Origin of the sequence: Komagataeibacter oboediens (assembly GCF_018491655.1) — a bacterium.
Lineage (GTDB): Bacteria > Pseudomonadota > Alphaproteobacteria > Acetobacterales > Acetobacteraceae > Komagataeibacter > Komagataeibacter oboediens.
Genome location: NZ_JABLUU010000011.1, coordinates 57,009 through 114,679 on the forward strand (window position 1 = coordinate 57,009; position 57,671 = coordinate 114,679).

General features: G+C 63.0%; 39 protein-coding genes (1 of these 39 only partly in view). 16 read left to right on the forward strand and 23 right to left on the reverse strand.

Annotated features, from left to right (window positions below; genetic code table 11):
* Together HNO79_RS10480 and HNO79_RS10485 are read right to left on the reverse strand one after the other, a co-directional pair.
* A protein-coding gene (locus tag HNO79_RS10480) for a hypothetical protein (protein ID WP_048856507.1) crosses the window boundary here: on the reverse strand, positions 1 to 176 show its 5' portion. Its footprint begins 94 nt before the window's first position; 176 of the gene's 270 nt are visible here — the first part of the coding sequence; its start codon is at positions 174 to 176; its stop codon lies beyond the left edge, outside the window.
* Between the two features lie 185 nt (positions 177 to 361).
* Complete coding sequence (locus HNO79_RS10485; protein WP_214164593.1) at positions 362 to 8,947, reverse strand: GH36-type glycosyl hydrolase domain-containing protein; 8,586 nt, start codon at positions 8,945 to 8,947, stop codon at positions 362 to 364.
* Between the two features lie 753 nt (positions 8,948 to 9,700).
* Here HNO79_RS10485 and HNO79_RS10490 point away from each other — a divergent pair.
* On the forward strand, positions 9,701 to 11,290 hold the full coding sequence (locus HNO79_RS10490; RefSeq protein ID WP_010514886.1) for a cation:proton antiporter: 1,590 nt from the start codon (positions 9,701 to 9,703) through the stop codon (positions 11,288 to 11,290).
* 7 nt (positions 11,291 to 11,297) lie between these two features.
* On the opposite strand, the gene HNO79_RS10495 is transcribed toward HNO79_RS10490, so the two are convergent.
* Positions 11,298 to 12,197 carry a LysR family transcriptional regulator gene (locus HNO79_RS10495; RefSeq protein WP_214164594.1) on the reverse strand — a complete coding sequence of 300 codons (900 nt, stop codon included), beginning with the start codon at positions 12,195 to 12,197 and terminating at the stop codon, positions 11,298 to 11,300.
* Positions 12,198 to 12,340: 143 nt separating this feature from the next.
* Between HNO79_RS10495 and HNO79_RS10500 the strand changes: the two genes are divergently transcribed.
* Entirely contained in the window at positions 12,341 to 13,114 is a 774-nt protein-coding gene (locus tag HNO79_RS10500) for an SDR family oxidoreductase (protein WP_214164595.1), read from the forward strand.
* Positions 13,115 to 13,328: 214 nt separating this feature from the next.
* Here the strand turns inward: HNO79_RS10500 and HNO79_RS10505 are convergent, their stop codons facing one another.
* The 3 genes from HNO79_RS10505 to trhO all read right to left on the reverse strand — a co-directional run bounded on the left by HNO79_RS10505 (position 13,329) and on the right by trhO (position 17,070).
* A complete protein-coding gene (locus tag HNO79_RS10505) occupies positions 13,329 to 15,209 on the reverse strand; it encodes an ABC transporter ATP-binding protein (protein ID WP_214164596.1) in 1,881 nt (626 codons plus the stop codon).
* 68 nt (positions 15,210 to 15,277) lie between these two features.
* A complete protein-coding gene (locus HNO79_RS10510; RefSeq protein WP_244987507.1) occupies positions 15,278 to 15,904 on the reverse strand; it encodes a PadR family transcriptional regulator in 627 nt (208 codons plus the stop codon).
* A 140-nt stretch (positions 15,905 to 16,044) separates the two neighbouring features.
* On the reverse strand, positions 16,045 to 17,070 hold the full coding sequence (trhO, locus tag HNO79_RS10515; RefSeq protein WP_214164597.1) for an oxygen-dependent tRNA uridine(34) hydroxylase TrhO: 1,026 nt from the start codon (positions 17,068 to 17,070) through the stop codon (positions 16,045 to 16,047).
* A gap of 202 nt (positions 17,071 to 17,272) precedes the next feature.
* Between trhO and arsC the strand changes: the two genes are divergently transcribed.
* Positions 17,273 to 17,638 (forward strand): arsenate reductase (glutaredoxin), encoded by a 366-nt coding sequence (arsC, locus tag HNO79_RS10520; protein ID WP_042658889.1) that lies wholly within the window; start codon positions 17,273 to 17,275, stop codon positions 17,636 to 17,638.
* 106 nt (positions 17,639 to 17,744) lie between these two features.
* On the opposite strand, the gene HNO79_RS10525 is transcribed toward arsC, so the two are convergent.
* A complete protein-coding gene (locus HNO79_RS10525; RefSeq protein WP_214164598.1) occupies positions 17,745 to 19,115 on the reverse strand; it encodes an amino acid permease in 1,371 nt (456 codons plus the stop codon).
* 356 nt (positions 19,116 to 19,471) lie between these two features.
* Here HNO79_RS10525 and HNO79_RS10530 point away from each other — a divergent pair, with 356 nt between their 5' ends.
* Positions 19,472 to 20,362: a diacylglycerol/lipid kinase family protein gene (locus HNO79_RS10530; protein WP_214164599.1), complete on the forward strand. Its 891-nt coding sequence runs from the start codon at positions 19,472 to 19,474 to the stop codon at positions 20,360 to 20,362.
* Between the two features lie 174 nt (positions 20,363 to 20,536).
* Here HNO79_RS10530 and HNO79_RS10535 read toward each other — a convergent pair whose 3' ends face one another.
* Together HNO79_RS10535 and HNO79_RS10540 are read right to left on the reverse strand one after the other, a co-directional pair.
* The gene (locus HNO79_RS10535) at positions 20,537 to 21,913 is read right to left on the reverse strand and encodes a sodium:solute symporter family protein (RefSeq protein WP_214164600.1); all 1,377 of its coding nucleotides are present in this window, start codon (positions 21,911 to 21,913) and stop codon (positions 20,537 to 20,539) included.
* A gap of 3 nt (positions 21,914 to 21,916) precedes the next feature.
* Positions 21,917 to 22,174, reverse strand: coding sequence for a hypothetical protein (locus tag HNO79_RS10540; protein ID WP_214164601.1), 258 nt, complete (start codon positions 22,172 to 22,174; stop codon positions 21,917 to 21,919).
* 284 nt (positions 22,175 to 22,458) lie between these two features.
* On the opposite strand from HNO79_RS10540, the gene HNO79_RS10545 reads away from it, so the two are divergent.
* From HNO79_RS10545 to HNO79_RS10565, 5 genes are all read left to right on the forward strand, one after another.
* Positions 22,459 to 23,349, forward strand: coding sequence for an NUDIX hydrolase (locus HNO79_RS10545; RefSeq protein WP_048856516.1), 891 nt, complete (start codon positions 22,459 to 22,461; stop codon positions 23,347 to 23,349).
* A 141-nt stretch (positions 23,350 to 23,490) separates the two neighbouring features.
* A complete protein-coding gene (gene nadA, locus HNO79_RS10550) occupies positions 23,491 to 24,471 on the forward strand; it encodes a quinolinate synthase NadA (protein WP_048856517.1) in 981 nt (326 codons plus the stop codon).
* Entirely contained in the window at positions 24,468 to 26,036 is a 1,569-nt protein-coding gene (locus tag HNO79_RS10555; protein ID WP_214164602.1) for an L-aspartate oxidase, read from the forward strand. Before nadA ends, HNO79_RS10555 begins: the two co-directional genes overlap by 4 nt.
* Positions 26,033 to 26,887, forward strand: a complete 855-nt coding sequence (nadC, locus tag HNO79_RS10560; protein ID WP_010514904.1) for a carboxylating nicotinate-nucleotide diphosphorylase — start codon at positions 26,033 to 26,035, stop codon at positions 26,885 to 26,887. The genes HNO79_RS10555 and nadC overlap by 4 nt, the downstream gene beginning before the upstream one ends.
* A 40-nt stretch (positions 26,888 to 26,927) precedes the next feature.
* Positions 26,928 to 27,365, forward strand: coding sequence for a hypothetical protein (locus tag HNO79_RS10565; RefSeq protein ID WP_214164603.1), 438 nt, complete (start codon positions 26,928 to 26,930; stop codon positions 27,363 to 27,365).
* 162 nt (positions 27,366 to 27,527) lie between these two features.
* Here HNO79_RS10565 and HNO79_RS10570 read toward each other — a convergent pair whose 3' ends face one another.
* The 3 genes from HNO79_RS10570 to HNO79_RS10580 form a co-directional block, all read right to left on the reverse strand.
* Complete coding sequence (locus tag HNO79_RS10570; protein ID WP_244987508.1) at positions 27,528 to 31,046, reverse strand: YhaN family protein; 3,519 nt, start codon at positions 31,044 to 31,046, stop codon at positions 27,528 to 27,530.
* Positions 31,027 to 32,286, reverse strand: coding sequence for a metallophosphoesterase family protein (locus HNO79_RS10575; RefSeq protein WP_244987509.1), 1,260 nt, complete (start codon positions 32,284 to 32,286; stop codon positions 31,027 to 31,029). The genes HNO79_RS10570 and HNO79_RS10575 overlap by 20 nt, the downstream gene beginning before the upstream one ends.
* Positions 32,287 to 32,354: 68 nt before the next feature.
* Positions 32,355 to 33,824, reverse strand: coding sequence for an NAD-dependent succinate-semialdehyde dehydrogenase (locus tag HNO79_RS10580; RefSeq protein WP_200409766.1), 1,470 nt, complete (start codon positions 33,822 to 33,824; stop codon positions 32,355 to 32,357).
* Positions 33,825 to 34,222: 398 nt separating this feature from the next.
* Between HNO79_RS10580 and HNO79_RS10585 the strand changes: the two genes are divergently transcribed.
* On the forward strand, positions 34,223 to 35,125 hold the full coding sequence (locus tag HNO79_RS10585) for a LysR family transcriptional regulator (RefSeq protein ID WP_010514910.1): 903 nt from the start codon (positions 34,223 to 34,225) through the stop codon (positions 35,123 to 35,125).
* 66 nt (positions 35,126 to 35,191) lie between these two features.
* Here HNO79_RS10585 and HNO79_RS10590 read toward each other — a convergent pair whose 3' ends face one another.
* From HNO79_RS10590 to HNO79_RS10610, 5 genes are all read right to left on the reverse strand, one after another.
* The gene (locus HNO79_RS10590) at positions 35,192 to 35,551 is read right to left on the reverse strand and encodes a hypothetical protein (RefSeq protein ID WP_244987510.1); all 360 of its coding nucleotides are present in this window, start codon (positions 35,549 to 35,551) and stop codon (positions 35,192 to 35,194) included.
* A gap of 64 nt (positions 35,552 to 35,615) precedes the next feature.
* Positions 35,616 to 35,822, reverse strand: coding sequence for a cold-shock protein (locus HNO79_RS10595; protein ID WP_007398099.1), 207 nt, complete (start codon positions 35,820 to 35,822; stop codon positions 35,616 to 35,618).
* Between the two features lie 226 nt (positions 35,823 to 36,048).
* Positions 36,049 to 36,738: a Fe2+-dependent dioxygenase gene (locus HNO79_RS10600; protein ID WP_010514912.1), complete on the reverse strand. Its 690-nt coding sequence runs from the start codon at positions 36,736 to 36,738 to the stop codon at positions 36,049 to 36,051.
* 31 nt (positions 36,739 to 36,769) lie between these two features.
* Positions 36,770 to 39,190 carry a TonB-dependent receptor gene (locus tag HNO79_RS10605; RefSeq protein WP_214164606.1) on the reverse strand — a complete coding sequence of 807 codons (2,421 nt, stop codon included), beginning with the start codon at positions 39,188 to 39,190 and terminating at the stop codon, positions 36,770 to 36,772.
* Between the two features lie 194 nt (positions 39,191 to 39,384).
* A complete protein-coding gene (locus HNO79_RS10610; protein WP_048856523.1) occupies positions 39,385 to 41,112 on the reverse strand; it encodes a carbohydrate porin in 1,728 nt (575 codons plus the stop codon).
* Positions 41,113 to 41,429: 317 nt separating this feature from the next.
* Between HNO79_RS10610 and HNO79_RS10615 the strand changes: the two genes are divergently transcribed.
* Both HNO79_RS10615 and HNO79_RS10620 read left to right on the forward strand, forming a co-directional pair.
* Complete coding sequence (locus tag HNO79_RS10615; RefSeq protein WP_214164607.1) at positions 41,430 to 42,650, forward strand: sensor histidine kinase; 1,221 nt, start codon at positions 41,430 to 41,432, stop codon at positions 42,648 to 42,650.
* Positions 42,651 to 42,884: 234 nt separating this feature from the next.
* The gene (locus tag HNO79_RS10620; RefSeq protein WP_010514917.1) at positions 42,885 to 43,898 is read left to right on the forward strand and encodes an isopenicillin N synthase family dioxygenase; all 1,014 of its coding nucleotides are present in this window, start codon (positions 42,885 to 42,887) and stop codon (positions 43,896 to 43,898) included.
* Positions 43,899 to 44,052: 154 nt separating this feature from the next.
* Here the strand turns inward: HNO79_RS10620 and HNO79_RS10625 are convergent, their stop codons facing one another.
* A complete protein-coding gene (locus tag HNO79_RS10625) occupies positions 44,053 to 44,958 on the reverse strand; it encodes a LysR family transcriptional regulator (RefSeq protein WP_010514918.1) in 906 nt (301 codons plus the stop codon).
* A 117-nt stretch (positions 44,959 to 45,075) separates the two neighbouring features.
* Here HNO79_RS10625 and HNO79_RS10630 point away from each other — a divergent pair, with 117 nt between their 5' ends.
* The gene (locus HNO79_RS10630; RefSeq protein ID WP_214164608.1) at positions 45,076 to 46,797 is read left to right on the forward strand and encodes an NAD-dependent malic enzyme; all 1,722 of its coding nucleotides are present in this window, start codon (positions 45,076 to 45,078) and stop codon (positions 46,795 to 46,797) included.
* An 84-nt stretch (positions 46,798 to 46,881) separates the two neighbouring features.
* Positions 46,882 to 48,966, forward strand: coding sequence for an FUSC family protein (locus tag HNO79_RS10635; protein ID WP_214164609.1), 2,085 nt, complete (start codon positions 46,882 to 46,884; stop codon positions 48,964 to 48,966).
* A gap of 112 nt (positions 48,967 to 49,078) precedes the next feature.
* On the opposite strand, the gene HNO79_RS10640 is transcribed toward HNO79_RS10635, so the two are convergent.
* The 3 genes from HNO79_RS10640 to HNO79_RS10650 are packed head-to-tail and all read right to left on the reverse strand — an operon-like array spanning position 49,079 to position 53,318.
* Positions 49,079 to 50,641: an efflux transporter outer membrane subunit gene (locus HNO79_RS10640; protein WP_214164610.1), complete on the reverse strand. Its 1,563-nt coding sequence runs from the start codon at positions 50,639 to 50,641 to the stop codon at positions 49,079 to 49,081.
* On the reverse strand, positions 50,628 to 51,704 hold the full coding sequence (locus tag HNO79_RS10645) for an HlyD family secretion protein (RefSeq protein WP_214164611.1): 1,077 nt from the start codon (positions 51,702 to 51,704) through the stop codon (positions 50,628 to 50,630). Before HNO79_RS10645 ends, HNO79_RS10640 begins: the two co-directional genes overlap by 14 nt.
* Before the next feature lie 18 nt (positions 51,705 to 51,722).
* Positions 51,723 to 53,318, reverse strand: coding sequence for an MFS transporter (locus tag HNO79_RS10650; RefSeq protein ID WP_048856560.1), 1,596 nt, complete (start codon positions 53,316 to 53,318; stop codon positions 51,723 to 51,725).
* Positions 53,319 to 53,490: 172 nt separating this feature from the next.
* On the opposite strand from HNO79_RS10650, the gene HNO79_RS10655 reads away from it, so the two are divergent.
* A complete protein-coding gene (locus HNO79_RS10655; protein WP_214164612.1) occupies positions 53,491 to 54,450 on the forward strand; it encodes a LysR family transcriptional regulator in 960 nt (319 codons plus the stop codon).
* A gap of 3 nt (positions 54,451 to 54,453) precedes the next feature.
* Here HNO79_RS10655 and HNO79_RS10660 read toward each other — a convergent pair whose 3' ends face one another.
* Positions 54,454 to 55,710, reverse strand: a complete 1,257-nt coding sequence (locus HNO79_RS10660; protein WP_214164613.1) for a D-amino acid dehydrogenase — start codon at positions 55,708 to 55,710, stop codon at positions 54,454 to 54,456.
* Between the two features lie 34 nt (positions 55,711 to 55,744).
* On the reverse strand, positions 55,745 to 56,890 hold the full coding sequence (gene alr, locus HNO79_RS10665; RefSeq protein ID WP_010514928.1) for an alanine racemase: 1,146 nt from the start codon (positions 56,888 to 56,890) through the stop codon (positions 55,745 to 55,747).
* A 140-nt stretch (positions 56,891 to 57,030) separates the two neighbouring features.
* On the opposite strand from alr, the gene HNO79_RS10670 reads away from it, so the two are divergent.
* Positions 57,031 to 57,474, forward strand: coding sequence for an Lrp/AsnC family transcriptional regulator (locus tag HNO79_RS10670; protein ID WP_010514929.1), 444 nt, complete (start codon positions 57,031 to 57,033; stop codon positions 57,472 to 57,474).
* The last annotated feature ends 197 nt before the right edge of the window (positions 57,475 to 57,671 follow it).

Sequence of the window (57,671 nt, forward strand, 5' to 3'; positions counted from 1 at the left end):
TTGTGGCTTGTAGCCTCGACACGTTCATCATTGTCGCGGGTGGATTCCGGCTCGTCCTCGCCCGCGCGGGGCTGGCCGGTTGCCTTGTCACCGTTGCCCGGCGGCGGTGTGGCATGCCCCTCGGGCGCGTGAAGGGCATATGGGGTCTGTACGGAAACATGCGGTTGGTCGGGCATGGTCTTCCTCCGTTATGGGAATGGGGACGGTTCGTACCTGCGGCCCCGCATATGCATGTGAAGCAGTGCGGGGCCACGTGGTTGCCTGCCATGTTCTGGTTAACGGGGCATGGGCGGAATGGTTCTTGGCTTTTTCCCAATCCTTTCATGCGCGAATATTTCATGAATATGCATGTCGCCATGCTTCAGCCCGGCGGGGCGGGTTGCGGTCCCAATGTAATCTCCACGCTATGGGCCTGCCCGTCATCCACCATCTCGACCGTGCCGGTGGGGGGCAGGGGATTACCGTCGCATGTGGCATGGCGTATGCCGTGACACACATGGTCGGGGTTGTGAACGACAACGTGATAGGTTGCCGTGCGCCAGCGCACCGTGGCCGTGAACCCCGGCCATGCATCGGGGATGCAGGGGGTTATCAGCAGCTGCCTGTCCTGTACGCGCAGGCCGAGAATCGTCTCTGTCCCCACGCGTTGCATCCATCCCGCCGACCCGGTGTACCATGACCATCCCCCCCGGCCCACATGGGGCGGGCATGAATAGATGTCGGCCGCGACCACATAGGGTTCCAGCCTGTAACGCGCCACGTCCTCGCGGCTGGATGCGTGATTGATCGGGTTGAGGGTATGGAACAGGGCATGGGCGCGGTTTCCATCCCCCAGTGTCGCCATGGCCATGGTGGTCCACAGGGCGGCATGGGTGTACTGGCCGCCGTTTTCGCGTATGCCGGGCGGGTAGCTGCGGATGTAGCCCGGGTCCGGGCCAACGGCGTCAAATGGCGGGGTCAGGACAAGGACCAGCCCTTCGTCCGGGCGGACAAGCCGCGCCATGGCCGATCGCATGGCATGCTGCGCCCGTTCGGGCACGGCGACACCCGACAGCACGGACCATGACTGTGAAATGGCATCGATCTGGCATTCCGCGCTGGTGTGTGAGCCAAGCGGTGTGCCGTCATCAAAATAGGCGCGCAGGTACCAGTCGCCATCCCATGTCGCCTCCAGTGCCGTGGCAAGCGCGGCAGCATGGTCCTGCCACGCCTGCACGCGTGCATCATCCCCACGGGCACGTGCCAGCGGGATAAAGGTGGTCAGCGCGTCATGCAGGAACCACCCCAGCCACACGCTTTCGCCCCGTCCCTGTTCCCCCACGCGGTTCATGCCGTCATTCCAGTCCCCCGTGCCCATAAGCGGCAGGCCATGGCTGCCTGTCGCAAGGCTGTGGTCCAGCGCGCGGGCACAGTGTTCGAACAATGTGCCGCTGTGTCCGGAAATTGCGGGGATCATGAAGCGGTCATGTTCGGTAATTGGCAGCGGCGGGGCCTCCAGAAAGGGAATGCACTCATCCAGTACGCCCGTATCGCCCGTGGTGGTGACATAATGCGCCACGGTATGGGCCAGCCAGGCGCAGTCATCGGAAATATGGGTCCGCACGCCCGCCCCGGTATTGGGCAGCCACCAGTGCTGCACGTCTCCTTCGATAAACTGCCGTGACGCGGCCCGTAGCAGGTGCGCGCGTACCCGGTCCGGGCATGAAAGCGCCAGCGCCATGCCATCCTGCAACTGGTCACGGAACCCATATGCCCCGCTGGCCTGGTAAAATCCGGCCCGTGCCTGTACCCGGCTGGCCAGCGACTGGTACAGCAGCCAGCCATTGAGCATGATGTCCATCGTGCGGTCGGGGGTCTGGACCTGTATTGCGCCGGTTACCGTATCCCAATGGCGGTGGACCGCTTCCAGCACATGGTCGGGGCTTGTGGTACGGTACTGACCGATCAGGGCGCGGGCATGGTCCGTGTCCGTGCCTTCACCCAGCAGGAACACGATTTCCGCCCGTCCCCCCGGTGGCAGGGTCACCATTGTCTGTACCACGCCACACGGGTCCAGCCCGGCGCCGGTCGCCCCCTGCACGCCATTGGCATGGGCAAAGGCAAGGGGATCCGCCATCGTGCCATAGGGGCCGATGAAGGTGGCACGATCACCCGAACAGGCCGTCATGTATCCGCCGATATCGGCAAAGGCCGTGCGGTCCGCATATTCCGCATTCCAGCGGTTGCGCGCGAACAGCGCGCCGGTTTCCCCATCGCGTTCGGTCATGATGAAGGGGGCCGCAGTGCTGCGCGCCGGCCCCAGCACCCATTCCACATACGCGGTGACGGACAGGGTACGCGACCGGTCCGACTGGTTATGCAGCTGTATGCGCGTGATCTTGACCGGGTCCGATACCGGCACGTATTGCAGCAGGGAACTGGCCACCCCGTGCGCCACGCGGTCCAGGCGGGTATAACCGCGTCCATGACGGGTGAGATAGGTCGCTCCGGCATCGCGCCGGGTGGCGGCGGTGGGGCACCACAGGGTGCCGGTGTCCTCGTCGCGGAAATAGAAGACCTCCCCCGTATGGTCAGTGACCGGATCGTTCGACCACGGCGTGATCTGGTGTTCGCGGCTGTTGCCCGACCATGTATAGCCGCTGCCTTCGCCCGAGACCTGGAAGCCGAATGCGTCATTGGCGATCACGTTGATCCATGGCGCGGGCGTGGTCTGTCCGGGGCCAAGCACGATAACGTATTCCCGCCCGTTTTCGGCAAAGCCGCCATGGCCGTTGAAGAATTCCAGCGCGGGCACCGGTGGCACGGCAAATGCCGAAGGTTGCGGCGGGACGGGGGGTGGCGCGGGTGGGAAGGGGCGTGCACGCGGCCTTTCCCCCTGGTCAAGCTGTTCGGACAGGGTGTGATCCGCATCCAGCACGACACGCGCCACGGATATGATCAGATGGCGCACGGCGGGCGTAATCAGGTCGGCGCGCAACACGCGCACGGACCCTGTGGCCCCTGCCGCGCGGGGGCTGGCGCGGACAAGCTGGTCAAGCGATACCTGCAGGTCCTGCAGATAGGACGACGGGTGTTCGTTCAGGATGACAAGATCCACCGCCAGTTGCTTGAGCCGGAAATATTCCTGCGCCAGCAGCAGGATGCGGACGATATCCGTGGCGGAATTTTCGCGTACGCGCAGCACGACAATCGGCAGGTCGCCCGAAATGCCCTGTTCCCACAGCAGGGGCTGCGCACCCGCCCCATGCGCGATGTCCACCGGGCTGGCGCGCAGGGCGCGGGTGGCGAACACGATATGCCCCGCCAGCCGCTGGAACAGGTCCGCCTGCGATGGGGACATGTCCAGATGGCGCAACTGCACCTGCGCCTGTGTCCATGCCAGCGTGCGTGCGCGTTCGAACGCGGCATGGTCCTGATGGGTGTCGATCAGGTCCAGCAGGGCCGCGCGGCTGGGGGCAACCATGGTCCAGAAGGCGACGCGCGCCACCGCGCCAGGACGGACGGACACCCGTGCCCGGATGGAAAAGACAGCGTCCAGCACCGTGCCGGTCGTGCCCGACAGGGGGGCGCGGGTGGCCATGGCGGCGGGCTGGTGTGCGTCATGCCTGCGACCGATGAAGCGGGCGCGATCCGTTTCAATCTCGATCGGGGCATCGCACAGCGCCAGATGGGCCACCCATATCTCCGGCTCGTCACCGGTGCGCCGGCGCCGTGTTGCAATCAGGGCGCGTGACTGGGGGATATGCTCCGTCTGTACGAACAGTTTCGTAAAGGCCGGGTGCGCCAGGTCGGCGTTCTGCGCCAGCAGCGCCAGTTCGGCATATGACGTGATGTCCAGGTCCAGCGTCTCGCTGCCTGCGTTAAAGACCGAGACCTGACGTACTTCCGCATCATTTTCCGCCGAAACCAGCACATCCAGCGTAGTGGTGACGGTTCCGTCGCGACGCGCGAATTCAGCACGGTCTTCATGAAAGACCACGGCGTATTCATCGGGCGGGCTGTCGGTCGGCTGTATCCCGGCGGACCACAAGCGGCCTGTCCTGCGGTTACGGATATAAAGGTACTGACCATATTCATCGCGCGTCGCATCCTCGCGCCAGCGCGTGATCGCCTGCCCCTGCCACCGGCTGTAGCCCGATCCCGCCGCCGTCAGCATGACCGTGTACCGCCCGTTGGACAGCAGGTGCGTGACCGGTCCCCCCATGTCGGCACGGTCCACGTAACGCCCTGCGGGTGTTGCTATGGCATGAACGGGGGTATGGGTATCGTCCTCGGACGGCAGGGGACGGGCGACGGCGCCGGTGCGGGGGGCACGTTCCTGCAGCAGCAGCTCGGCCGAGGCAATGACCGGGTCATCATGAAACCGTGCGCGCATGACGCCATTCATGATCGCATCGGCCACCGCAAGGATGGACATGCCCTGATGATGGGCCATGTAGGCGCGGATGATCGCGACGCGTTGGCTGTCGGGCACGCGGTCGGGCGTGTAATCCAGTGCTTCATACAGGCCATACCGGCCCAGCGCCCCGGTTCTTTCCAGCGTATGCAGGTTGGCCACCGCTTTCTGCGGGTCGATCATGGCGGCCAGCATGGTGGCGTAGGGGGCGACCACCGTGTCCATTCCCAGCCCGCGTTTCAGCCCCAGTCCGGGAATGCCGAAATTGGAGTACTGATAGGTGTAGTCAAGATCGCGCGCGTTATAGGCGGATTCCGATATGCCCCATGGGATGTCACGATCCTGCCCATAGGCGATCTGGCGCTGCACGATCAGCTTGTTGGTCTGTTCCAGCAGGCTGCCCATGGGCGCGCGCATGACCAGTGACGGCATGAGGTACTCGAACATGGACCCCGACCACGATACCAGTGCCGCCCCGCTGCCCACGGGCGTGATGGACCGGCCAAGGCGGAACCAGTCATGGGCGGGCATGTCGCCCTTGGCGATGGCGAAGAACACCGCCAGCCGCGCTTCGGACGCCAGCAGGTCGTAGCAGTTGGCGTCCTGCGTATCCTCGCCCACCAGATAGCCGATGGACAGCAGCTTGCGTGACGGGTTGCACAGAAAGGCAAAATCCATGTCCTGCGCCATGCGCCGCGCCGTCTGCGCCACGGTTTCCAGCCGTGAGCCGAGCGTGGCGTACAGGTCCGTATCCAGATCCCGCAGGTGGCTTTCCAGCGTGCGCAGGGGGGCTGATATCCAGAACGTACGCTCGTCCACCGTATCTTCATCATGGCCCGGTGGCAGGGGCGTCAGGGCCGCCACGTGGTCCATGACCGCTTCCGCCTGTTGACGCAGGGCCGACAGCTGTGTTGCCGAACGGTTGGCGTCTGCGGACAGGACGGCGTTCTTCAGTCCTGTCAGCAGGCGCAGCAGCTGGCGTTCCGCAGGCGTGTGGCTGATGCGCGTGCCATTACGGAATGTCAGGTCGGTAATCGCGATGTTCAGCGCATCCGTCACCCCCTCGCGCCATGTGGCGAATTCAGGACCGTTTTCCCGCCATCGCTGGCACGTGCTGGACAGCGTGACGAGGTGACCGGCAAGGTTGCCGCTGTCGACACTGGAAATATAGACCGGGTCAAGCGGGCGGAGGTCATCGGTGGCATACCAGTTGTAGAAATGCCCACGGTAGCGCGGCATGGTCTCCAGCGTGGCGAAGGTTGCCTCCAGCCGGGCCACGGCATCGGCCAGACCGATCCAGCCGAAATCCCGCGCACTGGCGCAGCACAGCAGGTACAGCCCGATATTGGTGGGCGATGTGCGCCGGGCCAGAACGGGGGCGGGATCTTCCTGAAAATTGTCCGGCGGCAGCATGTGGTCCGCAGGCGTGGTAAAGGTTTCGAAAAAGCGCCACGTGCGGCGCGCGACCATGCGCAGGATACGCGTATCGGTGCGCGAGGGCCGTGAACGCGCGGAAATGACCGGCGTGCGGCTGGCCCACATCGCCACGGCGGGCGACAGGCACCACAGCGTGGCAACCGGTACGGACGCGAACAGGTTCCACGGTGCCCATATGGCCGTGGCCATGACACATCCCCACCCCAGCAGCGGAGCCGTGAACATCCGCCCGTAATATCCCCCAAGGCCCGAGCGCATGAGCCCCGCGATCTGGGCTGCAGGCACCCATTGCAGCAGATGGCGGCGCGTGACCAGGACGCGGACCAGCGTGCGCGTTATCGCATCCGTCATGAGTACGGACTGATGGGCGAGGAAGGTGATGGTCAGAAAGGTCATGACCGCCGCCTCGGCGCTCTGCGTGCCGATGACGTTGAGGTAACTGCGCAGCGTGATCCATTCCCGCCGGGGCACGATATCGGGCAGGACCGGCAGGAACGCAGGCAGCGCCAGCGCCGCCAACATGAAGGTCGTCCAGATCAGGGCGGCATGGAACGGCAGGAACCACCCCGCCACAAGGCTTGCCAGCGCCAGTGGCATGCACATCGTGCGGCGCAGGTTATCGAGCATTTTCCACCGCGCGATGCCAGACAGCCGCGCCCGTGCCGGCACGCTGAGCGGCGGCAGGCTGGATACGATCCATGGCAGCAGCTGCCAGTCGCCACGTGTCCAGCGGTGCAGCCGCTGGGCCGCGACAAGGTAGTCGGTGGGGAATTCCTCGACCACCTCGATATCTGTCACCAGCCCGGCCCGGGCGAAAATTCCTTCGAACAGGTCATGGCTGAGCATGGTGGATTCAGGCACCCGCCGGGCGAGGGCGGCCTCGAACGCGTCGATGTCGTATATGCCCTTGCCTGCATAGGACCCTTCGCCAAACATGTCCTGATACAGGTCGGACACGGCGGCGGAATAGGCGTCGATGCCGCTGGCGCTGGCGAAAATGCGCTGGAACAGCGTGCTCTGGTGGCCTACGGGCAGCGATGGCGTCACCCGTGGCTGCAGGATGGCGTAGCCTTCATGCACCCGTCCGGATACGGGATCGAAACGTGGCGCATTGAGGGGATGGGCCATCTTGCCAATCAGGCGGCACACGGTTTCCAGCGGCAGGCGCGTATCGGCATCGAGGGTGATGACATAGCGTATGCCTGCAGGCAGGGCATGTCCGGGGGGCAGGAAGGTGGTATCGGTCGCCCCGCGCAGCAGGCGGTTAAGTTCATGCAGCTTGCCGCGCTTGCGTTCCCACCCCATCCAGACCCGTTCGCTTTCGCACCAGACCCGCCTGCGGTGCAGCAGGTAAAAACGCATGTCCTGCGCGCCTGCGCCATATTTCCGGTTCAGCCTGTCAATCCCCGCGCGTGCCAGTGCCAGCAGGTGCTGGTCATCGGGGGCGTCGGCGCTGTCATGGTCGGTCCAGTCGGTCAGGAGCGCGAAGTGAACCGTGTCGTCACGCACGCTCAGGTAATGGACCTCCAGCCGCGCGACCAGTTCGTCCACGGTCTTTTCCGTTGTCAGCAACGCGGGCACGACCAGCATGGTGCGCAGATGGGCAGGAATGCCGTGCAGGAATTCCAGGCCCGGCAGGGTGGTGGCGTGTACCGCCTCCAGCGCCAGGCGGTTGACGCAGGCGACCGCCGCCTCCGAAACCGGAATAAAGGCAAGTATTGGCAGGGCCCATGCGACCTCCATGCCGGCCCGATGGACCAGCCACACCGGGATGGCGATGAACAGCAGCGTAAGCAGCGTGACCACGATGCTGTAGGCCGTGATCCCGTAGGCGCAGAAGGACCGGACCAGACGGCGCGACAGTGTGGGCCGGAACCCGATGGCCGCCTCCAGCGTCGATCGTCCCGCCATGAGCAGATAATAGCCCGGATCGCAACGCCGGGGATCATCCGCGCCCCTGTCGCGTGCTGCATGCGCCATGGCCACGGCCTGCCTGGCTATATCCATTTCGCTGTGGCGGCAGCCACGGGCCAGATCCTCTATGGCCTTGCGGTACAGGTCGCGGCTGGCAAAATCCGCCTGTGTAAAACTGTCAAGGTCGGCAAAAAGCCGGTCAATCAGGCTGACCCGTTCAAATGCTTCGGTCCAGTCGAAACCGGCGATCAGCCGCAGGCTGGTGATGATGTTGCGTATGGTGGCGTTGAACGTCCCCTGTTCATGCAGATCGTCATGCACCGCGTCGTCAATGGTGGTGTGCCGGTCCGCCATACGCTGTTCCAGCCAGACAAGGGCAGGGTCCTTTTCCGGATCCAGCCCGCGCGAACGGTGGACAAGCTGCGCGGTGAACGCGTTATTGAGGATACGGGGGTCAACCGCCGCCAGGAAACCCGCCATGGCCGCCTGTGTGCCCTTGCGGTAGGCGGCCAGCTGGTCGGCCAGCTGGTCAGCGGCGCGCCTGCTGGCGTTATTGTCCATGATCGCGCCGACGACACGGCGCAGGTTTTCAATCAGCACGATCCGCAACGTGATCGGGACCGCCCACAGTTCCCCGATCGTAAGCGGCGTGACACTCTGATAAGCCTGCAGGTAGTTGTACAGGATTTCAGGCTGCAGGTTGCTGTCGGTATGGGCGACAAGCGCCCATGTCACGCCAAATACCCGCGGCAACCCGGCAAACGGGCCATTGGCCAGCTTGGGCAGGCGCGCGTAATAACTGGCGGGCAGGTCGAGATCCGTTTCACGTATCTGCATGTCCACCAGCGCGTAATTGTCCGCCAGCCACTGGGCCGCAGGCGTAAGCTGTTTCCCGTTCTGGATATCCTGCGCGATCCGCACGTCGGCTGCGCGCAGGAACGCCCCGTTTTCCGCCAGCCGCCGCGACAGGGGGCGACCGTGTGTGCGGGCATGTCCGTCGGGGGCGACGGTCTGGGCCGCGGCAAGGCTGCGCGCGTGGGCTTCCAGCCGTTCCATGCCGAAAATCTCGCTTTTCAGCGGGGCGAAGTCATCTTCCCACGTGGGCGGCGGCACGCGACCGAACAGGCGCGCAAGCCATGGGTGTCGTGTTGACCGGACTGCAGGCTCGGGCTGTGGGAGGGTGGTGGTGGTCCCGTCCATTTTCTAGCTCCAGTTGCAGGCACGTGCCGGCCTGTGGACAGGCTGCTGCCCGTGCGGGCGTTTATTTCCGGAAAAGGCTTTTCCTTGGCTGCGGGGCGTGGGGTACGGACCCGCGCAGTATCGTCGGTGGCGTCCCGTCAGGTGGATGGGGGGCTGTGTCCCCACCTGTTTTCGGGGCATGGTCCGGTGTTGCGGGCATGGCTGTCGGCTGTGTCCTGTCGGACGGTGTGGTCTGTCCCGGCGGCGCGGGTTTGTGGGATGCACCCATCCTCTGTTCTCCTCTGTGTCCGGGGATAAAGGGGTGGTGGTGGATCAGGCCTGCGGAATATTGCGGTCAGTGCGTGTGACCTGATTGCCGCAGGCTTGGCCAGAACGTGCCCATCGGGCCTGCGTTGCATATATTTTACTGGCGTTTTATTTGAACTGAAAAATATCCGTCTGGATATATGACATAAAAAGTCAGAAAAACTGTTTTCCTGAACAGGAACGTCATGGGAACTGTTTCAGGCAATACTGAATACCAAGACATGAAACCCGCCGTTTTGTTGTGGCGTATGGGGCGGGCGCATATCATGCGGGGCTGCAGCGCACGCGCATGGCCGTCCGTCGCGCGGCGCGAAAACCGTTCGGGCTGTATTTTATTATGTGAATACGTCCCGTCAGCATGTCCGCGGGTGGCACTGTCCCTGCCATGGCGCGTTATTGCCTGGGGTCATGATGGACAGGCCCGGCAATCTGACAGGTAGGGCGCGCATGTCCAACGTAGGGCGGTTTGAATTCATCCTGCTGCTGATTGTCCTGATCGTGGGATTGGAACTGGTGGCGCGCAAGCTGCGCCTGCCGCCGGCAGCGGCGCTGGTGCTGGGGGGCATCGCCATTGCGCTGGTGCCCGGCGTGCCGGTGATCGGGATTGATCCCGACCTGGTGCTGATCGTGTTCCTGCCGCCGCTTCTGCTGGCGGGGGCATATTTTTCCGTCTGGCATGCATTCCGGACGCACCTGCTGGGGATATTGCAGCTGGCGGTGGGCGGGGTCGCGTTCACCACGCTGGCGGTGGCGGCCGCGACACGGTGGCTGATCCCGTCCATGCCGTGGGCGGCCTGCGCCGCGCTGGGGGCGATCGTGGCCCCGCCCGATGCCGTGGCGGCGAAGGCGGTGCTCAAGCATGTGCCCCTGCCGGAACGGATGACGACCCTGCTGGAAGGAGAAAGCCTGCTGGATGACGCCGCCAGCCTTGTCATCTACCGCTTTGCCACCCTTGCGGTGCTGACCGGCAGTTTCCGGCCCGTCCATGCCATGGTCACGTTTTTTTTCCTGGCGCTGGGCGGTCTGGTGCTGGGGGGTGTGCTGGCATGGGTGTGGATCCGGCTGCTGACGCGTGTGCGGGACCGGATACTCAGCATCACCATGACGCTGCTGCTGCCGTGGGTGGCCTATATCGGGGGGGAACAGGTTGGTGTTTCAGGGGTCATTACCACCGTTGTGGCGGGCCTGGTGCTGGGTTGGCGGCAGCATGACGTTTTCAGTGCCGATGAACGCCTGCGCTGGGCTGCGGTGTGGGAAGTGCTGGTGTTCGTGCTGGAATCCCTTGTGTTCGTGCTGATCGGCATTTCGCTGCATGCCATCGTACTGCGGCATATGGGCACGGCATGGGTGGCGCAGGACGTGGTCCTGCCGGTGGCTGGCATCGTGATGGTGGTGCTGGTGTCGCGTTTTGTCTGGATGCTGCTGACCGAAGGGGGGCGTGTCGCATTCCTGCCGCGTGGCAGACGGCCGGGCTGGCGGGGGTTTTCCAGCTTTGTCGCCATTATGGGATGGTGCGGCATGCGCGGTGTGGTCAGTCTGGCGATCGTGCTGGCCCTGCCACCGGAAATGCCCAACCGCGACATCATGCAGATCGCGACTTTCGTGGTCATTCTGGTCACTGTTCTGGGGCAGGGCACGACCATTGGCTGGGTCATCCGCATGACGGGGGGCGAACCCGCGCACCCACGCGGTCAGCGCCATCACCTGTCCGTATCGCAGGCCCGCGCGCTGATCGCCCGCTCGCAGGAACACGCCATGCGGCAGCTGGCCTATGCCCCGGATGGGCAGATCGTCCATTCCCGCCTGCTGGAACAGTACGCCTATCGCGCGGAACTGGCGGAACGTTTCAGCCACGAGCAGCAGGCGCTGCAGGGGCGCAAGGACGCGCATTACAAGGCGCTTCTGGCAACCATAGACGCGGGTCGCGCGGAACTGCTGCGCCTGCACCGCAGCGGGGAAATCCATGACGCCGTCCTGCACCAGCTTGAGCATGAACTGGACCTGCAGCAGATGACAGCGGAAGGCGGCCTGATCTGACCCTGGCCTACCCGATGGCCTGTGTCATCACGTTATCCAGCCAGTCGGCAAAGACCTGCAGGCGACGCGACAGGTGCTTGCGGTGGGGATAGAGCAGCGTCATGGGCATGGGTTCCGGGCGGTACCGGGGCATGACCTCCACCAGTTCACCGGCCGCTATATGGTGACGCACGTCATAGGCCGGAACCTGAATCAGCCCCAGCCCCGCAAGGCAGCAGGCCACCAGGGCCTCTGCGCTGTTGACGCTGATCCGGCCGGGCAGGTCCATGCTCCGGGTCCGCTCACCCTCCATCCATTCCCATTCCTCCACCCGCCCGGTGGAGGGGGAGGTATAATGCACCGCCTCGTGCGTCCGCAGGTCAGCAGGGCTGTGGGGCGTGCCGTGACGGGCAAGGTACGCGGGACTGGCCACGCTGATGATGTCCAGTTCCCCCATCCGGCGCGCGATCAGGCCGGAATCGGTCAGGGGACCGACACGCAGCACGCAGTCGATCCCGTCCTCGATCAGGTTGATGGCGCGGTCGGTTACGCCCAGTTCGATCCGGATTTCGGGATAACGGTCCATAAACGCGGGCAGTGCCGGGGCAACCAGCAGCCGCCCGATCCGTCCGGGCATGTCCACACGCAGCAGACCGCGCGGATTGCTGCGATCATGACGGAACAGGGCCTCGGCTTCCGCCACATCCGCCACCAGGCGCACGCAGTGTTCATAAAACGCCACGCCATCAGGCATCGGCGCGACGGAGCGTGTGGTTCGTGCCAGAAGCCGCGTGCCCAGCCGGGATTCAAGTTCCTGTATGGCGGTGGATACCGTGGAGCGTGGCATGTTGAGCGTCGCCGCCGCGCGCGTGAAGTTGCCGGTTTCCACCACGCGGGCAAAAATGCGGAAAAGATCGATACGGTCCACGGCTGTCACCGTCAGGTTGCTGTTTGTTCGTCTTTTCTGACATGTGTTGTCAGAAAAGGGAACTTTATGCCTCAATCCCAACTGATAACCTGTCACCATGAACAGCGCGGCACCCGTCCGCGCACCATGAATGGAGGTTGGATATGGCTGATCATAGCATCAAGGGTAAAACCGTCCTGATCGCGGGCGGTGCAAAGAACCTCGGCGGTCTGATCGCCCGTGACCTTGCGGCACATGGCGCGAAGGCCATTGCCATCCATTACAACAGCGAGGCCACACGGCCCGAGGCGGAAAAAACCCTTGCCGACCTGAAGGCCGCAGGCGTGAATGCCGTCGCGTTCCAGGCCGACCTGACGCGCGATGGCGCCGTGGCCGGGCTGTTTGCCGACACGACAAAGGCCATCGGCCGTCCCGATATCGCGATCAACACGGTGGGCAAGGTACTGAAAAAGCCGATTGCCGATACAAGCGAAGCCGAATTTGATTCCATGTTCGCGATCAATACGCGTGTTGCGTATTTCTTTATCAAGGAAGCGGGCATCCACCTCAATGACCATGGCAAGCTGCTGACGATCGTCACATCGCTGCTTGGGGCCTATACGCCGTTCTATTCAACCTATGCCGGGTCCAAGGCGGCGGTGGAACACTTCACACGTGCCGCGTCCAAGGAATATGGCGCGCGTGGCATATCGGTCAACGCCATCGGGCCGGGACCGATGGACACGCCTTTCTTCTATGGGCAGGAAGCGCCTGAAGCCGTGGCCTATCACAAATCGGCCGCAGCCCTGTCGCCATTCAGCCGGACCGGCCTGACTGAAATCGAGGACATCGCCCCCCATGTCCGCTTTATCGTTTCCGAAGGGTGGTGGATGACCGGCCAGACCATTCTGGTCAATGGCGGTTACACCACGAAATAAGGTCAGCAGTTTCCACAGGTGCCCCCGCCGTGATCCCCACGCGTGTCTGTCCTGACCTTACCCAACGGTCCTGCATGGCCATGGGTAAGGGGACGGGTCAATGCGCGTGGGGTGCGGGTGTATTTAAAGGGCGTGCCGTGACAGGAGGGCTTTTTCAAAAAGCTTCAGAAGCTGCCGCCTTTTTTTAAGGGCAGCAGCCAGAAACTTCTGTTTTCTATTGGTAGCCTGCGGCCTGCAGTTCAAAAAGTTCCGCATACCGACCGCCCTGCGCCAGAAGGTCTTCATGCGTGCCGGCCTGCAGGATCCTGCCATGTTCCAGAACGACAATCCGGTCTGCCGTGCGCACGGTGGAAAAGCGGTGTGAAATCACCAGCGCCGCCTTGCCGCGCCGCAATGCGCGCAGGCGTTCGAACACGTCTGATTCCGCCCGCGCGTCGAGTGCCGCGGTCGGTTCATCAAGGATCAGCAGGTCCGCATCACGCATATAGGCACGTGAAATGGCGATTTTCTGCCATTCACCCCCGGATAGTTCGCGGCCTTTCGCCACGCGCTTGCCCAATGGCTGGTCATACCCCATGGGCAGTTTGCCCACCACATCATCTGCCAGCCCTTCATGCGCGGCCGCTTTAATGCGTTGCGTGTCCGACAGGGCGTCGATTCGGCCTACGGCGATATTTTCCGATGCGGTCAGGCTGTAGCGGACAAAATCCTGGAATATGACGCCGATATGCGCGCGCAGGTCCGTCAGGTCCATATCGCCCAGGGGCACGCCATCCACCGTGATCTGCCCTTCATCAGGGTCATACAGCCGGGTCAGCAGCTTGACGATGGTTGTCTTGCCCGCCCCGTTTTCCCCCACCAGCGCCACCGTTTCCCCCGCGCCGATGGACAGATCCAGGTGCCGTATGGCCCACTGGTCCGTGCCGGGATAACGGAAACCGACATTTTCAAACCGGATGCCCTGCCGGATGGGGGACGGAAAGGGCAGCGCGCGTGGCGGTGAGATGATGGCCGGGCGGAGGTCAAGGAAGGCAAAGAAATCATTGAGGTACTGCGCCTGGCTGGCAGTCTGGGTAATGCCCAGCAGCAGGCTGGACAGGACCGAATGCAGCCGCAGGAACGACCCCGACAGGAATGTCAGGTCCCCAACCGAAAACCGGCCACGAACCGTATCCCACACAATGACCAGATAGACCCCGTAATAGGCAACCGACCCGATGGCTGCGAAGGCGCCGCTCCATACAAAGCGGCGCAGGGCCAGCCTGCGGTTCTGTTCCAGCACGGTGCTGGCCGCGGTCCGGAAACGCCCCACCAGAAAATCCCCCAGCCCGAACAGCTTGAGCTCCTTGGCATGTTCCGCGCTGGCACCGACATAGCGCAGGTATTCCATTTCACGGCGTTCTGCCGTCTTGGCGCGGATAAGCCGGTAGCCTTCGGCATTGAACCGCGCTTCCCCTGCCGCCGAGGGCAGGAGGGCGACCGCCAGAACCACCACCATCCACGGTGCGAACGCCACGACGCCAATCGCAAGCGTCAGCGCGGTCACAGCAGTCTGGGCAATGTTGAACAGTTGCACCAGCAGGTTATTGCGCCCCGATGCCTGACGCCGCGCGCGTTCCAGCAGGTCCTGTAACGTGCTGGATTCAAACTGCTGCAGATCCAGCGTGGCCGAATGGGCCATCAGCGCGAGACTGACGGAGTTGATGTAGCGTTCGTTCAGCAGCCCATCGACCAGCACGATCGCGCGTGAGGTCAGGTCCGACAGGATGATGAGAGCGAATTCCAGCCCGATCCATTCTTCCAGCCGGGTGGCCGGACCATGCAGCACCCAGTCCAGCATGGTCCCCGACGCCGGGGCATGGGCGCTGGTGCGAATGACCTCATCGACAATCAGCTTGCCGACATACAGCGCCAGTGGCGGCTGGATGGCTTGCACCAGCCGCAGCGTGATGCTGGCCAATGTCAGGGCGGGGCTGCAGTTCCATATCTGGCGGAACATGCGGGGCACATGCCCGTACACCCCGAAACGGGCGCCCAGGCGCATCCGCCATGAGGGGAGGGGATCACGGTCCGATGTTTCAGGGGCTGCGTTCAATCAGAAAATCTCCAGCAGGGAAGGGCGGCGGGGCAGGTGACAAAAGCAGGGCGACAGCCCGTCTCTCATCACGACTGGCCCAGTATTTCCGCTGTGGCGCGGTCGAGGATGGCGGCAATGCGGCGGGATTCTTCCGCCGTGCATCCACGCTTGTGGCGCAGGGCGTGCCTGATCGCATGGCGTGCTTCATGCAGTTCGTCGGTCTCGGAACCACAGTTGTCGTCAACCCCGGCGAACGCATCGCGCACGTCCGCCATGCGGCCACCGATACGCGCCAGTGTGCGCAGGATACTGTCAGCCTGTTCGCGCCGGGCCGCCAGATGGGCACGGCCCGTTTCCGTCAGGGTATAGCACTTACGGTTGCCATCACGGCTGGCGGCGGCGTGGCCGGCTTCATCCAGATAGGTCAGGGCCGGATAGATCATGCCGGGGCTGGGTGCATAAAACCCGCCCGAGCGGTCTCCCAGTTGCCGGATCAGGTCATAGCCATGCGCCGGCTGTTCTGCCAGCAGGGCAAGCAGCACAAGCTGCAGGTCTTTCGAACCGAGCTTTCGCCCCGCCGGGAAATCTCCCCGGCCCAGACCACGTTCAAATCCGCCACGCGACCGCCGGCCCGCCCCATGCCGTCGCCCGCCATGCCTGTGGGCATCGGGGGCGGAATGGGGCGGGTGGGCAGACATATTATCTTCGGTCATATCGTAAGATATATACTATCTTACGATATATTCAATGGAAGCCATCCGTGAACATGCCCGGTCCATAACCGGGTGGCTGTCCCCTGTTTTCCCCTGCCTGGGAAAGAGTGGGCCAGCCGTCCGGGCGCAATGCTTCGGGCTTATGCCTTCGTGTCATCCCCCGGCGGGGCGTCATGCCGCGCGCCGGGGCGCGGCAGGCCCAGATGGTGCGTGCCCTGCCGTGCCGCAAGCTGGATCTGGCGCTCACGTTCCGCATACCGCCTGCGCTGGGCTTCGGTGCGCTGGTCGGCGCAATGGGGGCAGCTTACGCCGTCCACATAATGCGGGCTGGCGCGGTCCGCTTCGCTCAGGGGGGTACGACAGGCGTGGCATATGTCGAATGTACCCGGTTTCAGCCCGTGACCCACGCTGACGCGCTGATCGAATACGAAGCATTCCCCGTCCCACAGGCTTTGATCCTCTGGCACGGTTTCCAGATATTTCAGGATGCCGCCCTGCAGGTGGAACACATCCTCGATCCCTTCCGCACGGACGAAGGCGGTTGCCTTTTCACAGCGTATGCCGCCGGTGCAGAACATCGCGATCCGGGGCGTGCGCCCCTGCGCCAGCAGGTCGCGCCGCCGGTCACGGAACCATTGTGGAAATTCGCGGAATGTGCGGGTGCCCGGATCAATGGCACCCCGGAAGGTGCCGATTGCGACCTCGTAATCATTGCGCGTGTCGATCACGATGGTATCGGGATCGGAAATCAGGGTGTTCCATTCATTGGGTGCTACGTAGTGGCCGACATCGCGGCGGGGATCCAGCCCTTCCATGCCCATGGTCACGATTTCACGCTTTATGCGCACCTTCATGCGGTGGAACGGCAGGGCGGGCGCACGGGAAAACTTGACGTCCAGATCCGCGCAGCCGGGCAGGGCACGGATGATGTCAAGGATGCGGGCAATCGCGTCATCCGTCCCGGCAATGGTGCCGTTTATGCCTTCATGCGCCACCAGCAGGATGCCCCGAATGCCCAGTGCGTGGCAGGCATCCAGCAGCTTCGCGCGCATGGCGGTGCAGTCCGCAAACGGCGTGAAATGATACAGTGCCGCCACGCAGACGGGTAGCTGATCCTGCGTGTGCGGAACAACGGAAGGGGTGTGATCTGTCACAATGGCAACCATGCGCTTCAAAAGGGACCGCTGACGAAAGCCGTCAGTGAACGGGCCGTTCCGGCATTTCGGGCAGGCCGCATGTGCGGTCATAGCGGAAATCCCCCGCCAATGCACCCTGTCAGGTCACACGGCGCAGGCCGGGCTGCAATCGGGAAGGAAACGTGATTATAGTGCGTTTCCTCTGTCTGGGCATATGGAAAAAAACCGCTTCATGACCGTCACCCTGTATCATAACCGTGCCTGTGGCACGTCACGCAATGTGCTGGCCATGATCCGTGCTGCCGGGATCGAGCCGGTCGTGGTGGAATACCTGAAGACACCGCCAACCCGTGCCGATCTGGATGTACTGGCCAGCCGCCTTGTGGTGCCGGTGCGCGACCTGCTGCGCCAGCGCGGTACACCGTATGCGGAACTGGGGCTGGATAACCCGGCGCTGAGCGATGCAGACCTGCTTGATGCCATTGCGGCCCATCCGGAACTGCTCAACCGCCCGGTGGTCATGACCGATCAGGCGGCGCGCCCCTGCCGCCCCAAGGAAACCCTGTTTGACATCCTGCCGCAGGCGCATGGGGCCTGAATAACGGGACGGGCACAAAAGGCCGCCATTAAATTACAGGAAATGTCCGGCGAAGCTTTTTTCGGAAAGCTTCGGGAAATGTCGGCTTTATTGAAAAATGGCGTCACTATGCTTTCGGGTGCATCCTGCCCCGCACGGCATGGATCACGATAAAGAACAGCGTCGTGCCAAGGCTGGCCATGGCGGTCATGCGCTGTGATGCATTCAGCAGCATGGCCACGAAAATGACCATGACACCCCCCAGTGTCAGGAGGTTGACCGCCGGGAAGAAAGGCAGCCGGAAACAGGCTGCCTGTTCCGTATCGGCCATGCGGCGGCGCAGGACCATGTAGGATGTGACAATCAGCGAATAGACCAGCAGGATCACCCCGCCACTGCAACTGAGCAGGAAGGCGAACACCGTGCCCGGCGCAAGGATGGAGGCAAACGCCACCACGGCCCCGGCCAGTGAATTGGCCATGATGGCGTTGACCGGCGTATGCTGCCGCCCGTAATGGTGCAGCACGGCGGGCGCGTCACCATGCCGGGCCAGTTCGGCCAGGATACGTGATGTGATGTACAGGCTGGAATTCATGCATGACAGCACTGCCGTCAGCACCACGACCTGCATGCACGCGCCGGCCCCCGGAATGCCCATGGCCTGCATGGCCGCGACAAAGGGCGAATGGCCCGGAACGATGTCCGACCATGGCACGATCATAAGGATCAGTGCGATGGACAGGCTGTAGAACAGCACGATGCGGGTGCCCAGACTGCGGGTGACATGGGCTACGTTGCGTGCCGGTTCCGCGGACTCGCCTGCCGCCACCGTCGCGATTTCCGATCCGATCATGGTGAACAGGACGGTGGGGATAATGGAAATCACGGCCGCCGCCCCATGCGGGAACAGGCCGCCATGGCCCAGCACGTTGCGCGGGATCTGGACGCCGGGTCCGAAGACATGGGTGACATACAGCGTGCCCGCCATGATGAACAGCACGATGCTGATGACCTTCACCAGCGACAGCCAGAACTCACACTCCCCGAATATATGGACCGCTGCCAGGTTGATCAGGTTCAGCGCCACGATCAGCGCCATGGCCAGGAGCCAGACCGGCAGGTTGATCCAGTCATGCAGCAGGATGGCTCCGGCAATGGCCTCGCTGCCCAGCGCCACCAGCCAGAAAAACCAGTACAGCCACCCCGTGGTAAAGGCAGCCCCGTCGCCATGGGCCAGGCGGACATAGGCCACGAACGATCCCTTGCCGGGGATGGCGGTCACCATTTCGCCCAGCATGCGCATGACGAGCATGACCACAAGCCCCACCGCGACAAAGGCCAGCAGCACGGCGGGCCCTGCCGCGGCAATGGCCGCACTGCTGCCCACGAACAGTCCGGCCCCGATCGCGCCGCCAAGCGCGATCATGATGATATGCCGCTGCTTCAGCGTTGAAGCAGGTCGGGAAGGCGGCTGGTAGGTGCCAGTCGTGTCAGACATGCCGTACGGGGTTTCCTGAATGGCGGGAAAGAATGATGTCAGCGGTGGTGCGGATCGCATGCCACCCTGACGGCGGCGGACCTGGCGGTCCTGCATTCCGGTGACGGGCAGGCGCGGGCAAACAGGACGGAGGCATCAGGCACGCCGGGAAAAGGTACGGGACGCAGGCTGATATCGTTTCAGTTTCATCGCGAACATAGGACAGGAACGTACCCGTTATGTAAAGGGGCGACATGTCGGGCGTGCAGACATAAAATGTCTGTTTTACAGGGATATGGCCGGGCCATGCGGCGGTCTTGCCGGATCGTATCCATGTTTTTTTGACAGGGCGCAGGATTTCCCCGAAGACACATTTCATGCCCGACCCGAATGCACAGGTAACCGTTATCCTGAACCCGACCGCCGGGCGCCGACGTATCGGGCGTGTGGTGCGCTTTGCACGGCGGTTGCAGCATGCGGGTATGCAGGCGGACATCGTGCCAACCCTGCATAAGGGACACGCAACGGATCTGGCGCGTCGGGCGGTGGCGGAACGTACCTGCAGCCATATCATCGCCGCGGGCGGGGATGGCACCGTGGCCGAAGTGGCCGAAGGCATGGCCGGTTCCGATATCATATTGGGCATACTGCCCGTCGGTACGGCGAATGTCCTGGCGCGTGAACTGCGTGTGCCGTTTGATGATGACAGGAATGCGCGCATGATCGCCAGTGGCGTCAGCACCATTGTCTGGCCGGGACGGCTGCGGTCCTCCACGGGGGAATGCCTGTTTGTGCAGATGGTCGGCATTGGCTTTGACGCACATGTGGTGCATGTCGTGTCAGCACGGCTGAAAAAACTGGTGGGGCGTGCGGCCTATGTCATGGCGACGCTGGGTGCGTTGTGGAAATACACGTTCGCCCCCATTACCGTATCGGTTGATGGCGTTCCCTATCAGGCTGCATCGGTTATCGTGTCAAAAGGGGCGTTATATGCCGGGAAATATGTCCTGACGCCACGGACACAGCAGACATCCAGAAAGCTGTCGGTTGTCCTGTTCGGCGCGGCGGGGATCGGCAGCAGCATCCGCTACGGCCTTGCCCTGCTGCGTGGAACCCTGTCACGGCAGCATGATGTCAGGATATTGACGGCGGAAACGGTTGAAATCAGGGATCCCTGCCATATGCCCGTCCAGAGTGACGGGGACGCGCGGGGTCATACACCCATACGGATTGATATTCCCGATCGTCCCCTGCGTATCGCGGTATAAGGGACTGTCTGAAAGGACAGCTTACGAAATATCCGATAAGTCCACTGAAAGTTTTTGGTGGAGCCTGTTTCAGAAAGCTTCAGGAAACGTCGTATTTTTGAAAAAGGCGACACCCAAAAATCTGCATCAATACCGTTTCTGTCAAGGAATGAATGATATGGTTGCGGGACGGTATCAGGCAGCCGTCGCGGATGTCCGGACCATGCCACCCCATACGATCAGCGCATTGACTGCCAGCCCGATCATGCCGGGATTCAGTCCCGCAGGCATCACATGCAGGAAAAACAGGCTGATCCCGATCAGGTCGCCACATAACAGTCCCGCAATAATGGGCACGGCCGATACCCTGCGGTTGAAGATGGCAACGATAATGCCCGGTGCAAGCTGGGTGACACCGATATAATACAGGTTGTTCAGCATGACCATCAGCCCCGACAGTGACGCGCCCCCCAGAACCGAAACCAGCAGGTAAACGGCAATGGTGACCTGTGCCCCCGTTTTCTGGGTGCGGTCCGAATGTCCGGGCATCAGGTTGCGTGAAACCAGTGGCCCCAGCGCCAGGCAGATCCCCGCCAGGATCACCAGCGCCGAAAGCGCGCATCCCCCCGCCACCAGCCCACGTGCCCATTGGGGCAGGGTGGCGCAGACCGCGACCATGAAGACATCATTGGGTGACGCAGGTGTCATGCCCGCTGTCCGTACATACAGAGCCATCATGAACAGGAACGGGAACATAAGCATGTAAAGCGGCATGAAAATCTGGTTTTTCTGCACGGTCCGGGGCGACCGGGCGCTGAACAGGAAGGCAACCGTCTGTGGCGCGATACATAACCCGATCGATTGCAGGATAATGGTCGAGACAATGAAGGCGTTGCCGCCCGGCACTCCATGAACACCCCCGTCGGGACCGGACAGGCGTGGCAGTGCGGCAGGCCAGTGCATGGCATGCATGGCTGCATATCCGCCCAGCACGATCGCCACCACCATCAGCACATCCTTCAGTATGGAAACATAGGCCGGTGCGCGTATGCCCGACAGCAGGATCCACGCCAGTGTCAGTAACGCCGATGCCCCCGTCATCATCATGCCTGAAACATGCCAGCCCAGATTGCGGACCACTACCATCAGGCCCGCAAACTGCATTTCACCGAAGGGAAAAAGAAATAACGTGGTATTCAGCACGATCAGGATTTCCAGAACGCGGCTGGCGTAATGGTTGCGGAAAATATCGGCAATCGTCACGCAGGCATATTTCTGCCCCAGTGCCCATACGCGCGGGTTCAGGAAATACCCCACCGGATAGGACAGCAGGATATACCCCAGGAACCACAGCCCGAACCCGCTGCCCTGCGTATATATTCCGGCGGGAAAGCCCAGGACGCTGCCGATGCTGTATGTCTCCCCGATGGTCAGGAAAAAGACGAGTACGGCCCCGAACTGACCCGATGCCACAAAGAAGTCCCGTGTATTGCGCGCGGCGTGGCGATAGCGTGAATAGATGGCGATCAGCACGGAAGCCGTAATGACAGCCAGGAATACGGAAACTTCCATGCCTTATTTTACCTGCTTTTCGTCTGGCCCGGGTGGTGACAGGTTCCAGCACACGGTCAGGCACGCCGGCACCAGAATGAAACAGGCGAACATCCAGATCATTTCAAGCGGAATGCCGAATAATGCCATCCGGAACGCCTGAAGCGCCAGACACCCCCCGATCACCAGACAGAACGGCAGGACAATGCCAACCAGCAGCACGGGAAGGGAGATGGCGGGCATGATCCCGGTATCGTTGTCCTGCCTGTCGTGATCATGCATGCCTGTCTGACCCGGTCCTGTGATAATGGCAGGATGCCGTCATGCCATCCTGTCCGGCTGATACGGGCACGCGGGGCGCATCATGCCCCCCGGCGCCAAAGGCGGAAACTGTAATGAAATTACGCATTGTGGCATAGGGACACGGCAGCGCATTCCATAATCATGCAGTGGTTTTTTTCCAGATCCCTATCGCTGCTATGCCTGGGGCCTGCGGGACGGGGAGGGGAATTCACTCCCCACACCAGCGGACGGCATGATATGCATGTCCCGACATGACAACCCAGATGATGATCGAACTGATTGCTGTCCTGACGGCCGTGCGGGATGACGTGCCGCAGGTCATGACGATCGACCACGGCAGGCTGCTGCCGTCCGGCCCGCTGGAAAGTACCCATCGTTCCCTGCAGGCAGGTGTCCGGGCATGGGTGGAACGTCAGACCGGTCACCCCATCGGGCATGTGGAACAGCTGTACACCTTTGCCGATCATGACCGCCTGCTGGGCGCGGAACAGGGCAGGATGATCGCCATTTCCTATCTGGCCCTGACCCGCAGCCACGCGGGGGAGACAGGCTGGCGGGACTGGTATGACTATTTCCCGTGGGAAAACTGCAAGACGGATGCGGGACGGGACTGCCTGACCATTATCGAACGCCTGTTATGCAAATGGGTGGCGGGCATGGACAACGCGGCCGTGCGCGTACGGCAGTGGCAGCGCTGTGTCACCCTGTTCGCCATTGGTGACATGGTGGCGTGGAATGACGAACTGGTGCTGCAACGCTATGAACTGCTGTATGAAGCCGGGCTGGTGGCGGAAGCGGGCTGCACACCCGAAAGCACCGTGCCAGGGCGGGCCATGCATCACGACCACCGGCGCATACTGGCTACCGGCATGGCGCGGTTACGTGCAAAGATACGTTACCGGCCGGTCGTGTTTGAACTGATGCCAGAGGAATTCACGCTGCTGCAGTTACAGCGCGTGATGGAAAGCCTGTCGGGGGTCCATATCCATAAACAGAATTTCCGCCGCCTGATCATGCAGCAGCAACTCGTTGAAGAAACAGGCGGAATTGAGGAACATACCGGCGGCAGACCCGCCCGGCTGTACCGTTTCTGTGGGGAAGTCAGACAGGCGCGGTACCTGGCAGGCACCAAGATTCCACTGGCCCAGCCCTGATGGGAAAAACGGGATCTCACGAAAAACCTGATTGACAAGAGGCTTGTTTCCCATTGGAACTGTCCAACCGGCCCCTGCCGTCCGGCTTATACTCAATATGAGCATAAAGGGCGCGACAGGATGGGCGAAGGGAGAACAGGCATGAACCGGATTACGCCGCGTGGCGAAACAGACGGGCTGTATGACCGCGTGCGGCATCTGGTCCCCGAAATGGAATGGGAGACGTTTGTCGAGGATATCCGCGCGATCGAAGCGCTCAAGCGCGAACGCAACGCCGTCATCCTCGCGCATAACTACCAGACGCCCGAGATATTTCACTGCGTGGCCGATATCCGTGGCGACAGCCTTGCCCTGGCGCGGGAGGCACAGGAAACGGATGCGGACGTGATCGTCATGGCGGGCGTCCATTTCATGGCGGAAACGGCCAAGATGCTGAACCCGCACAGCACCGTGCTGATCCCCGACCTGCATGCGGGCTGTTCGCTGGCTGATTCCATTACCGGGCGGGACGTGCGCCTGCTGCGTGAACGCTATCCCGGCGTGCCGGTTGTCACCTACGTCAACACCTCAGCCGAGGTGAAAGCCGAAAGCGATATCTGCTGCACGTCAGGCAATGCGAAGCGGGTGGTGGAAAGCCTTGGCAGCGACCGTGTCATCATGATCCCTGATGAATTCCTGGCCCGCAACATCGAAGCCGAGACCGGCATCAGGATGATCACATGGGCTGGTCACTGCGAGGTGCATGAACGCTTCACCCCGCAGGAAATCGGGCGCATGCGCGCCGACCATCCGGGGCTTGTGGTCCTTGCCCACCCTGAATGCCCGCCCGAAGTGGTGGCGGCATCCGATTTCAGCGGGTCTACCGCCATGATGGGTGATTTCGTGCGCGAGCATACCGGCAGCCGCATCCTGCTGGTGACCGAATGTTCCATGAGCGACAACCTTGCGGTGCAGTATCCGCAGACCGAATTCGTGCGTCCATGCAACATGTGCCCGCACATGAAACGCATTACCCTGTCCAATATCCGCCAGTCGTTGGAAAACATGACGCATGAGGTCACGCTGGACCCCGAACTGGCCAGCCGTGGCCGCCGCGCCGTTGAACGCATGTTGGCGATATGACCACCCTGCCGCCGCCGGGCCAGCTTGCCGGACAGCCGCTGATCATCGGCGGGGGACTGGCGGGCGTCATGGTCGCACTGTCCACCACGCGGCCATGCGTGCTGGCATGCGCCGGACGGCTGGATGACACGCGCCCGCCCGCAGCCGCCAGCATGCTGGCGCAGGGGGGAATGGCCGCGGCCGTGGGGGCGGATGACACGCCCACGCTGCATGCGGCGGATACACTGGCGGCGGGGGCGGGATTATGTACTGCCGCAGTGGTCGACCGTGTGACGGCCTGCGCGCCAGCGGCGGTGGAACAGCTGGCCGGGCTTGGCGTGCGGTGGGACAGGCATGCGGATGGCAGCCTGCAACTGGGCCTGGAAGCCGCCCATGGGCGGCGGCGCATCGTTCATGCGGGGGAAGATGCAACGGGGGCCACCATCATGCGCGCGCTGGTTGCCCGCGTGCGGCAGACCCCGCGCATCACGGTGGTGGAACAGGCCCATGCGCATGACCTGCTGGTGCATGATGGCGCGGTGGCGGGGGGCGTGCTGGATATTGGCGGGCGCACTGTCACGTTGTCCACCCCGGCGGTCGTGCTGGCCACCGGCGGGGCAGGCGGCCTGTTTGCCGATACCACCAATCCCGCCGGGGCTACCGGCAGTGGCCTTGCCATGGCCGCGCGTGCGGGCGCAGTGCTGGGCAATATGGAATTCGTGCAGTTTCACCCGACTGCCCTGTCCGCCGGGCCGGAAGGGCAGCGCCTGTGCCTGGTCAGCGAGGCCGTGCGGGGCGAAGGGGCTGCCCTGATTGATGAAACGGGCGAACGCTTTACCAGTGAACTCGCCACGCGCGACAGCGTATCGCGTGCGGTCTGGCGTCACATGATGGCAGGCCACAGCGTGTATCTTGATGCCCGTGCGGCTGTGGGCGCGGCCTTTCCCCGGCATTTCCCTGCCATATATGCGCTGTGCATGGCCCATGGAATCAATCCCGTAACGCAGCCGATTCCCGTCCGTCCCGCCGCCCATTACCATATGGGGGGCATCATGGTGGATCATCGGGGGCGGACCGGGGTTGCGGGCCTGTGGGCAGCAGGAGAGGTAGCATGCACCGGCCTGCATGGCGCCAACCGGCTGGCCAGCAATTCCCTGCTGGAAGCCGTGGCGTTCGGCACATGGATCGGCCACGAACTTGATGGCTGCACGACGTCCTGCGTTCCTGTGCCCGATATTGCCCGCCTGCCGCATGACCTGGCCGCATGTCCCCCACCGGCCGCCCTGCGCCGGATCATGAGCCATCATGCCGGGGTGATCCGCACGGGTGACAGCCTGCGTTCGGGCCTGAAACAGGTCATGCCCTTCATGGGCACGGATGTCGGGCTGGTCTGTGCCGCGATCCTTCTGGCCGCGACCCTGCGCCGTGAAAGCCGGGGCGGCCATTTCCGCAGTGATTATCCCTACGCCATGGCGACTGCTGCGCCCTCGCGCTTTCGGCTGGCGGACCTGCAGGCCCGGCTTGCGGATATGCATGATGTGCCCGTACCCGCCATCCCGTCCATGAATGAAAGACACGCCCCATGATCCATTCCCTGCCCGATATCATGCTGGAACCGCTCGTGCGTGCGGGCCTGCTGGAGGATCTGGGCCGCGCGGGCGACCTGACGACCGATGCCGTGATCGTAGACGGGGATGCTGGTGTCTCTGCCGTGCTGGCCGCGCGGCAGGACGGGGTGATTGCCGGTCTGGACATGGCGCGGCTGTCCTTTGCGCTCATGGACCCGCGCATCGTGTTCGAACCCCATGTGCGCGATGGCGACGTGGTAACACGTGGCGCCCGTCTTGCGACGGTGCGCGGGCCTGCGCGTGGCATCCTGTCGGGGGAGCGCGTGGGTCTCAATTTCCTGTCGCATCTCAGCGGGATCGCAACGGCTACGGCGCAACTGGTTGAACTGGTCCGTCCCTATCGCGCCAGCATCACCTGCACGCGCAAGACCATGCCCGGCCTGCGGGCAATCCAGAAATATGCGGTCCGGGCCGGTGGCGGCAGCAACCACCGTTTTGGCCTGGATGACGCCATCCTGATCAAGGACAACCATATCGCCTTTGCCGGCGGGATTACGGCTGCGGTTGACCGGGCGCGCCGGGCCGCGGGGCATCTGGTGCGCATCGAGCTGGAGGTCGATACGCTGGCGCAGCTGCGCGAGGGGCTGGAGACAGGTGGCGTTGATGTCTTCCTGCTGGATAACATGCCCCCCGACATGCTGCGTGAGGCCGTGCGGACTGTCGATGGCCGTGCCCTGACCGAAGCCTCGGGTGGTATCACGCCCCATACGGTCACGGCCGTGGCGCAGGCGGGGGTGGATCTGATTTCCCTTGGCTGGCTGACCCATACCGTGCGTGTCATGGATATCGGACTGGATTACCTGCCCTGATCCTGTAGGAAGGATGGTATCCATACACGGGAGAACCATCATGGCATCCACGATCCGGACCGGCGCGGGGTATCTGTGCGCAGCGCTGCTGGGCGCCACCATCATGACGGTGGGCGCGCAGGCCCAGCCTGACATGCAGCAGTTTCAGCAGCAGCAGATGCAGCAGCGTCAGCAGGAACAGCAGATGAACATGCAGCGTGACCAGCAGGCGCAGCAGATGCAGCAGATGCGGCAGCAGTTCCGCCAGCAGCAGATGCAGCTGGATCAGCAGGAACGCCAGATGGGCAACCAGCCCGGTGGCCGTGAACAGATCGCCCGCCAGCGTGAGCAGTTCCGCATGCAGCAACAGCAGCAGATGCAGCAGATGCAACAGCAGTTCCGTCAGCAGGATGAACAGTTGCGCCAGCAGCATATGCAGATGCAGCAGCAGCAGGACCAGCAGCGCAGGCAGATGATGCAGGGACCGCAGAACTGGTAAAACGCCTGCCTGCCGAAATGGCCAGCGCAGCACAAGGACGTTTTTGGGAAAACTTTTCCCGAAAAGCGTTCGGGGAATGCCGCCCTTTTAATGGAAGACGGCATCCGGAAACTTTCTTATTTTTTCATTGATGGCCAGTTATCGGCCAGCCCGTTCACCGCGTCAGTTCCCTGATACGGCAACGGGAGCGCGGGGCAGTTCCAGCAGGTTGATTGTAACGTCCCTGTCACGCATGTCCGCCCGCAGGGTGCGCGTCATGTCGCGTATGCTGTCGTGGTGGGTGAACAGAAGCACCTGCGTGGTGCGGGCAAAATCCGCCAGTACCCGCAGGGTGCTCAGGCTGCGGGCGTCATCGAACTGGACCAGCAGGTCATCGGCGATGAAGGGCAGGGATTCGGCGGATCTGCAGTAGGTTTCCACGCTGGCCAGCCGGAAGGCGAGGAAAAGCTGGTCGCGCGTGCCCGCGCTCATCGCCGCGACCGGCACCGTGCTGCCATCATGGCGCACGCCCTGCACCACGGGTTCGCCATGGGGGTCGAGTTCCGTTCTTATGCCGCTGAACGCGCCCAGGGTCGCAAGGGACAGGAACTGCCCCGCACGCGTTACCAGCGGGTCCTGTTCCGCCGCCCGCACGCGGGCAATGGCATCGGCGATCAGTTTGCGGGCCAGGCTCAGTTCGGCATATTCCTCCACAATCCGGTGCAGGCTGGTAATGGCCGCCTCGCGCCGTGCCGCGGCCTGTGTCGCATCCGTATTATGTTCAAATGCACGCAGCGCCATGTCCTCATGCTGTTCGGCGCGGACCGCGTTATCGCGCAGGCGCTGCAGTTCGGCCAGCCGGTCATGGATACGTGCCGCTTCCGCCTTCAGTTCCGGCATGTCGCGCCCGTCAAGGGCATGTTCGACCTCGGCGGGGGACTGCCCGTCGGTCATGCGGGACAGGGTATCGCGTGCCTGTGCATGGTCGGCGGCCAGCCGGTCACGCTGGTCCAGCCGCGTGGCCAGCGTACGCAGGGCGTCCACGCTGTCGGCATGTGTGCGGGTCAGCAGCGCCTCGATGGCCGTGCGGGCATGCGACAGGCTGGATTCGCTATCGGTTACGCCCTGGCTGGCCGTGGCCAGTGCGGGCAGCAGGGCCTCGCGCTGATGCCGCGCTTTTTCTGCCGCCTGCCAGTGCTGCTCCAGCTCCCCTGCCGCCGCCACGCTGTCCGGCGGCAGGGCAAGGGGCAGGCGGGGACGGATGGCGTCGACGGCCTGCGTCAGTTCATGCCCGGCGGCCTGTGCCTGCGCGCGGGCGTCACGCAGTTCGTCCAGACGTTCGATCTGCGCAGGGGCCGCTGCCCATTCGGTGGCAAGGTCGCGCGCAACATCGGGCAGGGCGTCGGGGCCAAGGCCGATTGCCTGCATGGCGGCGGCCCATTGCTGTTTCCATTCCTGCTGTGCCGCGGTCAGGGCTGTCGCCTGCTGGCGCAACTGCTGCTGTAGCGGCAGCAGGTCATCGCGTTCGCGCTGTAGCCTGCTGTATTCTTCATGTCCGCTGATATGCATGCGCACGGCGGTGCTGACGGCTTCCACGCACGCGGACAGGTCCGGCGTGGGGTCGATCCCCAGCCGCAGGGCCAGCCGGTGCAGCCTGTCGCGCATGGCGTCCGGGCGGATGCGTTCTTCCACCAGCGCCGCCTGTTCGGCTGCGACCTGCCGGGCATCAGCCAGCAGTTGCGTGCGCTGCTGTACGAAGGCCAGCAGGGCCTCAGGCGTTGCGGCACGGGCATGCAGGGCGGGGAAGGGCGCCATGAAATCCTGCCACTGGCAGGCCATCCGGCTTTCCACCTCCGCCCGGCCACGGTCATGGAAAGTGATCTTGTCCATGCAGTGGCTGATATCGTGGCGCAGTCCCTCGATCCGGGCAATACGGTCGGCCTGCGCCATCAACTGCGTGGACAGGGTGTCCACCTGTTCCATGGCGGCGTCCAGCGCCACGACCTGGCTCAGCCGCGTGGAGGCGGGCGCGTCCGGGTCGGGGTGCAGGTATGTGGCGCGGATGTCCTGCCACAGTGCATCGCGCCGCGCGCGCGCGGTGGCCAGCATGTCGGTTGTAAGCGTGCTGCCTGCCTGTTCCAGCCGCGCCAGTTCGGATTGCAGGCCGGTCAGGCGTTCGCGTTCGGCTGCCAGCGTGCCGGCCAGCCGGTCGTGCTCGATGCGTAGTTTATGCTGGCGGTCCATGGCGGCGCGCACGCTGTCCGGGTCGGGGCAGGGCAGGTGGCGCAGGTGGTCCACCGTTTCGCCGCCCAGTGCCAGCGCCTGTGCCGCAAGGCTGGCCTGGCGCTGTTCCAGTGCCGCCATGCGCATGTCCAGCCGTTTCATGTCCATGGGCAGGGCGGCAAAGGGCGCGGTCTCTTCATGCAGTGCCACGTGCCGGCCCGCTGCCTGCAGGCTGGCCATGCGGTGCTGCTTCTGCGCAATGGCCAGTTCTGTCTGGCGCATCTGCTGTTCCAGATTGTCGTGCTGGATGCGCCAGCGGGCCTGCGTGTCCACCAGCACACGAATGCTGTCCAGTACCGCACGGTCCGGCATGAACTGCCGGAGGTCGGCATCCGTGCCCTTGCCCAGCCTGCGACGCAGGCTGGCCAGGCTGTCGTTTATGCTACGCCATTTTTCATCCTGCGCAGGCTTCAGCACACGGTGCTGGCGGACGTCGTGGCCAAGGCGGATGGCCTGCATGATGGGATCGCGCAGGTCCTGAAGGCTGACCTGCGCGGGGGTGGGGGTTGTCTGCTGTCGTAACTGCGCGGCCTGCGCCACCATGGCGTCATGGTGGGCCGTGGCGCGGTCATATGTCTCCAGCGTCGTGGTGATCGTGGTGCCCATGCCGACGGGCAGGGCGGCAAGGTCGGCCAGCGCAGCCAGTTCCGCGTGCAGCCGGTTGATCTCACCCAGCAGGGGCGCCGCCTTTTCCAACTGTTCATGACGGGCCTGCAGGCGGCGAAGTTCGTCCTGTTCGCGGCTTATGTCGGCCTTGCTCTGGCGGGCTTCATCACGCAGGCGGCAATGTTCGGTATAGGCGTCATGCCCGAGCGAGGCGTCCTTCAGGCTGTCCTTCGCTGCATTGAAGTCATCCAGCGCCCTGTAGAACGCGCGTTCCGCCGATCGGCGGGGCGCGAACAGGGCATTGCGCCGCGTGTCGATTTCCTCCAGCCGTTCCACCAGCGCGCGCAGGCCGCCGCCTGCTTCCACGATCAGGCGACCAATGTCCCCGTTTGCCTTCAGCAGTTCCGTCCCGCCGGAACGCAGGGTTTCGTCATTCAGCCCGAACAGCGCGGCAAAGCGTTCACGCGTCATGGCCCCCAGCGGGTGTGACAGCACGCTGTCGGCCACAGCCTTGCCATCGGGGGCCAGCAGGGTATTCCTGCGGCCCTTGCGGCGGCTCAGGTCCAGGGCCTGCCCGTCATCCAGCCGCAGGCGGGCGTCCAGCCGGATCTGGTCATTGCCAAACACCGCCCCCGCAGGCGACAGGTTCGGGACGCCAAACAGGAAATCCGACAGCGCGGACAGGCAGGTGCTCTTGCCTGCTTCGTTGGGGCCATGGATGACATGCAGCCCACGGCCATCGGCGAAGTTCAGGTCAAGGTCAGCAATGGCGCCGTATTTGACAATGCGGAATTCACTGATTCGCATTGTCATGCCCTTCCGGATTGTCCACCAGTGACAGGGCAAGGTCGATTGCCCGGCCCGGCACGTCATTCAGGATCGTTTCGCGCATTTCCTCCGTGCGGGCATGGGCGGGCATGCGGTCCATGATCGCGGTCAGGATATCGGACAGTTCCGCCCGCAGGGCGTCCGGCGTTGCGGCCTGCTGTATGTCGGCGGCAATCCGGCCGCCGGTGGACGGGTCCAGCACGGCAGGGCGGGGCGGAGGGCAGGTATGGATTTTCAGGCGTTCGAGCCATATCTCATCGGACAGGCTGGCCAGTACGCTCTCGATTTCCAGCTGCGCGTCATGCGTGTCGCGGATCAGGTGGGCATGCAGCGCCGTCGCCCCCACCAGTTCCAGCCGCAGGGCAATGGGCCGCCCCTGTGCCTGTGCCACAAGGGACCGCCCGGCATCGCGAATGCGGTCGGTCATGTCGGCAGACGTGGTGGCGCCTGTCAGGTCCACCGTTTCGCTGGCCCAGCGCACGGCGTCAAGCACCTGATGGTCCACCGACAGGACCTGCTCACCACGCACCGTGACCAGCGATGCCCCCTTTGGCCCGGCTTCGCGCGCATGGCGTCCCTGCAGGTTCCCTGCGTACACCACGTACGGGTTTTCATGCAGGATTTCCCGGTTATGGACATGACCCAGCGCCCAGTACTGGTAGCCGTGGTTGACCAGCTGTTCCACCGTGCAGGGGGCATAGGTTTCATGCCCCTCCCGCCCCTGGCAGGCGGTATGCAGGATGCCGATGTTGAACATGCCCGGCACGGGGGCCGGATATTTCCGTGCGATATTATCCGTAACGTCCCGGCGGCCGAAGCTGCGGCCGTGCACGGCAACGCCCAGATCTTCCATGATGCAGGTTTCGGCCCTGCTGGAGGCGAACAGGTGCACATTGTCCGTTATGTGCAGGTGCCGGGCAAAGCGGTTTTCCGCATCATGATTGCCAAGGATCATGAAAACGCGGATGCCTGCCTGCTGCAACCGCGCCATGCCGTTGATGAAGAACAGCCCGCACTGCGTATCGCGCAGGTCACCGTCAAACACGTCGCCCGCCAGCACGACAAAGCGGCATTCGGTCTGGATGGCGAGGTTGACCATGTCGCTGAAGGCGCGGCGCGAGGCATCGGCGATCAGGCGGGCGTAATCCCCCGATTTCTGCGTCAGTCCCAGCAGCGGGCTGTCCAGATGCAGGTCGGCGGCATGAAGGAAGCGGAATTCGTTCATGCCGCCATCGTAGTCCATTGAAGGTGGATGTAAATGCGCCCCGGCGCGTGTGACGGGGCGGCTGCCGGTCATGCCGTATGGTCGGTTATGTCCGTGCAGATATACTTCATTTCCATGTATTCATCCATGCCGTAGCGCGATCCCTCGCGCCCCATGCCGGACTGCTTGATGCCGCCAAATGGGGCGACCTCGTTGGAAATCAGGCCAGTATTATGGCCAACCATGCCGTATTCCAGCGCTTCGGCCACGCGATGGGCGCGGGAATGGTCACGGGTGAAGAAATAGGCGGCCAGGCCGTATTCCGTATCATTGGCCATGGCGATGGCCTCGGCTTCCGTATGGAAGCGGAATAGCGGGGCTACGGGGCCGAACGTTTCCTCGTGCGCGATACGCATGGCGGGCGTTGCGTCACGCAGCACGGTGGGGCGGTAGAACAGCTCGCCCGCGTCGTCGCGTTCGCCACCGCACAGCACGGTCGCGCCATGCGCCAGCGCGTCGCGCACGTGTTCCTCCACCTTGTCGCGCGCCTTTGTGCTGATCAGCGGCCCGATGGCGGAACTGGGGTCGCTGCCCGGCCCGACGGGCAGCTTGTTCACCACACGGGCAAAGCGGGTGGCGAATTCGTCATAGATCCCGTCCTGTATCAGGAAGCGGTTGGCGCAGACGCAGGTCTGCCCGGCATTGCGATATTTGGCGGCGACCGCGCTTTTGATCGCCTGTTCGATATGGGCGTCGTCAAACACGATGAAGGGGGCATTGCCGCCCAGTTCCAGCGACAGGCGCTTGAGCGTGGGGGCCGACTGCGCCATGAGGATGCGCCCCACCTGCGTGGACCCCGTAAAGGACAGCTTGCGGATGGCGGGGCTGGCGCATAGTGCCTTGCCCAGTGTCACGCCATCCCCCGGCAGCACCTGCAGCAGTCCCGCGGGCACGCCCGCTTGCCGGGCAAGTTCGGCCAGTGCGAGTGCCGTAAGCGGTGTGTCTTCCGATGGTTTGACAATCATGGCGCAGCCCGCGGCCAGCGCGGGTCCGGCCTTGCGGGTGATCATGGCGGCGGGGAAATTCCACGGCGTGATTGCGGCGCACACACCCACGGGCTGGCGGATGACGCTCAGCCGCGTGGCCGGATTGGTGGGGGGAATGATGTCCCCATAGGCGCGCATGGCCTCGGCCGCGAACCATAGCAGGAAGCTTGCGGCATACCGGATTTCCCCCGCGGCTTCGGCACGGGGCTTGCCCTGTTCGGTAATGATCAGGGTGGCGAGGTCGTCAACATTGTCCATGACCAGTTCATGCCAGCGCGTCAGGATCACCTGCCGCTGCGCGCCGGTACGGTTGCGCCATTCCGCCTGCGCCGCGAGGGCGGCCGTAATGGCGTGGGCAACGTCCTGTGGCCCGCATTCAGCCACTTCCGCCACCAGCAGGCCGGTCGCCGGATCATGCACGGCACGGCGCGCGCCATCTGCCGCAGGGCACCATGTGCCGTTAATGAACGCATCCTTGCGGAACAGGGACGTGTTGGAAAGGTGTACGGGCATGTACGGTCTCCGGTACTGGGGCGGATGGCCGGGACGGGTTCGGGATCTAGCCGGAACCGGCCCGGAGAATATCCTTCCCTTCATCAATGATCACATCGGATGCCGTCAATGGCACAAGGATGCGAATATCTGGCCCCTGTATCCCACATTGGGCGGTCGGGTCGGGCCTGTTCTGGCGGTTCCCCGCGCATAACGCCACGGCAGCATTCACGTGCACGCCCGGCCCACCACATTTTTACCGCCCTTTTTCCGGGGCGATCATGCCCCGGTCCGCGCCGACCGTCGGGGGCAATTCGGATCGGGTACGGTGTCGCACATACGGGGTGGGGGACGGGGTCTCTGGCGAATGGTGGGGTTGTCCGGTAACATGTGACGTTTCTTGTCAGGACGGATGTGGCGTGTTTCTGCGGCAGTTGACATATCTGATAGCCCTCGACCGCTATCAGCATTTCTCGCGGGCGGCGGAAAGCTGCGGCGTATCTCAGCCTGCGCTTTCGGCGGCGATACGCCAGCTTGAAGCTGAACTGGGGATTACCATCATCCGTCGGACCCGGCGTTTCAATGGCCTGACGGACGAAGGGCGGCGGGTGCTGGCATGGGCGCGCCAGACGCTGGCCGCGCTGGACGGATTGCGGCAGGAAGCGGCCTTTGCGCAGGCCGTGGCGGGGGGCACGCTGTCCCTCGGGGTCATACCGTCGGGGATGCAGGGCATTCCCCTGCTGCTGGAAAGTTTCCGGACTGCCGTCCCGGGGCTGCATCTGCAGGTGCGTATCGGCTCATGTGCTGATACCATTCACCGCCTGCGTCAGCAGCAGCTTGACCTCGGGCTGGTCTATCTGGACCAGATCCCGGCGGATGCGCCTTTTGACATGCTGCCCCTGTTTACCGAACAGCATGTGCTGGCAGCGGCAGAACCCCTGGTCCTGCCAGCGGGACGACGCGACTGGGCGACACTGGCTGACCTGCCCTTATGCCTGTTCAGTCCGGAAATGCGTACGCGCCAGATCGTGGATGCCGCGTTCCGCGGGGCAGGGGTCAGTCCAACCGTGGTGCTGGAAACCAATTCACCCGAAGTGCTGTATGGCGAACTGCTGGCGGGGCGGCTGGCCAGCATATTGCCGGTTGCGGCGCTGCCGACCCATATTGGCCATGGCCGCCTGCAGATTCGTCCGCTTGGTCCGTGTGGTGCGCCGGAAGTGGGGCTGGTGCGCCTGACACAGTCCCTGCCAACGGCGCTGATGGCGCGGGTATGGGAAATTGCCAGCCAGATGGACATGCGCGACATCTTCGCGGTCAACTGAAGGGCCTGCCCGCCAGCGTCCTGATGACCTGCGGAATGGCCTATGGTCAGTGTTTGCAACCGCCTGTCATGGTGCGGCGGAATGGTGCGTGTTCTGCAGTGCCTGGTGCTCAGCGCGCCGGAAGGCGGTCCAGTCCTGTCGTGCGGGGCTGCCGGCCATGGGGGCTGCAGGTTGCGTCGCGTTCAGGTTAGTGGGACCGGGGTCCAGTTCCTGATCGGGTGACGGCGGAACGGATGTGCCGGGAACATGTAGCGGGGCGAAATGCGCCAGCGGAGGGGCTGCAGGCATGGGCAGGCCCGATGGGGCCATGGGTGCATGCGGCAGGGCCACGCTGCCATTCCAGCCGCCGGGGACGGCGCCGGGCATCTGCGCCATGGCATGATGCAGCGGCAGGCAGGCCAGTGACAGTATGAGGAACCGGAACATGCTGTCTGGCTGTAAACGGGGGTAGAAATAAAAACGGCAGGAACCGGAGTTCCTGCCGAAATTATCAGCCAATCTTCAGATTGACTGCAGAAGACTTGCCGTTGCGGCCCCGTTCGAGGTCGTAGGTCACAGCCTGTCCCTCGTTCAGTGTCTGCTGGCCAGCCTGCTCGACTGCAGAGATGTGAACGAAAGCGTCAGCGCTTCCATCATCAGGCTGGATAAATCCAAAGCCCTTCTGGGCGTTGAACCATTTAACTGTTCCTGCGGCCATGTCTTGGCCTCCTTGCGTAACCGGCACCTCCACGCGAACATGCGCGGAATCGAGACTTTTCGTTATATCGGGGATGCCAGAAGGCCGCTTAGCGAGGCTGCATTTGAAATCTTGTCCGTAGCTGAAAAGTCCAGCCGTGGGACATCCTATATAGAGGATGCATGCAGATAGCACGGAAAATATTTTAAAAAGCGGAAATATTTCCTGTCGGGCACCTGCTGAGCGGTTACAGCAGGCACCACTGGCGCATCATGTTGTGGTAAATATTGGTCAGCGACAGCACGGCGGGATCGGCGTCCCCCAACCGTTCACGCAGGGATGTCACCTGCATGTCCAGGTCAAACATGATCTGCCTGCGGCTTTCCTCGGCAATCATCGACTGCGACCAGAAAAAGGCCGCCAGTCGGCTGCCGCGCGTGACCGGCGTGACACTGTGCAGCACGGTAGTGGGATACAGCACCATGTCGCCTGCCGGCAGCTTTATGGCCTGTTCGTTGCCATTGGCATGCATGGTCAGTTCGCCGCCATCATATTCATCGGGATCCGAAAAAAACAGCGTGGAGGATACATCGGTGCGGATGCGCGTATGGATGTCGCCCGCCACGATGCCCCGGATGGCATTGTCCACATGCGCGCCAAAGCTCATGCCGTTTTCGTAGCGGTTGAACAGCGGCGGGCTGACGCGGTAGGGCAGCACCGCGCTGTTGAACAGGGCGTTGCGGCCCAGCGCGCGCAGCACGATCTGCCCCAGTTCACGGCAGGCTTCCGAATCCCGGGGCAGTTGCTGGTTGTTCTTGGCCTTGGCCGACTGCAGGCCCGCCGTCTCGCGCCCGTCGGTCCACTGCGCGTTTTTCAGTGTTTCGCGGCAGTGGGCCAGTTCATCTGCATTCAGCAGGGCGGGAATGTGCAGCAGCATGGTGGAACCTTGGGCGTATGATGGGTGTGGATCAGTACTGGGCCGAGATGTTGAACAGGAACGACCGACCGATGGAAGGCGTCACCCGGTTTGAAAACAGGCTGCCGTAATTCAGCCGGTTATCAAGGTTATAGGCGTTCATCGCCACTTTCCAGTGGTCGGCGAAATGGTGCGACACCATGGCGTCGAATTCCACCGTGGCCGGCACGCGTGCCGTGTTCGCCTGATCCAGCCACACGCCCTGCCGCCATGTAATGCCACCGCCAATGGTCATGTTCCACGGCTTGCGCGGGGCGATTTCATAGCTGGTCCATGCCGTGGCCTGGTTATGGGGCACGTACTGGATCTGTCCGCCCTGCTTGGACGTGGTGGAACCGGCCTTGGTAATGGTGGGATCGTACAGCGCGTATGTGCCATAGAACATCCAGTTGCGCAGCAGCGTGCCCGATGCACTGAGTTCAAGCCCCTGGTTGCGTTCCTGGTCGCTGGTCGCGCTGATGTCGCCCGTGGAGGGGTCGGTCTGGATCGAATTGTTCTTTTCCAGCCGGAACAGGGCGGCCGTGAAACCGACGCGGTCATGGAAGGCGCTGTATTTCGCACCGACTTCATACAGCCTGCTGCGTTCGGGGGATGCGGTCGCGCTTTTGGAATTCAGGGGTTCCGAGCTGTTGGTGACGTACATGCTCAGCGGCGTGGTGGATTCAGACCAGTTGAAATACACCATAAGGTTGCTGCGCGGGGTGTACATGATGCTGACGGACGGGTTGATGGTGGTTTCGTTCTGTCCGTAATGCACGTCCGGCGTGGCGGTGCTGCCGCCGGTGGCGCTGTAGTGGCTGTTCCAGTTGTCCCAGCGGAAGCCTGCCTTGACTGACAGGTAATTCGTCAGCCAGATCTGGTCCGACAGGAAGAAACCGACATCCAGCGCGTCGCTATCCTTGTAGCACTTGCGGCCCACGCCATTGCCGATATTGACCAGCCGGTCGGGATACTGGTTACAGTCCCCCAGTGTCAGGCCGGGCACGGCGGGTGAGGGGTCAAGCAGGCTGGTGCTGGGCCGGTTGGAACCATAGGCGTAGTTCTGGCGGTGGTCGGTCACGTATTCAATGTCGAAGCCGCCAATGATCTCATGCCGGATCCGCCCGGTTTTCAGGCGGGCAACACCGGAAAACACGTCCTGTATGGACCAGTCGCTCTGCCGGTAGGGCTCGGGACCGCCCACCCCGCCATTCCGCGCCACCTGGGCTGCAGCGGGGTTGGAGGAAAAGAAATCGGACTGGCAGGTGGAGGAGGGGGCAACCCCATTGATCGTGTTGTTCGTCAGGGTGGCGCCGCTGCTGAAGTTCGAACATGCTTCCTGTGATGCAGAGAAATAGCGGTGGAAGATGCCGCCACGCATGTCATTATACAGTGTCAGGATCGGGTTGACCTTGGCCGTCAGGCGGCCGGTGATCATGTCCGTACTTGAATTATCCTGATCATAGGTGGTGCCATACCAGTTGGTGCGCTTGACGCCGTATTCGGTTACGGGGCGGCCAATGGCGTTGGCAGATGAATAGACCACCGGCACGCCGTAATCGGGGATGCGGTTATCGTTCTGGTGGAAATATTCCAGAACAAACGACACTTTCCTGCCCAGACCGAAGGCAATGGACGGCGCGATCCCCCAGCGGTGGGAATAGATGTCGTCGCGGCCAACAACATTGTTTTCATTGCCCATGCCTGTCAGGCGGAAGGCGGTGGTGCTGTTCAGCTGATAGTTCACATCCAGCGTGCCACGGTAATAGGACCCGCTGCCGCCCGAAAAACTGGCCTGATAGCTGTTGCCCAGATGCGGTGTCTTGGTCACGATATTGATCGCGCCACCCGTGGTTCCGTTACCGAATACTTCCGATGACGGGCCCTTGATGACCGAAACATGGTCGTAATAGAAGCTGTCGCGCGTATAGACGCCAAAATCACGCAGGCCGTTTTCATAAATGTCGTTCTGGGCCGCAAAGCCACGGATCAGGAACTGGTCGCCCGCCATGCCGCCTTCGCCTTCGCCCACCGATGCGGTGATGCCCGGCACGTTCTTCAGCGCTTCATCAAGGGATTTGACGTTCTGCTGCTGCATTAGCACCTGTGGCACCACGTTGACGTTCTGTGGCGTGTGCATGGCGTCCTGTGGCATCCGGCTCAGCCCGATGGATTCATGCAGCACATTCATCGGTGAGGCGGTGACATGGGTTACGTCATGGGATGTATCGGCCGAATGGTTGTACAGGTCCTGTTCCTGTGAACCGGTGCCCGACGTGGTGGTTGTCCCGGTCTGGTTACTGCTGCTGGCGGACGTGGTGGACGGCGTATCCTGTGCCGCGGCCTGCGCGCCCGTGGCGGCACAGGCCAGCGCCATGGACGCGGTAAACAGGGAAAAAGGCCTGAGTTTCTGGCGAATGGTCTGGTTTTTCATATTGCAACAGCCTCTTAATTGCATGAAGGCTGCATATCTATCCTGATAATTATTCGCAATAAGACGAAAGGCAGTTCACCGTTCAGTGTCACTTAAATGCAACAAATTCGCATTATCATTTGCATCTGACGCATGGAAAAAAGCCCTGCATCCTTCCGGATGCAGGGCTCCCGCGCCGTTGTGCGTGAAACGGGTCACAGGTTGGCGATGACCTTCAGCCCGACCAGGGCGGCATTGGGAATGTGCTTCGTCTCCCCCGGGCGGATCATGTATTCGAATTCCGGCTGGACCAGTATGCCGGGCATGGCGTCAATGGCGTAATAGGCTTCTATGATGTGGGAGTCCGTCTGGGGCGCGCGCACGCTGCTGCCCAGTGAATAACCGGCCTCATACCGCAGGATCTGGCCTTCCTCCTTGCGGTGGCTGACATGGTACCACGAATACATGATGCCCAGCCGGTCCGTGACGCGCGATGGAAAGACACCGGCAAAGGACAGACCACCATAGGCTTCATCCGAAATCGAGGTCACATGCGGGGTATTATGGATATAGCCCGCCATCAGGTAGCCACCCGCCATCTGGTTACGCCCACCCCGGCGATAGACCATCTGGTCGCCTTCAAACCAGAACATGTCCATCGGTGCCGAACGCTGCCGTCCCGCCGCCGACTGCAGGGCCGCAGGCAGGCCCACGCCAATCTGGTCCGCATAGCGCGTGGTGTCATGCGCATAGCCCAGCACGTAATGCCCGGGCAGGCGGTTGCGGGTCAGGAACGGCTGCCACGTGAATTCGACAGGCAGCATGATGCCGGTCGCCTTTTCGCTGCCCCATGCCCAGCCGCTGGGGTTGTCGCTCAGGGCATTGACCGAATACGCGCCGATCTGGATGGCGGTATCGCGGGTGGGGCGCATGCGGATGCGCGAACCCCACGTCGCCTTCGGATACACGCTGAAACCGGGGTCCAGTTTCAGCGCCACGGGCGCGGAACACGTCACCATGAACGAACACAGCAGGGGCGAGGTGGCAAAGACATGCGTCAGCGCCATGCGCCCGAAGGTGATGTCCAGATGGTTGTCCAGCAGCTTCTTTTCGGCATAGAAATCCACCAGATGGGCCACCACGTTGCCCGACAGGCCATAGACTTCCTGCAGATTGACATAATATTCCCCCACGCGGTCATGGCTTACGGCGTGGCCTGCGCGCTCCATCACCAGCGTATGGACCGACCAGCCGGTTATCCCCGCCATTTTTTCCAGGTCGAAGTTCACCTGCGCGGTCAGTTCGTGCACGTAGCTCATGCCCCGTTCCACGCCGCCATTGATGACGCCCATCGCTTCGCCCTTGTAGGTAAAGGCGAAGCTGACGCCATGGTCCAGCAGCCTTTTGCGCAGGGGGTTGAGCTGCGGGACCAGGTGGCCGCTGCCTGCGGTAGGGACGTAGTACGGGTCCTCCAGGTCGCTGTCATGCTGGGCGTCGATCCATTCGGGCAACAGGCTGGACGGGCCTTCATGATGGACCAGAAGGGCGTCCAGTTCGATCTTGTGGAACGCCTTGCTGTCGCCGGGGCTGCTGACGGGGGCGACGCTCATGGTCGCAAGGCCGGCGGACGGATAGACCGGTACGCCGCTGGGCGGAATGGGGGTGTTGGGCGGCCTACGGATGGCCTCGGGCGTCGGGCCCAGACGTTCGGCATCCATATTGAGGCTGATCTGCTGTTCCTGTGTCACACCCGTCGAAGGCATGACCGAAACCGCGCCATTGGTGACGAGTGAGGGGACGGACGGCATGGCCGCAGGAATGGCCTGCGCCATGGCACGTGTCATGGGCAGGGCCATAGCGCCCACGGCCAGCAGCCATCTGCATGCATGAGGGAACGGGGTGCGGCCATGCCAGTCCGGCATATGGCGGTTCTGTTGTGTCATCTGTCGATTTTCTCGTGGCCGGGCCGGATGGCGGGGCGTGAAAACGCGGCAAGGATGCCTTGGGTGCGTGCCGCCCGGTCAGGGCGCGGGTGGACGCACGACGCAATCGGGAAAGCGGACAGATATGCGAAGGGACGTGAACGGATGGGTCATGATTTTGGCAACCATTGTTTTTATTTTTATGATGATCGATGCATATTTTAAAATTATCCAAATGTCAAATTGAGTGTAACTTTATTAATTTTGCATCGCACAAATTGTAATTTTATTACAAAATTCATTCTGCTTTTCGCTTTGCCGCCATCATGGTATCGCCCATGTCATGCCGTGGGGCAGGCCGGGAATGGGAGAATGGGGTGACGGCGCTTGTTCTGATGGTGGCGGGGCTGGTGGCCGGTGCGGTCGTGGGGGGATATGCCGTGTATCTTGTCACGTCTTCTTCCGGTCCGCTGCGCCGGCTGCCTTATTATCCCGTCCGTTCCCGGGCGGACCCCGTGGCCAGCGGGGATGAAGACACGGTTACGGTTGACGAACTGCCGGTCGCCCTGGTGGTGCTGTCACGTGGGGGGCGGCTGTTGCATGCGGGCGCCCGCGCGCAGGCCGAGTTTGCCGAGGGGCTGGGCACCCTGATCCGCCATCCCGCCCTGCAGCGCGCCGTGGCCGAACTGCAGCCCGGTAGCATCCGCGAGGTCCGGATCGAGGCCGATGTGCCGGTGCGCCGGGTGGTGCAGGGCTTTGCAAGGGCAGGGTCATGGCATGGCCATCCAGCCTGCGTGGTGGTGCTGCTGGATGCCACGGCGCATGACGCTCTGGATCGCGCCCGCAGCGATTTTGTCGCCCATGCCAGCCATGAACTGCGCACGCCGCTTGCTGCCCTGATCGGTTTTATTGAAACGCTGCAGGGACCAGCCGCGAACGATGCCGTGGCCCGGCAGAAATTCCTCGCCATCATGGCCCGGCAGGCCGCGCGGATGCAACGCCTGATTGACCGGCTGCTGTACCTGTCGCGTGTGCAGATGCTTGAACACCAGCGCCCGCAGGGACAGGTGGTGCTGTCTGACCTGTTTGCCCGCCTGAATGACGAACTTCAGGGTAAACCGGCGGAAGACCGGGCCGCGGTCATCATCCACCCCGCGCCAGCAGGCACGTTGCGGGGGGATGCGGACCAGATCCTGCAGGTGCTGGTCAATCTATGTGAAAATGCGCTGCGGTATGGCCGTCCGGCCCCGCCTGCGGTGGCGCGTATCGACATCGGGGCACACTGGCAGGAGGGGGGCGGGCTTGCAATTTCAGTGCGTGACAACGGGCCGGGCATCGAAGCGCGGCACCTGCCGCGCCTGACTGAACGGTTCTATCGTGTGTCCCAATCCGCCGGGTACCGCGGGGCAGATCAGGGGACGGGGCTGGGGCTGGCCATTGTCCGGCATATCCTTGATCGCCATGGTGGGCGTCTGGATATCACCAGCACGCCGGGACAGGGGACGTGCTTCACGGTCTGGCTGCCCGGAATGCCGGATAGCGCGTGTTTTCCCGCTTGACGGAAAATGCCCGTCCATGCTGTTGTTACGAAGCGAGTAGAAGCGGTCGGGATTTTTCCTGGGCATTGCTCCACACCAATCTGTTCCTGATTAGTGGGCCGCTGACGTGCAGTACATCTTACATGACAGGCTGTTTTCCATCGCCATCCGGCCATGCCGGACTGGTCTGGCCGCGCCATGTTCCGTCTGCCTTGCGTGCCCGGCAGGACACACCTTCTGACCGGAGAAGACCGCATGTCCACTTCATCTCCCGCCCTGCATGGCAGTGCGCAATCCGAACTGAATCGTGAAGCCCGTATTGGCGGCCACGGCACCTGTGTCGCCCGTGATATTCCACAGATCGACCTGTCGGATTACGACAGCCGCAAATCCGTGATTACGGATGCACTCTGGGACGCCGCGACGCAGGTCGGCTTTTTTCAGGTCATCAATCACGGCATTGACCCGGCGGACGTGGATGCCGCCTTTGCCGCTGCGGGCCGGTTCTTTGACCTGCCGATGGATGAAAAGGCGCATTACGCCCGTCGTCCGGGGTCCAACGTGGGCTGGGAATACCGCGCGCAGGTCCGCCCATCCACCGGGACACCGGATAACAAGGAATCCTACCAGATCACCCTGTCACAGATGGGCAGTGACATATGGCCCGACGAAAGCGTATTGCCCGGATTTCAGGCCCGCATGCAGCGTTTCGAGCACCAGAACTGGGAACTGGGGATGAAAATCCTGTCGTGTTTTGCCCTCAGGCTGGGGTTCGATGCGGATTTCTTTACCCACAATCATGATCCCGCATCCGCTGAATACCAGAGTACCCTGCGCCTGATCCATTACATGAGCATGGAAAACGCGAAGGACGAGGATTTCGAATTCTGGCGTGCCGGTGCCCATTCCGATTTCGACTGCCTGACCCTGCTGCACCAGCGACCGGGGCAGGGGGGGCTGCAGGTCTGTCCCGGCAAGGATGCGGATACGACACTGGCATGGACGGACGTACCACCGGTGGCTGGCGCGGTGACGTGCAATATTGGTGACATGCTGATGCGCTGGAGCGACGACCGCCTGAAATCCACCCTGCATCGTGTGCGTATGCCCCGGCGCGATGAATATCTGGGGCCACGTCTGTCACTGCCGTTTTTCTGTCAGGCCAACCGCGATGCGGTCATTCAGGGGCCGCAGAAGAAATACGCCCCCATTACCGCCCGCGACTATCTGGATGAACGCATCCGCGCCAATTACGGGAGCCGCACGTAAGAAGCTGTCCGATAATAAATCATTGATATAAAAGGTAAAAACTTTTTGGTCGTTGCCTTGTTGAAACCAAGGCGACGCTTTCTGAAAAAGCATCATCACAAACTTCCAGCAGATTTGCAGGTAGTTTGTTCAGGCAACCTTCAGGGGATGGCGGTCACGTCCCGAAATAGTTCTGGCGCAGTTCACGCCGCACGAAATCCAGGAAAAACCGCGTGCGTGAGGGCAGGTGCGCGCGGGAGGGATAGACGGCATACAGCGTCACGTCCTCCCACGCATAGGTGCTGAGACATTCGATCAGCCGGCCGCATTTCAGGTCATCGGCAATATCCCACAGCACCTTCAGCGCAATGCCGCGCCCGCTGACCGCCCAGTCATGCACGACTTCGCTGCTGGATGTGGCAAGGCGCGGAGTGACGTGAATTTCCTTGCGCACCTTTCCATCCAGATAGGCCCATTCATTGAATATGCGCTGGCGGCGGATCAGGCAGATGCAGTCATGTTTCAGCAGGTCATGCGGTGTCGTGGGCAGTCCCTTGCGCGCGCTGTATTCCGGCGATGCGCAGACCACGCGGCGGCTGTTGATCAGGCTGGTGGTCATGACTTCCTGATCCGACGGCATGCCGGGGCGGATGGCAATGTCCAGCCCGTCATCAATCACATCCAGCCCCGCATCGGACAGGGTCAGGTGCACGGTGACATCGGGGTACTGCCCCACAAAGGCGGCCACGACACCGGCCAGCAGTTTCCGCCCGATTTCCGATGGCACGCCCACCCGCAGCAGCCCATGCGGGATACCGGCGCGCGCGGTCAGTTCGGCTTCGGCTTCCTCCACTTCCTGCATGATCCTGACTGCGTGTTCGTGCAGGCGCTGGCCTTCCGCCGTCAGGGCGAAATGGCGCGACGTGCGCGTGACCAGCCGGGTGCCCAGACGGAATTCCATTGCGCTCAGGCGGCGGCTCATGGCGGCGGATGACATGCCCATGGCGCGTGCGCATCCGGCAATGCTGCCCGCTGCGGTCAGGATGCAGAAAAACTTCAGGTCACTGATCTCATCCGACATGTGGCATTCCATGATTGCGTCTGGCGTACGGTTGGCGTGCAACCGCATGCCCTACACGAAGATGTGCAGATCCGTATTCTGCGCACCCTTCCACTGTTATCGCAATATCGGGTTCTTATGTCGGATACAGTACGGTCCATGTCTCATACTTCCCTCAAAACGGCGCTGTCCGGCAGGGAACTTCTGGATTGTCCAGTTCTGAACAAGGGAAATGCATTCGACAGGCGTGAACGTGACCTGTTTGGGCTGCATGGCCTGCTGCCCGCACGTGTCGCCACACTGGAGGAACAGGTCGACCTTGCCCGTGCGCGACTGGCGGCGCTGCCGGACAATTTTTCGCGACATATTGCGCTGCGTGAAATCCAGGATCGTAACGAAACGCTGTTCTACGCCATCATTGATCAGGCGCTGGAGGCGTGGCTGCCCATTATCTACACCCCCGCGATTGGCCGGGCATGCCGGGAATTCAGCCATATCTGGACCCGTCCGCGTGGCCTGTTCCTGACATACGCGGATCGTGGCCGCATTGCCGACATCCTGTCGGACCCGCAATGGGACGGGGTACGCGTGATCGTGGCCAGTGACGGTGGCAGCATTCTGGGCATTGGCGACCAGGGGGCCAATGGCATGGGCATCCCCATTGGCAAGCTGTCGCTCTACACCGCCTGTGGCGGCCTGGACCCGGCCCGCGCATTGCCCGTCCTGCTGGATGTCGGCACCGATAATGCGACCCTGCTGGAAGACCCGGAATATATCGGCTGGCGGCACGAACGCGTGCGCGGGGCGGATTATGATGCCTTCATTGCGGAATTCGTGGCTGCCGTGAACGCGCGATGGCCCAATATCGCCCTGCATTGGGAAGATCTGTCGGGCGCGGATGCGCTGCGCATCCTGCGCCGTTATCGCGACGGGATGTGCACCTATAACGATGATATCCAGGGCACGGCGGGGGTGACGGCGGGTGCGCTGCTGGCCGCGATCCGCGCCGGCGCGGCCCCGCTGTCTGACCAGCGCATCGTCATTTTCGGCGCGGGTGGTGCCGGGTGCGGCATTGCCGACCTGCTGGCGCAGATGATGGTGGCGGATGGCATGACGCCCGGGGAAGCAAACCGCCGTTTCTTCATGGTCGATCTCAACGGGCTTGTGCGTGAGGGGATGGACGGCGTGACCGAAGGCCAGCGCCCCTTCGCGCAGCCCGCCGATATCGCGGCGACGTGGAATGTGGCTGATGCTGATCATGTCACGCTGGCCGAGGTCATGAAGAACGTCCGTCCCACCATGCTGATCGGGACATCGGGGCAGGGCGGGGCATTTACCCGTGACATCGTGGCCCCGATGGCGGATCAGTCCGCCCGTCCGGTCATTTTTGCCCTGTCCAATCCCACGGCCAATATCGAGGCAACGCCCGCCGATCTGCTGGACTGGACGGGGGGGCGCGCAATCATCGGGACCGGTGGTCCGTTCGCGCCAGTGGACTATGACGGACACAGCCGCCCGGTGGACCAGATCAACAATTCCTATGTCTTTCCCGGAGTTGGCCTTGCGGTGGTGGCAGGTGGCATTACGCGCATGACGGATGGCATGTTCCTTGCCGCCGCCCACGCGCTGGCAGGGCTTTCTCCCGCCGCCGGGGTGGATGATCAGGCGACGGTACCTCTGCTGCCTCCCGTGTCCGAACTGCGCACCGTGGCCATGGCCGTGGCGCGTGCCGTCATCCGGCAGGGGCAGGCGGAAGGCGTGGCCCCGCAGGCATCGTCCGAAACGCTTGAGGCTGCGCTGAAGGATGCTGTCTGGACCGCGCGGTATCGTCCGTATGACCGGCTGGACCCCACCCGCTAGGCTCTCCACTGCGATTTCCATGGGCAAACGGCTTCGGTAAGGCGAAGTAAAACGTGTCCGCCATGCCATGACGGGCAGGATCAGATGAATATTTCCCGCTTTATGCCCGGTCCGGACGTGCGGTGGCCGATCATGCGCTGGCCTGTGGACGGGCGCATGCTGCACTGGCTGTTCTGCCCCACGCCGCAGGCCGTGGCGTTCGCGTTGCGCAATACCATTGCCTCCATCGTGGCGCTGGCCATTGCGTTGTGGATGGAACTGGACAGCCCGCAATGGGCGGTCGCCACCGTATGGTCGGTGGCCCAGGTGCGCCGGGGCGAAAGTATGTCCAAGGCGCGGTGGCGTATCGTGGGTACGCTGGCTGGCGCGGTTGCCGCGGTGGTGTTCATCGCCGCCTTTCCGCAGCAGTCATGGCTGTTCTTTCCTGCCGTGGCGACATGGATCGGGTTGTGCAGTTTTCTGGCGACGTTCTGCCTGAACTTCCGTTCCTATGCGTTCGTGCTGTCGGGCTATACCTGCTCGATCATTGCGGTGGCGGCAGCATCCGAACCGGATAATGTCTTTTTCATCGGAATTTCACGCGCCACCTATATTGTCCTTGGTGTGGTGTGCGAGGCGGGAATGGCCATGCTGTTCACCATCGGCCTGCCCACCCGCGCACGGGCGACCATGGTGGCGCAGGTGGAAAACGTGCTGCACCGTCTGGCGGTGCTGCTGCGTGAAATCGTGCTGCATGACCGCGATACGCTGGTCCATGCCGGTGAATTTTCGGACATGGTGGTATCGGTCCATCAGGGGCTGGAATTCCCGGCCATAGAAATGGGGCGGCAGGTGCATGCGGGCGATCATGCCCGTGCTGTTCTGGCGGAGGTCTCGATCCTTGTGACCCGTCTTGTCGGCCTGTCCGGCGGAGCGGAGCGGGTGGTGCTGGCGGATGATGGGGCGCTGGAGGACACGCGGGGGCAACTGCTGCATTTATGCGACCGGCTTGCAGCGTGTCGGCTGAAATCCGGCGCGCTGGATGCCGTGCACGATCAGGTGGTGCACCTGCGCGCCCTGTTCGCGCGGCGTGCGGCGCATGGCAGGCAGGAAATGGACCGCATTACCCATGGCGTGCTGGCGGCGACGATGGTGGATCTGGAAACGGCGCTGGACCACTGCCATGCCATTTTCAGCCCGCCGCCGCATGACCGCTTCCGGTTTCATCTGGGGGGACACCGCGATATCCGGCTGGCGTTTTATAACGGGTTGCGGGGGGCCGCGGCCATCATGCTGGCGGCTTTTGTATATGAATGTACGGCATGGCCCGGTGGCATGGGGTTCATTGCCATTACCACGCTGGTCTGCGGCCTGTTCGCCACGCGTGAAAACCCGGTCGTGGGCACGACCCGCTTCCTGTCGGGGGCCGTGTGGTCAGCCATCGCGGCGGGCAGTCTTGATTTATGGATACTGCCCTACCTGACGGACTATGAGGAATTCGCCTTCGCGCTGGGCATATTCCTGTTTGTGGGCGGGCTTGCCAAATGCAACCGGGGCACGGCGGGGGCCGCTGCGGCGTACGGGCTGCTGATGCCCAACCTGCTCATGCCCGGGAACCAGAGCCGGGTGGATGAAGTCACGTTCCTGAACGGCGCCTTCCATACCGTGCTGGCGGTGGGGCTGAGCGTGCTGGTGTTCCGGCTGGTCCTGCCATTCCGTGCGCGGGATGAACGGCTGCGCTTTGGCATGCACATACGTGGTGAACTGCGGCGGCTGTGCCTTGTCCCCCTGCCACCGTCGCCCCAATGGTGGATTGGCACCAGCGTGGACCGCATCGGGCGCATGGTGCGCCATGCAACGCACGAAAAGGATACCTCCGCTGCGTCCGGTATCCGGCTTATGCTCATGTTTTCGTCCGTTGGCCTGAATATTCTGCTGCTGCGCCAGCTCAAGCGGCAGCGGCGCGATACGGTGTCAGACGTGATTACCGCGCTGCTGCGCGCGCTGGTGCGTTATCGGCCCGTCAGCCCGCGCGGCATAGCCGTGGTCCGGGCCACGCGCCGGCGGCTGGCCCGCATGGAAAAGGCCGATCCCGGCAATGGCAGACTGCTGGAGGTCCTGGCCTGCCTTGACGGGATCAGCCGTACGGCGACTGCCTGTGTTGCCGCCATGGCGGCGGGAGTGGAATAATCCCTGTTATATCGGGGAACCGATAAACGGTTTCGGGTGCCGTCTTTTTACAAAAAGACGGTGTTTATCTGAAGCTTTTGAACAGAGCGCCACCAAAACCCTATTTTGTTTTTCAGCCCTTTTTCCGACGCGGCTGGGGCAGGGGATAACGGCTTTCCCATCCACCGCCCAGTGCACGATACAGATGCGTGACGGAAGTCGAGACCGCGACATCCGCCTCGATCAGGCGCGACTGCGTATCCAGCAGCCGGTCCTGCATTTCCAGCACGTTCAGGAACGCGGCCGAACCTTCGGTATACTGGCGCTGTGCGGTGCGCACGGCAATCTGGTTCTGGTCCACGGCGGCGGCCAGCCGGTCGCGCTGGTTCTGGGCCGATGACAGGTCGGCCATCGCATCATCGATTTCCTGCCATGCCTTGAGCATCGTGCGCTGCAGCATGATCGCGGCCTCCTTCTGCTGGGCTTTGCGCAGGCGAAGCTGCCCCGTCAGCCGTCCACCCTCGAATATGGGAAACGTCGCGGTCGGGCCGAAACCGTACTGGCGCGATGCCCAGCTTCCCAGCCCGCTGAACTGCAGCGCCTGCACATCCAGACTGCCCGACAGGGTCACGCGCGGGAAGAAATCGGCAATGGCGACGCCAATGCTGGCGGTGGCGGCGTGCAGCCGTTCCTCCGCCATGAGGATGTCTGGCCTGCGTTCCGCCAGTTGGGAGGGCAGGCCCGCCGGAATGTCACGCGGCACGGGCGGCACGTTCCCCCCCGGCCCAAGGCTTTGGGTCAGTGCGCCGGGTTCGCGCGCGACCAGAAAGCTCAGTGCGTTGAGCAGGTGTGCTTCCTGATCCTGCAGGACCGGCAGGCGGGAGCGGAACTCCTCGTACTGCCCTGCCGCATCGGCCATGTCCATGCGCGTTGCCGCCCCTTCGTTCAGGCGGCGCGTGGTCAGGTGCAGCGTGCGACTGGCCAGGTCGATGTTCTGCCGGACAATGGCCATGCGCGCCTGCACGCCACGCAGGTCAAGGTAGTCCTGCGCCGTTTCCGCCATAAGCGAGACCAGAAGCCCGCGACGCATGTCTTCGGTCGCGTGCATGGCGGCGGTGGCGGCTTCGACCTGACGGCGCACATGTCCCCACAGGTCCACCTCCCATGATGCGCTCATGCCATACTGGGGCAGGTTGAAGGACGGGTTGCCGATCGATCCGGGCATGGCCGTGGGGCCGAAGCCCTGCGTGCCGCTGGCGATCGTGCCCGCGCCCTGCTGTTCCATGGTGCCCAGCAGGCCCAGCACGCCATTGGTGCTGGCGCGTTCGCGGGCGTAGGACGCATTGGCTTCGGCATGGGGAAACTGCGCGGCACTTGCAATACGGCGTTCGGCCATGCTCTGGGCGAAGCGCCACGATGCGGCCTTCAGGTCAAGATTGTCCTGCGCCACCTGTGCTTCCAGCGCGGTCAGGGTGGCATCATTGAAAATGGTCCACCACTGCGCGCCAATCGTGGCGTCAGTGACGTGGCTTTCGGCGGGCGGCAGGCTGTCATGCCATGCGGCAGGCGCGGGCTGCGGCCTGCGGTGGTAATTGGGGCCGACCGTGCAGCCGGTGACCAGCAGCGCGGTCATGCCACAGGCCAGCAGTGCCCGCGCGCGGCGGGGGGCCTGCATGGTGGCGTTACTGCCAGGCATAGCGGGCCTCCGTCGCGTGGGGGCCGTCCGGCGGGGTGATGGTATCGATTCGGGCTTCGACCGACATGCCAACGCGGACCAGTCCCGCCAGCTTCTGTCCGGGGTCGAACACCAGCTTGACGGGAATGCGCTGCACTACCTTGGTAAAGTTGCCGGTGGCGTTGTCCGGCTGGATCGGGGCAAAGGCGACGCCGGTGGCGGGCGCCAGACTGTCCACATGGGCATGCAACGGATGACCGGGGAAGGTGTCGACCCATATGGTCGCGCGCTGCCCGGTGCGGACATGGGTCAACTGCGTTTCCTGAAAATTGGCCAGAACGTAGGCCGCCTGTGTCGGCACCACCGCCAGCAGGGCCGTGCCCGCATGGACATAGGCGCCCACGCGCACGCCACGCTCACCAACCACGCCTTCGACCGGGGCGGGAATGGTGCAGTAGGACAGGTTCAGCCCCGCCGTATGTTCACGCCCGCGTGCCTGTTCCAGCGCACCCTGCGCATGCAGCAGACGCGCGCGCAGGACCGCGACCTGATCGGTTTCGGCTTCGACCGCCGCGTTGTCATGGTCCAGGCGGGCCTGCGCTTCCAGGAGGCGGGCGGCGCTGTCCTGATTCTGTTCCAGCGTGCCGGACCCGTCTGTCGCCAGGTTGTGGTATCGCCGGGCATTCTGCCGTGCAAAGACAAGCTGCGCCTGATCTGCGCTGACGCTGGCGCGGGCCTGCGCGATCAGGGCCGACTGGCGCACCAGTTCGGCTTCGAGGTTCGCCACGTCCCCCTGTGCCGCCTCGCGTTCACCCGTGGCGGTTTCCAGTGCGGCGCGGTAGTCTTCGTCCTCGATATGGGCCAGTTCCTCGCCGGGGTGGACGGCCTCGTTATCCTGCGCGATCACGCGGTCGATACGGCCGGGTACCTTGGGTGCCACGGTGGTGAAATCCGCTGTGACATAAGCATCGTTGGTATATTCGCTGGTGCCATTGCCCGATACCAGCCGGTCGGCGGTCCAGGCGGCCGCAAGCAGGACAACGACCGTGGCACCAGCGAGGATGATGGGTTTCTTGTGGGGCATTGTTTCGGACCCGATCATTCAGTGCGCGGCGGGTGCGGGGACCGGCGCACGCGGGGGGTAGACGCGTCCGGGCAGGATGGCCGCCAGGACAAGGAAAAAGGCACAGATCCACATGACCAGCAGGTAGATGTCCGCCAGCGCCAGCACGGTGGCCTGTTCATGCACGTAGGTATGGAAAATCTGCAGTGCGTTGCGCGCCACATGCCCGGCATCGGGCGATGTGGCCGCGATCTGCCCGGAAATGGGATCGCCCATGCCCGACAGCGCCGTGCCATGCGTGCCGTGAAGGTCCAGCAGCATGGTGGAATGATACTGCTCGCGACGGCGCAGCATGACTTCGAACAGGGCGGTGGCAATGGCGTTGGCCATGCCCTTGAGCATGTTCACCATGCCCGAGATCATTGGCCCGTCCGCAGGACCCAGCCCCAGTGCGGCCAGCATGAGGGTGGGAATCACCACCATCGGCTGCCCGAACACCTGGAGGATCTGGATGACCAGAAAATTGTCACGCACCCAGTCGGGCGTCAGCCACGTGCCCAGCCATGCCGCGACCCCAAGGCAGACAAGGCCGATGGCCAGCACGTACCGGCAGTCCACCGCACGGATGTTGCATATCGCCGCCGTCAACGGCAGCAGGACCAGTTGCGGCAGGGCCACGACCAGCGCGACGGGGGCTGCCTGAACAGGGCGGTAGCCGCGTATGTCGGCAAGGTAGGTGAACGGGATTTCCGTCATGAGCCCGCAGATCATGAGGGACGCCACCAGCGTCAGCAGCGACATGGCGATGTTGCGATTGCCCCAGAACTGGATGCGGAAGAATGGGCTGTGGTGGAACCATTCATGCGCAAGGAAGGCAATGAACAGCGCCCCGCCCCAGAATGTCAGGTGCGTGATGACGGGGGAGCGGAACCAGTCCAGCCGGTCCCCCTGATACAGTACGGTCACCACGCACATGATGGCCGGAACCCCCAGCATGAAGCCGCGCCAGTTGAAATTGCGGAACCGTTCCCAGTGCGATGGATCGCGCGGCAGTCCCCACCCGATCATGAGGACCGCGACCGCGCACAGCGGCAGTGTTTCCCAGTACAGCCACCGCCAGCCGACATGTTCGAACCACATCGCCTCCAGCGGGCCGCCAAGATTGGGGCCGAAGGTGGCACTCATGGCGTATCCGCCAATGCCGAATACCCGCAGCGGCGCAGGCAGGTATTTGAGCATGACGGTCATGAGGATGGGCGGCAGGCACCCCGCCGACAGCCCCTGCACCGCACGCAGGATGCACAGTGTGGTCATGTCGGGCATGTAGGGCGCGGGAATGGCCAGAAGCCCCAGCAGTGCCGTCATGAACAGGGTAAAGCGGTAGATGGAAAACGTGACGTAGAACCACGGCGTGAACGCCATCGCCGCGATGTTGAAACATTCATAGATGGAAATGAACCACGTTCCCTCGTCGTGGCCGATATGCATGGCCCCACGGATATCGGGCAGGCCGATTTCCGTGATGTGTTCGTTGAAACCGGCGACATGCACGGCCAGCAGCACCCCAAGGCACCCCACGACCGTGCGGATGCCAAAGGGCGGAATATAGGAAGGGGGAGCGTGGGCGGCGTTCACATTTATCTGTCCCGATGGGAAAACAGGCACATGATCGGCGCGGTGGGCGTGCGCGAATACCCATGATCGCGTAGGGTGACACCTTCATTTTACGGATTGGTCAAATTCGTTTTTTCAGGATAATCGGGACGGTCGCGTTCCGGTTTGCATGGTGGGGAAGACACGCAGGGGCATGAGGAAACGGTATGATCTCGACCTGCTGCGCAGCCTTCAGGCCCTGATCGAGGAAGAAGGCGTCTCCCACGCCGCACGCAGGCTGCAGATGAGCGAGGCCGCCATGAGCCGTAGCCTCGCCAAGCTGCGCGTGGTCTTTGGTGATCCCATCCTTGTCGCGTCGGGGCGCAGGCTGGTTGCAACGACGTTTGCGCTGGGTATCCGTGAACGGGTCCAGGCGCTGGTTGAAAGCGCGGACTCCCTTCTGGAGGAGCAGGACACCCTCGACCTTGCGGGCCTGTCGCCCCATTTCACCCTGCGGGCCAATGACCTGATCGTGGGGGCGTTCGGCGCTGAAATCCTTGCGGCGCTGCGGCGCGACTGCCCCGGTTGCACCATTACCTTTGCCCCGGAGACGGATGAAGAACCCAGCAACGACCTGCGTGAAGGGCGGATCGACCTCTATCTGGGCGCATCCGATGACATGCGTTCGGAAATACGGCGCCAGAGCATCTTTCCTACCTCGTTCAGGGCACTGGTGCGTGCTGGGCACCCCATTCTGGCCGAAGGGATCACCCCGGCCTCGGTCGCGCGGTACGAGCATATAAGTGTCTCGCGCCGGGGGCGGCCGCACGGGCCGATCGATACGGTGCTGAAGGAGCGTTTCGGGCTGAAGCGCCGGGTCGTGATGGTCGTTCCCACCTATTACGCCATGGTTGAAACGCTGCGTATGACGGACATGATCCTGCCACTGCCGGGTATCGCCATCGATTACCTGCCCATACGTTCCATGCACCTTGAGGAATTCGAGTTCCCGTTCGACCTGCCCCCGGTGCATTCGTTTCAGGCATGGCACCCCCGGCGCGACAGCGACCCGGTGCATCGCTGGCTGCGCCAGACGGTGTATCAGGTCGTGCGCCACCGTGGGGATGTCCCGCCTGACGGGTTTTCCCCTGCCCCGGTGCTGGCGGGGGGATAGGGGTTACTGCCCGTAGCGCACGACGCCCAGATCCTCGTACGGGATTTCGGGCATGCGGTTCGACATGATGTCCGCCAGAACCCGGCCCGATCCACAGGCCATGGTCCAGCCCAGTGTGCCATGCCCGGTGTTGAGGAACAGGTTGTCATATTTCGTGCGGCCGATGATGGGCGTGCCATCGGGCGTCATAGGCCGCAGTCCGGTCCAGAACCGGGCGGCGGGAATATTGCCGCCACCGGGGAACAGGTCGGTAACCGAATGTTCCAGCGTCTCGCGCCGTGGCGCGCGCAGCTTCGTGCTGAACCCGGCCAGTTCCGCCGTGCCGCCCACGCGGATGCGTTCGCCAAGGCGGGTAATACCGATCTTGAATGTCTCATCCATGATGGTGGAGACGGGGGCCTGTTTTTCATTCACGATATCAGCGGTCAGCGAATATCCCTTGACCGGGTAGATCGGCAGGTCCAGCCCGAGGTGGCGTACCATGGCCGGCGAATAGCTGCCCAGTGACAGGACATATGAATCCGCCGCCATCTGGCCACGGCTGGTCTCGATCCCGGTAATGCGGCCGCCATCGCTGGTCATGGTGCGGATGCGGGTATCATAATGGAAGGCCACACCCGCCTTTGCCGCCAGCGCGGCAAGACGCTGGGTAAACAGGAACGCATCCCCCGTCTCGTCACCCGGCAGGCGCAGGCCACCCACGATCTTGTGCGCTGATGTGCCCAGCCCCGGTTCGGCCTTCACGCAGCCTTCGCGCGTCAGTATTTCATAGGGCACGTTGTACTGCTCAAGCACGCGGATGTCCCCCGCAATGCCATCAAGCTGCTTTTGCGTGCGGAATACCTGCAGCGTGCCCTGCTGTCGGTCATCATAGGTGATGCCGGTGCTGATGCGCAGTTCCATCATCATGTCGCGGCTGTATTCAGCAATCCGCACCATGCGACCCTTGTTGCGGTCGTACGCGGTGGCGGTGCAGTTTTCCAGCATCTGCACCAGCCATTTCCACAGATGCGGGTCGGGCATGGGCCAGAATACGAAGGGGCGGTACTTCATCAGCAGCCACTTGATCGATTTCAGCGGCACGCCCGGCCCCGCCCATGGCGACGAATACCCCGGCGAGACCTGACCCGCATTGGCGAAGCTGGTTTCAAGGCCGGCTTCAGGCTGGCGGTCCACGACCGTGACCTCGTGTCCGGCCTGCGCAAGGTACCATGCCGATGTCACACCGACGACACCGCTACCCAGAACGATGATTTTCATTACACAGTTGCCTTCCCTGGCAGGTGGAAACGTATCACGCCGCCTGTGTCAGGTATGCGCGATGGAAACGGGATCCCAGCGCCGTCAGCACCTCGTAGCCGATGGTGCCGGCGGACCGGGCGACATCATCCACGCTGCGGCGTGGGCCGATCATGTCCACATGCGTGGCGCGCGCCATGACGCTGTCGGGCACATCGGTCACGTCGACTGTGGTGGAATCCATGGAAATGCGGCCCAGGATCGGCAGCCGGTATTCCCCCAGCCAGGCACAGCCGCCGCCATCGGCGCCGTGGCGCAGGAAGCCATCGGCATAGCCAATGCCAAGCGTCGCGATCCGGCGCGGCCCGGTGGCCCGCCATGTCAGGCCATAGCCCACGCCGTCGCCTGTGGTGATGGCGCGGCGCTGGACAATGCGCGCGGCCAGCCGCACCGTGGGGCGCAGGGGATTGGGCGCGTTTTCGTTGGGCGCCAGCCCATACAGGGCGGCACCTGGCCGCACGAGGTCGAAATGGTAGTCCGGCCCAAGGAAAATCCCCGATGAGGCCGAAAGCGCCAGCGGGGCTGTGGGCAGGCGGGCCGCCATGGCGCGCAGGCGGTCGCGCTGCATGGCGTTGGCCGGGCTGGCTGGGGTATCGGCACAGGCAAGGTGGCTCATCACCAGCCGCGTATCGATACCATCCAGCAGGTCCGGACGGGCCGACAGCGTTGCAATATCCGTATCGGACAGGCCGAAGCGTGACATGCCGGTATCAACCTGCAGGGCTGCGGGCAGGGGCGTGCCCGTCCGGCCCGCATGCGCATGCCACCCGGCGATCTGTTCCATGCTGTTGAGTACCGGCAGCAGGTCATGATGCGTAAATTCGGCTTCGGTGCCCGGCATGGGGCCATGCAGGACAAAAATGCGTGAGGAGCGGGAGATGCAGCACCGCAGGCGGATGCCTTCCTCCAGATGGGCGACGAAAAAGGTATGTGCGCCAGCCTGTTCCAGCACGGGCGCGACCCGGTGGGCACCCAGCCCGTAGGCATCTGCCTTGACCACGGCCGCACATGTGGCCGTGCCCGTGCGCGCGTCGAGCAGACGGTAATTCGCGGCAATGGCCCCAAGGTCGATTTCCAGCATTGCGCCCGCACCGGGTTCGGCCCACCCGGTCGCATGCGGGGGGGAAGGCAGTTCGGACATGGGGCGGGCACTCCATCGGGCTGGTGGAACAGGTTGATCGTATGCTGACAGAAACAGAATGTCCTGTCGTTTAAAGCAATTTCATGCAATTACGGATCATCTGTACGCAATTATATACGAAAAAAAGCGGAAAATTCACCATGGCATTCGACCGTCTGACAGACGCCATACTGCGCCACCTTCGCCATGATGGCCGAATCAGCAATGCCGACCTGGCGCAGAAGGTTGGCCTGTCCCCGTCCGCGTGCCTGCGGCGGGTGCGGATGCTGGAAAAGGATGGGGTGATCCGGGGGTATCGCGCGCTGGTGGATGAGCGTTCGGTCCATGGCATGACCACCGTGATCGTGCAGATCACGCTGGAACGCCAGACGGAGGAATGCCTGCGTCGGTTCGAAGCCCGCGTGCGCGAATGCGCCGACGTGCGTGAATGTTACCTGATGACGGGCGATGCCGATTATCTGGTTCGTGTTGAGGCACGGGACGCGGCTGATTATGAACGCATTCATAAGGAAGAACTGTCGCGCATGCCCGGCGTGGCCCGGATCCAGAGCAATTTCGCCATCCGCACTGTGGTGCAGCGTTAGGCTGCACATTCGAAATATCTGTTTGATAAATAGGGATAAAAGATTTTGGGTGCCGCCTTTTTCAAAAAGGCGGCGTACCCGCTAAAGTGATGAAAACCGCTGGATCACGAAGCATCACGTTAATTTGCCTGCGGTTTGGGGCGCATTCTGGCCCGGACAGGTACCCGGGGCAGGCGGGACCTGCCCCGGGCTGTAGC

What these genes read in the sequence shown, in the direction of transcription:
- HNO79_RS10485 (WP_214164593.1), bottom strand. Translation starts at nt 8,947, where the DNA reads ATGGACGGGACCACCACCACCCTCCCACAGCCCGAGCCTGCAGTCCGG.
- HNO79_RS10490 (WP_010514886.1), top strand. Translation starts at nt 9,701, where the DNA reads ATGTCCAACGTAGGGCGGTTTGAATTCATCCTGCTGCTGATTGTCCTG.
- HNO79_RS10500 (WP_214164595.1), top strand. Translation starts at nt 12,341, where the DNA reads ATGGCTGATCATAGCATCAAGGGTAAAACCGTCCTGATCGCGGGCGGT.
- HNO79_RS10510 (WP_244987507.1), bottom strand. Translation starts at nt 15,904, where the DNA reads ATGACCGAAGATAATATGTCTGCCCACCCGCCCCATTCCGCCCCCGAT.
- trhO (WP_214164597.1), bottom strand. Translation starts at nt 17,070, where the DNA reads ATGGTTGCCATTGTGACAGATCACACCCCTTCCGTTGTTCCGCACACG.
- arsC (WP_042658889.1), top strand. Translation starts at nt 17,273, where the DNA reads ATGACCGTCACCCTGTATCATAACCGTGCCTGTGGCACGTCACGCAAT.
- HNO79_RS10525 (WP_214164598.1), bottom strand. Translation starts at nt 19,115, where the DNA reads ATGTCTGACACGACTGGCACCTACCAGCCGCCTTCCCGACCTGCTTCA.
- HNO79_RS10530 (WP_214164599.1), top strand. Translation starts at nt 19,472, where the DNA reads ATGCCCGACCCGAATGCACAGGTAACCGTTATCCTGAACCCGACCGCC.
- HNO79_RS10535 (WP_214164600.1), bottom strand. Translation starts at nt 21,913, where the DNA reads ATGGAAGTTTCCGTATTCCTGGCTGTCATTACGGCTTCCGTGCTGATC.
- HNO79_RS10540 (WP_214164601.1), bottom strand. Translation starts at nt 22,174, where the DNA reads ATGCATGATCACGACAGGCAGGACAACGATACCGGGATCATGCCCGCC.
- HNO79_RS10545 (WP_048856516.1), top strand. Translation starts at nt 22,459, where the DNA reads ATGATGATCGAACTGATTGCTGTCCTGACGGCCGTGCGGGATGACGTG.
- nadA (WP_048856517.1), top strand. Translation starts at nt 23,491, where the DNA reads ATGAACCGGATTACGCCGCGTGGCGAAACAGACGGGCTGTATGACCGC.
- HNO79_RS10555 (WP_214164602.1), top strand. Translation starts at nt 24,468, where the DNA reads ATGACCACCCTGCCGCCGCCGGGCCAGCTTGCCGGACAGCCGCTGATC.
- nadC (WP_010514904.1), top strand. Translation starts at nt 26,033, where the DNA reads ATGATCCATTCCCTGCCCGATATCATGCTGGAACCGCTCGTGCGTGCG.
- HNO79_RS10565 (WP_214164603.1), top strand. Translation starts at nt 26,928, where the DNA reads ATGGCATCCACGATCCGGACCGGCGCGGGGTATCTGTGCGCAGCGCTG.
- HNO79_RS10570 (WP_244987508.1), bottom strand. Translation starts at nt 31,046, where the DNA reads ATGACAATGCGAATCAGTGAATTCCGCATTGTCAAATACGGCGCCATT.
- HNO79_RS10575 (WP_244987509.1), bottom strand. Translation starts at nt 32,286, where the DNA reads ATGAACGAATTCCGCTTCCTTCATGCCGCCGACCTGCATCTGGACAGC.
- HNO79_RS10580 (WP_200409766.1), bottom strand. Translation starts at nt 33,824, where the DNA reads ATGCCCGTACACCTTTCCAACACGTCCCTGTTCCGCAAGGATGCGTTC.
- HNO79_RS10590 (WP_244987510.1), bottom strand. Translation starts at nt 35,551, where the DNA reads ATGTTCCGGTTCCTCATACTGTCACTGGCCTGCCTGCCGCTGCATCAT.
- HNO79_RS10595 (WP_007398099.1), bottom strand. Translation starts at nt 35,822, where the DNA reads ATGGCCGCAGGAACAGTTAAATGGTTCAACGCCCAGAAGGGCTTTGGA.
- HNO79_RS10600 (WP_010514912.1), bottom strand. Translation starts at nt 36,738, where the DNA reads ATGCTGCTGCACATTCCCGCCCTGCTGAATGCAGATGAACTGGCCCAC.
- HNO79_RS10605 (WP_214164606.1), bottom strand. Translation starts at nt 39,190, where the DNA reads ATGAAAAACCAGACCATTCGCCAGAAACTCAGGCCTTTTTCCCTGTTT.
- HNO79_RS10610 (WP_048856523.1), bottom strand. Translation starts at nt 41,112, where the DNA reads ATGACACAACAGAACCGCCATATGCCGGACTGGCATGGCCGCACCCCG.
- HNO79_RS10615 (WP_214164607.1), top strand. Translation starts at nt 41,430, where the DNA reads ATGTCATGCCGTGGGGCAGGCCGGGAATGGGAGAATGGGGTGACGGCG.
- HNO79_RS10620 (WP_010514917.1), top strand. Translation starts at nt 42,885, where the DNA reads ATGTCCACTTCATCTCCCGCCCTGCATGGCAGTGCGCAATCCGAACTG.
- HNO79_RS10625 (WP_010514918.1), bottom strand. Translation starts at nt 44,958, where the DNA reads ATGTCGGATGAGATCAGTGACCTGAAGTTTTTCTGCATCCTGACCGCA.
- HNO79_RS10630 (WP_214164608.1), top strand. Translation starts at nt 45,076, where the DNA reads ATGTCGGATACAGTACGGTCCATGTCTCATACTTCCCTCAAAACGGCG.
- HNO79_RS10635 (WP_214164609.1), top strand. Translation starts at nt 46,882, where the DNA reads ATGAATATTTCCCGCTTTATGCCCGGTCCGGACGTGCGGTGGCCGATC.
- HNO79_RS10640 (WP_214164610.1), bottom strand. Translation starts at nt 50,641, where the DNA reads ATGCCTGGCAGTAACGCCACCATGCAGGCCCCCCGCCGCGCGCGGGCA.
- HNO79_RS10645 (WP_214164611.1), bottom strand. Translation starts at nt 51,704, where the DNA reads ATGCCCCACAAGAAACCCATCATCCTCGCTGGTGCCACGGTCGTTGTC.
- HNO79_RS10655 (WP_214164612.1), top strand. Translation starts at nt 53,491, where the DNA reads ATGAGGAAACGGTATGATCTCGACCTGCTGCGCAGCCTTCAGGCCCTG.
- HNO79_RS10660 (WP_214164613.1), bottom strand. Translation starts at nt 55,710, where the DNA reads ATGAAAATCATCGTTCTGGGTAGCGGTGTCGTCGGTGTGACATCGGCA.
- alr (WP_010514928.1), bottom strand. Translation starts at nt 56,890, where the DNA reads ATGTCCGAACTGCCTTCCCCCCCGCATGCGACCGGGTGGGCCGAACCC.
- HNO79_RS10670 (WP_010514929.1), top strand. Translation starts at nt 57,031, where the DNA reads ATGGCATTCGACCGTCTGACAGACGCCATACTGCGCCACCTTCGCCAT.